Origin of the sequence: Parabacteroides sp. Marseille-P3160 (assembly GCF_900162725.1) — a bacterium.
Taxonomy (GTDB): Bacteria; Bacteroidota; Bacteroidia; order Bacteroidales; family Tannerellaceae; genus Marseille-P3160.
This window is the reverse complement of sequence record NZ_LT799418.1, coordinates 624,029-668,107: the sequence shown is the minus strand read 5'-3', so window position 1 is coordinate 668,107 and position 44,079 is coordinate 624,029. Positions and strand designations below refer to the sequence as shown.

General features: G+C 43.1%; 33 protein-coding genes. 23 read left to right on the top strand and 10 right to left on the bottom strand.

The features are described from left to right. On the bottom strand, positions 1–775 hold a 775-nt coding region (locus BQ8014_RS02745; RefSeq protein WP_080903024.1), incomplete at its 3' end, for a glycerophosphodiester phosphodiesterase family protein. Positions 776–1,529: 754 nt separating this feature from the next. On the opposite strand from BQ8014_RS02745, the gene BQ8014_RS02740 reads away from it, so the two are divergent. The 17 genes from BQ8014_RS02740 (at position 1,530) to yihA (ending at position 28,199) form a co-directional block, all read left to right on the top strand. Beyond that, on the top strand, positions 1,530–1,760 hold the full coding sequence (locus tag BQ8014_RS02740) for a hypothetical protein (protein ID WP_160150018.1): 231 nt from the start codon (positions 1,530–1,532) through the stop codon (positions 1,758–1,760). A gap of 173 nt (positions 1,761–1,933) precedes the next feature. Beyond that, the gene (locus BQ8014_RS02735; RefSeq protein ID WP_080903022.1) at positions 1,934–5,176 is read left to right on the top strand and encodes a SusC/RagA family TonB-linked outer membrane protein; all 3,243 of its coding nucleotides are present in this window, start codon (positions 1,934–1,936) and stop codon (positions 5,174–5,176) included. Positions 5,177–5,190: 14 nt separating this feature from the next. Beyond that, positions 5,191–7,107, top strand: a complete 1,917-nt coding sequence (locus BQ8014_RS02730) for a RagB/SusD family nutrient uptake outer membrane protein (protein WP_080903021.1) — start codon at positions 5,191–5,193, stop codon at positions 7,105–7,107. 31 nt (positions 7,108–7,138) lie between these two features. Then, the gene (locus BQ8014_RS02725; protein ID WP_080903020.1) at positions 7,139–8,317 is read left to right on the top strand and encodes a DUF5000 domain-containing lipoprotein; all 1,179 of its coding nucleotides are present in this window, start codon (positions 7,139–7,141) and stop codon (positions 8,315–8,317) included. A gap of 25 nt (positions 8,318–8,342) precedes the next feature. Then, positions 8,343–9,476 carry a DUF4998 domain-containing protein gene (locus BQ8014_RS02720; protein WP_080905773.1) on the top strand — a complete coding sequence of 378 codons (1,134 nt, stop codon included), beginning with the start codon at positions 8,343–8,345 and terminating at the stop codon, positions 9,474–9,476. A 974-nt stretch (positions 9,477–10,450) separates the two neighbouring features. Further along, entirely contained in the window at positions 10,451–11,644 is a 1,194-nt protein-coding gene (locus tag BQ8014_RS02710; RefSeq protein WP_234997964.1) for an MFS transporter, read from the top strand. Positions 11,645–11,753: 109 nt separating this feature from the next. Then, the gene (locus BQ8014_RS02705; protein ID WP_080903017.1) at positions 11,754–14,972 is read left to right on the top strand and encodes a SusC/RagA family TonB-linked outer membrane protein; all 3,219 of its coding nucleotides are present in this window, start codon (positions 11,754–11,756) and stop codon (positions 14,970–14,972) included. 14 nt (positions 14,973–14,986) lie between these two features. Continuing rightward, positions 14,987–16,864 (top strand): RagB/SusD family nutrient uptake outer membrane protein, encoded by a 1,878-nt coding sequence (locus BQ8014_RS02700; protein WP_080903016.1) that lies wholly within the window; start codon positions 14,987–14,989, stop codon positions 16,862–16,864. A gap of 187 nt (positions 16,865–17,051) precedes the next feature. Then, positions 17,052–18,221, top strand: coding sequence for a Gfo/Idh/MocA family protein (locus BQ8014_RS02695; RefSeq protein ID WP_080903015.1), 1,170 nt, complete (start codon positions 17,052–17,054; stop codon positions 18,219–18,221). A 187-nt stretch (positions 18,222–18,408) separates the two neighbouring features. Continuing rightward, positions 18,409–19,986, top strand: a complete 1,578-nt coding sequence (locus tag BQ8014_RS02690) for an SUMF1/EgtB/PvdO family nonheme iron enzyme (protein ID WP_080903014.1) — start codon at positions 18,409–18,411, stop codon at positions 19,984–19,986. A gap of 22 nt (positions 19,987–20,008) precedes the next feature. After that, entirely contained in the window at positions 20,009–21,391 is a 1,383-nt protein-coding gene (locus tag BQ8014_RS02685) for a Gfo/Idh/MocA family oxidoreductase (protein WP_080903013.1), read from the top strand. Positions 21,392–21,449: 58 nt separating this feature from the next. Continuing rightward, the gene (locus tag BQ8014_RS02680; protein WP_369808821.1) at positions 21,450–22,322 is read left to right on the top strand and encodes a sugar phosphate isomerase/epimerase family protein; all 873 of its coding nucleotides are present in this window, start codon (positions 21,450–21,452) and stop codon (positions 22,320–22,322) included. Positions 22,323–22,344: 22 nt separating this feature from the next. Next, positions 22,345–23,016, top strand: a complete 672-nt coding sequence (locus BQ8014_RS02675; RefSeq protein ID WP_080905772.1) for a helix-turn-helix transcriptional regulator — start codon at positions 22,345–22,347, stop codon at positions 23,014–23,016. A 5-nt stretch (positions 23,017–23,021) separates the two neighbouring features. Continuing rightward, on the top strand, positions 23,022–23,609 hold the full coding sequence (locus BQ8014_RS02670) for a response regulator transcription factor (protein ID WP_080903011.1): 588 nt from the start codon (positions 23,022–23,024) through the stop codon (positions 23,607–23,609). 75 nt (positions 23,610–23,684) lie between these two features. Continuing rightward, positions 23,685–26,006: a TonB-dependent receptor gene (locus tag BQ8014_RS02665; protein WP_080903010.1), complete on the top strand. Its 2,322-nt coding sequence runs from the start codon at positions 23,685–23,687 to the stop codon at positions 26,004–26,006. Between the two features lie 131 nt (positions 26,007–26,137). Then, positions 26,138–27,622, top strand: a complete 1,485-nt coding sequence (locus BQ8014_RS02660; protein WP_080903009.1) for a sodium:solute symporter — start codon at positions 26,138–26,140, stop codon at positions 27,620–27,622. Next, a complete protein-coding gene (yihA, locus tag BQ8014_RS02655; protein WP_080903008.1) occupies positions 27,597–28,199 on the top strand; it encodes a ribosome biogenesis GTP-binding protein YihA/YsxC in 603 nt (200 codons plus the stop codon). The genes BQ8014_RS02660 and yihA overlap by 26 nt, the downstream gene beginning before the upstream one ends. An 84-nt stretch (positions 28,200–28,283) precedes the next feature. Here yihA and BQ8014_RS02650 read toward each other — a convergent pair whose 3' ends face one another. From BQ8014_RS02650 to BQ8014_RS19310, 6 genes are all read right to left on the bottom strand, one after another. Beyond that, complete coding sequence (locus tag BQ8014_RS02650) at positions 28,284–29,270, bottom strand: Gfo/Idh/MocA family protein (RefSeq protein WP_080903007.1); 987 nt, start codon at positions 29,268–29,270, stop codon at positions 28,284–28,286. A gap of 34 nt (positions 29,271–29,304) precedes the next feature. Continuing rightward, positions 29,305–30,393 (bottom strand): glycoside hydrolase family 43 protein, encoded by a 1,089-nt coding sequence (locus BQ8014_RS02645; RefSeq protein WP_200814444.1) that lies wholly within the window; start codon positions 30,391–30,393, stop codon positions 29,305–29,307. Between the two features lie 78 nt (positions 30,394–30,471). Next, positions 30,472–32,256 (bottom strand): beta-propeller fold lactonase family protein, encoded by a 1,785-nt coding sequence (locus BQ8014_RS02640; protein ID WP_234997962.1) that lies wholly within the window; start codon positions 32,254–32,256, stop codon positions 30,472–30,474. A gap of 18 nt (positions 32,257–32,274) precedes the next feature. Further along, positions 32,275–33,450 (bottom strand): lactonase family protein, encoded by a 1,176-nt coding sequence (locus BQ8014_RS02635; RefSeq protein WP_234997961.1) that lies wholly within the window; start codon positions 33,448–33,450, stop codon positions 32,275–32,277. Between the two features lie 182 nt (positions 33,451–33,632). Next, positions 33,633–33,872, bottom strand: a complete 240-nt coding sequence (locus BQ8014_RS02630; protein ID WP_080903006.1) for a DUF5722 domain-containing protein — start codon at positions 33,870–33,872, stop codon at positions 33,633–33,635. Positions 33,873–33,877: 5 nt separating this feature from the next. Beyond that, positions 33,878–34,024, bottom strand: a complete 147-nt coding sequence (locus BQ8014_RS19310; protein WP_234997960.1) for a hypothetical protein — start codon at positions 34,022–34,024, stop codon at positions 33,878–33,880. Positions 34,025–34,434: 410 nt separating this feature from the next. On the opposite strand from BQ8014_RS19310, the gene BQ8014_RS02620 reads away from it, so the two are divergent. From BQ8014_RS02620 to BQ8014_RS02605, 4 genes are all read left to right on the top strand, one after another. Next, a complete protein-coding gene (locus BQ8014_RS02620) occupies positions 34,435–35,103 on the top strand; it encodes an RNA polymerase sigma factor (RefSeq protein ID WP_080903004.1) in 669 nt (222 codons plus the stop codon). A 46-nt stretch (positions 35,104–35,149) separates the two neighbouring features. Further along, positions 35,150–36,241 carry a FecR family protein gene (locus BQ8014_RS02615; protein ID WP_080903003.1) on the top strand — a complete coding sequence of 364 codons (1,092 nt, stop codon included), beginning with the start codon at positions 35,150–35,152 and terminating at the stop codon, positions 36,239–36,241. 125 nt (positions 36,242–36,366) lie between these two features. Beyond that, entirely contained in the window at positions 36,367–39,891 is a 3,525-nt protein-coding gene (locus BQ8014_RS02610; protein WP_080903002.1) for a TonB-dependent receptor, read from the top strand. A gap of 12 nt (positions 39,892–39,903) precedes the next feature. Further along, a complete protein-coding gene (locus tag BQ8014_RS02605) occupies positions 39,904–41,730 on the top strand; it encodes a RagB/SusD family nutrient uptake outer membrane protein (protein WP_080903001.1) in 1,827 nt (608 codons plus the stop codon). 395 nt (positions 41,731–42,125) lie between these two features. On the opposite strand, the gene BQ8014_RS02600 is transcribed toward BQ8014_RS02605, so the two are convergent. From BQ8014_RS02600 to BQ8014_RS02590, 3 genes are all read right to left on the bottom strand, one after another. Further along, positions 42,126–42,311 (bottom strand): LamG domain-containing protein, encoded by a 186-nt coding sequence (locus tag BQ8014_RS02600; RefSeq protein ID WP_080903000.1) that lies wholly within the window; start codon positions 42,309–42,311, stop codon positions 42,126–42,128. A 3-nt stretch (positions 42,312–42,314) separates the two neighbouring features. Further along, positions 42,315–42,554 (bottom strand): glycoside hydrolase family 16 protein, encoded by a 240-nt coding sequence (locus BQ8014_RS02595; RefSeq protein ID WP_255376292.1) that lies wholly within the window; start codon positions 42,552–42,554, stop codon positions 42,315–42,317. Positions 42,555–42,752: 198 nt separating this feature from the next. Beyond that, positions 42,753–43,004 (bottom strand): beta-propeller fold lactonase family protein, encoded by a 252-nt coding sequence (locus tag BQ8014_RS02590; RefSeq protein WP_255376319.1) that lies wholly within the window; start codon positions 43,002–43,004, stop codon positions 42,753–42,755. A gap of 348 nt (positions 43,005–43,352) precedes the next feature. On the opposite strand from BQ8014_RS02590, the gene BQ8014_RS02580 reads away from it, so the two are divergent. Further along, positions 43,353–43,694 (top strand): type II toxin-antitoxin system RelE/ParE family toxin, encoded by a 342-nt coding sequence (locus tag BQ8014_RS02580; RefSeq protein WP_080902996.1) that lies wholly within the window; start codon positions 43,353–43,355, stop codon positions 43,692–43,694. Further along, entirely contained in the window at positions 43,666–43,977 is a 312-nt protein-coding gene (locus BQ8014_RS02575; RefSeq protein WP_080902995.1) for a helix-turn-helix domain-containing protein, read from the top strand. Before BQ8014_RS02580 ends, BQ8014_RS02575 begins: the two co-directional genes overlap by 29 nt. Positions 43,978–44,079: the final 102 nt, after the last annotated feature.

Here is a 44,079-nt window from a genome sequence, read left to right as displayed (position 1 = left end):
CTGCCGAAACCATGCACATAACGCCTCGTTCGTGCAACATATCGATCACGATCCTGTTTTCCGGCGTCACCTGACTACCTACATAGGCCATGATATGGCTCCAGGGAATTCCGGCTTTTTCATATTCGAGCAAAGCTTCCTGCGTCTTGACGAAAGCTTCGAACATGAAATTCCTGTTTTTCCGGTAGTAGAAAAGTGCCTCTTCAGCATTGTGAACGGTAATCATCACATAAGCCTCGGCTCCCATTTCGGTAATGAGTCGGGCCGTCATTTCCTTCGGGACATCTTTTTCATCTAATATAAGAATGGTTTTTCCCTTTGCCCATCGGATCGCCTCTTCAAGTGTCGGGATTTGTGCATTGGTTTCATTTCCGTCGGCATCTTTCAGATAAAGTTTCTGCAATTCGCTCCAAGTATAATCGGCCACCTTCCCGGAGCCTGTAGTGGTCCTTGAAAGGCTGTCGTCATGAATAAGGATAATCACACTGTCTTGGGTCAGGCGGGGATCTACTTCGAAGGTTGCCGGCGTATTCCGTAATGTATTTTCAAAAGTTTCCAAACTATTTTCGGGAAAACCTTTTTCGTTTCCTCCCCGGTGTCCGCTGATTAAAGGAACAGCATCTTCGGCATATTCAAAATAGGAACGAAGTTCATCCGGAGTGGATATCTGAATTGTCTTCAGCTCATTCCCCAGCTCGCTTTTGGATTGGTTAAAGGCGCAGCTACTCATAAAGAGCAATCCGCATAGACTTATCATATGGATCCTCGTTTTCATTTCCGTTCATTTTTTATATATTCCGGGACAAAGTTAGGTCAAACGATCGAGATTCCGAATATAAAGCGGCAAACTAAATGTGTTAAGATTCCGCTTAGAAGATTTAGTATGCTGAATATGCATATTTTCACTACTGATTGCTCTCTATCAGCCATCGTACTAAATCTTTCAACCATTATTATTAGATAGGGAAGCCATAAAAAAGGAACACTAGTCAAAGAAAGACTTTGACTTATTCCCCTTCTTGGATAGAAGGGGACTGTTGCTAATATATATCTTTATTTTCTTGCCAAAAATAAAAAAGAAATCAACCATAAACAAATTTTTAGAGATATTTTTTTTCACAAACACTTCTCAATATTCTATCTTTCTAATAAAAAAAGAGTTCTATCAAATGTTTAGATATTTATAAATATTTTTTTTGTTATCCTATTGAAAAACAATAACAAAAAAAATGATTTAATGCAAGAATATTCCATCCTGTTTAAAAATTAGAATGGAGGCGCATTAAAATGTTCATTATGCATCCTTTTATCCTGGCATAAGGAATCTTTTCGGATTCGCGGTTTCCATTGCTGCCGGTCAATGCAATGATCCCGGTCATTCACCGTACCGATTATACATCCTCCACTTCTATCCAAGAAATACTCTTTTAGGTGAGATGTTGTAAGAACTGATAAGAAATTATCATGTGGAGGAGACCGCAAGATAGATAATTGTTAACCGTCTAATAATGAGAGCCATTAAAAGAAAAGTGCAGCTATCTGCCACGATGTTTATCCAGTATTTTATTCAAGGTCCCTGGTATGTCACAATAGATACTTACTTGGGATATGCCCTAAAGTTCACGGAAGTACAGATCGGCTTAGTTTATGGGACCGCCGCGTTTGCCCCTATCCATCTGCGTAACTCGCCACAGGGCTTAATTGCCTTTGCGACCTATGGGGTTGGAAATAACTGGGAACGCTGGTTACCGGTAATATAGTAAATATCAATACACACGAAGATGGATATAATTAGGTCTCTATCTTGATAATCCCGTTGACTATCATATCAATCACATTCATTGGATTCATAGGCCTTTTTAAGGAAAAGACAAACGGCAAATGACAAATAATCAATATATTATCTGTAAACCTTAAATTTAGAAACAATGTTATGATGCTAAAAAAATGTAAAAAGGAACAATGCTTGCCATTACGGCAAAAGCTATTGTTGGGCAGAATTCATATAAAGTGGATATTGCCGTTATGTATCCTTACCTTTTTATCTCTTTCGGCTTTTTCTGTAAAGGCAGAAATCATCCCGGTTCTGGAAAAACAACAAGGGGGTGCAACTGTCAAAGTAAAAGGAAAGGTTTCCGATGAGGGTGGAGATCCCTTGCCTGGTGCAACTGTTCAAATCAAAGGAAGTACCAGGGGAGTCATCACGGATGAGAATGGCGTGTTTGAATTTGACGACGTCCCTTTAAATGCTACACTGACCGTTTCTTTTATCGGGATGCAGCCTCTTGAGATTAATTACAAAGGACAGAAACAATTAGACATTGTTTTGCAGTACAAGGTCGATGAACTGCAAGAAGTGTCGGTTGTCGCTTTCGGGCGCCAAAAGAAAGAAAGCGTATTGGCCTCCATCAGTACAGTGAAACCAACGGAACTGAAGATACCGAGTAGTAACCTTACAACGGCTTTTGCCGGGCGTGTTGCCGGGCTGATTTCTTATCAACAAAGCGGAGAGCCGGGAAAAGACAATGCAAGCTTCTTTATCCGTGGAATCACAACCTTCGGCGCGGAATCCAAGAAAGACCCGTTGATATTAATCGATGGAGTCGAGCTGACAACGGAAGATCTGTCGCGCCTGAACACGGATGACATCTCCAGTTTCTCTATCATGAAAGATGCCACTGCTACTGCCTTATACGGCGCGCGGGGAGCCAATGGGGTAATTTCCGTAACGACGAAAGAAGGAAAAGAGGGGAAGGTGCAAGTCAATGTACGTTTGGAAAATTCGTTCTCATCCCCTACAAGAAAAATTGATATTGCAGATCCTGTAACCTTCATGAAAATGCATAATGAAGCAGTCAAAACTCGCGATCCTTTAGGCATACCGATCTATTCCCAGGAAAAAATCATTATGACCGAGCGCGGGCTTTATCCGGATATATTTCCCGCAAACGACTGGTATAAAACGATGTTTGACGATGTGACTATCAATCAAAGAGCCAATCTTAGCCTAAGTGGAGGAGGAACCGTTGCACGTTACTATGTCGCAGCAAATATAACTCAAGATAATGGTAATATGAAAGTCGACAGCCGCAATAATTTTAACTCAAACATCAGCTTGACAAAGTATAATGTCCGTTCGAATGTCAATGTCAATGTCACCAAAACGACCGAACTGATCCTTCGTATGAATGCGGCTTTTGATGAATATACAGGCCCTATTGACGGAGGCAGCGCCATGTATCAGAAAGTAATGCAGGCAAATCCGGTTTTTTTCAAACCCTATTATGAACCGGACGAGCAATTCGCCTATGCAAAGCATATTTTATTCGGAAACTTTGGTAATGCCGGTTATATTAATCCTTATGCAGAATCGCTAAAAGGATATCGGGACTACAGCAAAAACCAAATGTTAACTCAATTCGAGGTAAAACAAGACTTATCCATGATTACCGAAGGGTTAACAGCACGTGCAATGGTCAATATGAACCGTTATTCGGAATATACCGTAGACAGGCAGTATTTTCCATTCTATTATGATATTCAATCTTATGATTTAATGACGAACACCTATAAATTGCAGCGATTAAATCCGACAAGAGGAACTGAATATATAAATTATATCCCGGGGCAACGATATATTAATACCACATTTTACCTGGAAGCGGCAGCCGAATATAATAAACAGATTAATAGAGTGCATAATCTGAACGGACTTTTAGTCTATACGATGCGCAATGAAAAAAAAGGGATTGCCGACAATTTGCAACTGTCTCTTCCCAGTCGTAACATGGGAGTTTCAGGACGTTTGGCCTACAATTTTGATTCGCGCTACTTCGGGGAATTTAACTTTGGATACAATGGATCGGAGCGTTTCTCTAAAAATCGTCGTTTTGGCTTTTTCCCTTCTGTCGGGGCCGCTTGGATGCTGTCGAACGAGACGTTTTTTAAGCCAATAAAAAAGTATGTCACGCAATTTAAATTGAAAGCGACCTACGGCTTGGTCGGGAATGATGCCATTGGAAATGAATATGACCGGTTCTATTATCTTTCAGAAGTAAATATGAATGCAGGCAGGCTTGTAAACTGGGGAACCCAGCTTAATTATAATCCGTTAGGCATTAGTATTAACAGGTATGCAAATGACAAAATAGGATGGGAAACCGCCTATAAAACAAATATCGGTGTAGAAGTTGCCCTGTCGAATGGCATGTCGCTGAATGCAGATCTATTTAAAGAACGGAGAAAGAATATTTTGCTGACCCGTGTGATTCCCGCAACCATGGGGATTATACCGGATGTCAAGGCCAATTTGGGAGAAGCGGAAGGAAAAGGAATAGACTTGGAGTTCAACTATGAAAAAATTGTAAATAACGATTTATGGTTGACCGGTCGAGGTACTTTCACTTATGCCACCAGTAAAGCGATAGAGTGGGAAGAACCCGACTATTCCGAAACTCCCTGGCTATCCAGAGTCGGAAAATCATTAGCTCAAAACTGGGGTTATATTGCCGAACGTTTATTTGTCGATGATTTGGAAGTTGCCAATTCTCCAACCCAGTTCGGAACCTATCAAGCCGGAGATATTAAATATCGGGATATTAACGGGGATGGAAAAATATCAGCATTGGATAAAGTCCCAATCGGGTATCCGACAACACCGGAAATTAATTATGGTTTCGGATTGAGTGTAGGATATAAAGACATTGACGCCTCTTTTTTCTTTCAAGGCTCCGGGAGACAATCTTTTTGGATTGATCTTAAGAAAACGACTCCTTTCCTGGACGGAAATTCCGGAATAGTGGGTGAAGATGATGGCCTTATCGGACAAAATGCAATTATCCAGGCATTTGCCGATAGCTACTGGTCGGAGGACAATCCAAATCCTTATGCCCTTTGGCCCCGGCTTGCAAACTATGAAATCGCTAATAATCGGGAAACGAGTACTTGGTTTATGCAAGATGCCACTTTCCTTCGTCTGAAATCGGTTGAAGTGGGTTATACACTCCCTAAAACACTAACAAGAAAATTCTTTGTACAGAATTTACGTGTTTATTTAAGCGGAACCAACCTGCTTTGTTGGAGTCGATTTAAACTCTGGGATCCTGAAATGGCCGGAAACGGTTTAGGCTATCCGGTACAGCGGGTATTTAACATAGGACTTACAATTGGTTTATAATAAAAAGATATGCTATGAAATCAACTTTAAAATATCTATTGAGCCTGGTTATAGGAGTGTCTATCACATCCTGTGACTATTTGGATGTGGTTCCTGATAATATAGCTACATTAGATAATGCTTTTGCCGATCGATATACCACAGAACAATATTTAGCGACTTGCTACTGGGGACTACCCAAATCCGCAGGTTGGAATGAGAATCCGGGTATTTTCGGCGCATTGGAAATGGTTTTCAATAAAGAAGACCAAACGACAGGGGGAATGCAATTTGGGTTAGGCAATAATAGCCCTACTGCCAATTATATCGATTACTGGGGTGGGAAAGGAGATTATATCCGGTCTTTATATGCTGGTATCCGTGAGTGCAATACCTTCCTGGAAAATGTGGAAGGAGTCAAGGATCTGAATCAATATGAAAAAAACCGGATGATCGCCGAAGTAAAGTTAATAAAAGCGTACATGCATTTTTATCTGATTGCTTTCTACGGGCCGATAGCACCTTTAAGAGAAAGTACTCCCGTTAATGAATCAACATCAGGTGTACGTGTTACACGTGAGAAAATAGACGATTGCTTCGCTTATACTCTTGAACTTTTAGATGAAGTTATTCAGAGTGATGCGTTACCTTTATTTATCCAGGCAACTTCCACGCAACTGGGACGGTTTACCAAAGCTGCCGCTTACGCAATAAAAGCTAAAGTACTGATGTATTGGGCAAGTCCTTTGTTTAATGGCAATACGGATTATAATAGTTTTTTGAATCATGAAGGAGAGCCGTTCTTTAATCAAGTTTATGACCCAAGCCGGTGGGAAAAGGCGGCCGCAGCCTGCAAAGAGGCTATCGATATCAGTGAACAATCCGGAATCCGCCTTTATCAAATATCCGATTATATTACTTCTAAACCAATCTCCGACTCAACTCGCTTGGTAAATACACTGCGAAGCAGTGTCAGTGAACGGTGGAATGTAGAACTAATCTGGGGAAATTCTTCTTATCCTGTTAATTCAGGATTACAGTCTCCCTGTTTACCACGTTTCGAACAGGGGACATCCTCATCATCCACGGGTAAAATGAGCGTTAGTTTAGCAACTGTAGAAACGTTCTATTCCAAAAATGGAGTTCCCATCGAAGAGGATGTGGCTTATGATTATGCCAATCGATACAATCTCCGGACAGGAGATGTCACACATCGCTATTATATACAACAAGGCGAACAAACCGCAGCATTAAATTTCGATCGCGAACCGAGATTTTACTCTACTTTAGGATTTGACCGTGGCAAATGGTGGGGAAATTCATATCGAAATGAACCGGATAATGATATCGACGCCTTATACCCAAAGAATCGATTCGGCGAATTTTCTTCTGTTTTTAACCCGGGTGATTATAACGCAACAGGCTATTGGCCGAAAAAATTAGTGTCGATGAATACACAATTTAGAGATGCAAATAGTATATCCTGGGAAACTTTTCCTTTTCCCGATATACGACTGTCTGATATATACCTTTTCTATGCCGAGGCGTTAAATGAAATGAAAAGCTCCCCTGACGCAGAAGTCTATGAATACATTGATTTGGTTAGGGAAAGAGCCGGGCTGAAGGGAGTCGTTGAAAGTTGGAAGCAATATTCAAATAATCCGGATAAACCCACAACGAAAGCCGGAATGCGCCAAATCATTCAACAGGAACGTAAAATAGAGCTGGCTTGTGAAGGACATTATTATTGGGATAGCCATCGTTGGAAGACGGCTCAACGTGAACAAAATCGACTGATACGGGGATGGAACGTTTCTTCTTCCGATGTTAATGAATATTACACGGTTACGACTCTTTATGTACAGAAATTCACATACAGGGATTACTTTGCTCCCATTCCTGAATATGATATAGTCAATAACCCGTTGTTAATCCAAAATCCAGGTTGGTGATTTTGTATTAAATTTTAAAAACAAGGCAAATATGAAACGAATATTATATTTAATTCTAATAACAGTCCTCTTTTCCTGTGAGGAAAAGAAACTTGAACCTATCAGCACAAGCTTGGGAAAACCGGGAAAAGTAACGGATGTAACTGTCGAATCGGCACCGGGAGGAGCGGTATTGAAGTATCGTATCCCCAATTCGGAAGATATCCTTGGCGTGAAAGTATCTTATACATTGACAAATGGGAAAAGACATGAAGTAAGCGCTTCTTTTTACGATGAGAAACTGGAAATTGTCGGATATAATGATACGTTGGAACACCAAGCTGAGATTTATGTATTCAATAGGGCGCAAGAACTTTCCGACCCTGTGACCGTTTCCTTCACGCCGACCGAATCAGCTTTAAGCAAAGTGAATAAGTCGGTAAAAATCATGAGTGATTTCGGAGGAGCACAATTTCGTTGGATAAACGAATTAAATGCGCCGATTAACTTTGAATTTCTTGCCGCCGATTCTACCGGACAAATGGTAACAAGACGTATTATTGCTTCGGAAGCAGATTCTATGCAGCAGACAATACGTGGATTCGAACCGATACCTCGAAAGTTTGGCGTGATATTAAGCGATCGTTGGGAAAATTACTCCGATACAATTTTTCCCGCAGGTAATGGCACCGTTACTCCTTTATATGAGGAAAAATTAGCCAAGGATAAGATGTCCATTATGAAATTGGGAAATGATGCAAGCTATACGAATTGGGAAGGTATGGATAATTATTTGATTGACGATGATCCTGAAACATTCGGTCACTCGGCGAATTCATCTCTTCCGGCGCCTTTTACCATTGATTTAGGAGTAACGGCCAAATTAAGCCGGATTGTCATGACTCAGCGGTTCTATGGTGACCAATATTATAACTGGGGAAATCCTAAAACATTTGAAGTATATGGTATTGATAAGAGACCTTCTCAAAACGGGGATTGGAGCGAATGGACTAAATTACTGGATTGTGAAATCATAAAACCTTCAGGGCTTCCTGTTGGAACAGTCTCAGATGAAGATCTTACCGCTGCAGAAGAGGGACATGAATTTGTCTTTCCTTTGGAAACTCCTCCCATGAGATATATTCGCGTTAAGATTTTATCCACTTGGGGAGGTACAACGTTCACTCATCCGGCAGAAATAGATGTTTATGGAGAAGCGGAAAAAGAATAGTAATAACATGAAAACATATTGGATAATGAAAAAAGTATATAATTATATCTTTGTTCTTTCTGCATTCTTCTCTTTTGTCTCTTGCGACAATTTTATGGATGTGCATGAAGAATATATTAAAGGAGGGGAGATTATTTATGCTCCCAAGACGGATTCCGTGCTGTTTGTTGCTGGAAAAGGAAGGGTTATGTTTTATTTTTGGTTGTATAATTCACCTAACGTTAAAACCGTAAATCTATATTGGAACGCAGGACAGGATTCATTAATTACACCGGTCTCCCCTTCTACAGGTTTGGACAGTATGAATGTACTCATTCCGAATTTGCCGGAAGGCTCCTATACATTTAATGTTAAAACCACGGATAGTTTTGGGCATAACTCTCTTTTTGTTACAGGATTTGGGAATTCGTATGGCGATTTCTTTCAAAATTCCATTAGTAACCGACGCATTAGAGATGTCGGACTGACTGATGAAGGAGGCCAGATTTCATGGTTTACCTCTTTAGAAGGAATGGTACGTACGGAAGTTCGATATCTGACGAATGACGGAGACCAAAAGATTATCAGTGCATCAAGCGATGAAACCGTTATTACTTGTCCAAATGCAAAAGCCGGTTCTTCTTTTGAATATCGTTCCCTATTTATCCCGGAAGAACAATCTATTGATACGTTTTCCGTGGAGTGGACACAATATGATGTTCCCTTTCCTTCCATTTATCAATACAATCGAAACAATTGGAGTGTTTTGGAAGTCTCCGATGAGACCGCAAGCGACGGCGGAGGTAAAAATACATTGATCGATGGAAAGCTGGATACCTGGTGGCATTCAAACTACTCAGGAGGAAATGCGCCGCTTCCTCATTGGGCGATAATCGATATGGTTTCTTCTAAAAAGATCTGCCGTGTTGATATTTATCGTCGTCCGGGAAACAGGGATGCCAAAACGGCCCAATTATTCGTCGGCCCGGATTCTGATCCCGATTCAAATAAATGGATAAAAATAGGGGAAGGCATTTTTCCAAGCGATGCTGATAATGTAAAGATTGAAATACCAGATTCCCAGTCGACTTTAAAGGGACGCTATCTTAAATTACTTTTACCTGACAGCAATAGAGAACCCTTTATTAGTATTGCTGAAATTTATTTGTACGGAAATTAATTTGATTATCATTTCTAAAACTAAAAAAGGTACATTAACAGTACCTTTTTTAGTTTTAGAAAATTCTTTTTATTACACAATATCCTTCTCCATAGTAAAGTTTCTAAGCCAATAGCAGTTATACTGGATCAATCTTAAAAGTCGGTTGGTAAATTTTCGAGAGATACCTTAATCTATGCGAAATTTAGAGTGAACAAAATTGAGTGCACTGGATGGATCAATTGAGTATATTGAATACAAAAATTGAGTATACTCAATTGAACATTCGAGTATACTCATTTATTCAGCATAATTCATTTTTTTTTTGCTTCCAACGGGGTTTTGGAATTTATCCATTATACTCCACTTTCATTCTATTTAAAATATTTTCTAAAATGCTGAAAATGTACTCTTCTTATGTGCCCAAGAGTATTATTTATACAGAAAAAAGCCACTTCTCTTTCAGAAGCGGAAATATGTTAACATTGCTTATAACGTCGGTAAAAATAAAAAAGAATTTAATCCCAAGCAAATATTTAAACAGAATATTTTTCAAAAAAAAATCTGATATTATATTGTAGATCTTAATAAAGAATAAGTTCTATCAGATGTTCGTATATTTATAAATTGTATAATCTTCATTTTCCAGAGAAACACATACATAGGAGACGCTTCAGTAAAAAAGGATATGATCTGTTTTGAAAATCCTTGTTTTCCAATACCAAATTTCTTTATTCATACCTAGTTTTTAAATAATAAAGATGAATACCGTTCTGTATAATTAACCTCTTTTTAGAACGCAGAGCCATCACTCTTTGGAGCTTTTTATACGGTTAGAACAAAAAAGCTCCTGTACAAATATCTCTCTATTTAATACATTTTCCGCTTCTGAAAGAGAAGAGGAGATGCTAGTTTAAGTGAGATGTTGTAAAAACGAATAAGAAACTGTTATATGGGGAAGTCCCCAGAACAGATATTTTGTTAATCATCTAATAGTGAAAACCATTCAAAGAAAAGTGCAGCTATCTGCCATGATGTTTATCCAGTACTTCATTCAAGGATCCTGGTATGTCACAATGGGTACTTATTTGGGATATACCCTTAAATTCACGGGAGTACAGATCGGTTTGGCGTATGGAACTGCAGCAATTGCTTCCATGATCTCTCCATTTTTCATCGGAATGATTGCCGATCGTTTCTTCTCACCCAACCGGGTGCTCGCCTTTTTAAATTTTTCAGGTGCCGCGTTATTATTTTGGATTTCAACGATTCAGAATTTTTCACTCTTTTTCCCTATTTTATTTGTTTACACAATTTGTTTCATGCCCACAATGGCATTGACAAACTCTATTTCTTTCGCCAATCTGAAAGATCCCGGAAAAGAATTTTCCCGTATACGCCTGTTAGGCTCTATCGGTTGGATTATTTCAGGAATATTAGTCAGCGCACTAAAAATAGAGCATCTGCCCCAACCCTTTGTCATTGGAGGCATTATGTCGGCGATCGGCGGAATATTTGCTTTATTCCTTCCGTATAAAGCTCCGGAAAAGATAAAGGATAAAGTTTCCATTGGGAAAATGCTGGGACTGGATGCCTTAAGTTTGATGAAGGAACGCTCCTTTTCCTTATTGCTTTTGTTTTCGGCCATGGCATGTATTCCGCTTGCATTCTATGACTCTTTTACGAATCTGTTTTTGAACACTTCAGGTTATACGAATGCGGCAGCAGCGATGAGCACGGGGCAGGTGGCAGAAATTATATTCCTCTTCACGTTCCCGTTCTTCTTTTCCAAACTACATTATAAAGGAAGTATCGGCGTGGCGATCTTCGCCTGGTTCATGCTTTACGGGCTTTTCACGTTAGGAGCATTAACCGGCATAAAACCTCTTGTCTATATGGCATTACCTATACACGGATTCTGTTTCACCTTCTTTTTTGTCGCAGGACAGCTTTATGTAGACGAGAGAGCACCTAACTATCTGCGAAACTCGGCACAGGGATTGATTGCCTTTGCCACGTATGGCGTCGGGAAATATCTCGGGACGCTGATTGCCGGCAATGTCGTTAATATTAATACGCACGAAGGAGGATACAATTGGGTTTCTATTTGGATAATCCCATTGATTATCATAATAATCACATTCGTTGGATTTATGAGTCTTTTTAAAGAAGAGAAAAAGAATATATAAAAGAAATTTGTTTAACCTCTAAATATAGCCGCCTATGATATAATTTATTATTTATCAACACAATAATGTTTCCTAGTCTAATAATTTTTAAATATCTAATCGTAAGAATATGATAAAAACTATTTTTTCAAAACCCACAAGAAAAAAACTGTCCTCTTGCCTTTTTATTATTTATTCTTTGTTGCTGTTATTTTGCTTTTCATCACTAAAAGCCCAACAAAATATCGGGATACAAGGTAAGATTGTGGACGAGAGAGGAGAACCGCTCATTGGAGTAAATGTTACCATTAAAGGGACGACGCTTGGGACCATATCTGACTTAGATGGGCTCTTTAAATTACAAGCACCTGATTCGCAAAGCACTATTGTATTTTCCTTTGTCGGTTACAATACAATCGAATTGCCTATAGGATCACAAAGAGAGTTTCGCGTAACGATGAAAGAGAACACTCAAAGTCTGGAAGAAGTGGTTGTCGTCGGTTACGGTGTGCAGAAAAAAGAAACTGTTACAGGGTCTGTATCTACCGTAAAAGGAAATGAACTGCTAAAATCGCCGGTAGCAAATTTATCAAATGCCATTGGAGGACGGCTATCCGGGGTCGTAACAATGCAACGTTCCGGAGAACCCGGATATGACGGAGCAACCATCCGTATTCGTGGTTCGAACACATTAGGAAATAATGATCCTTTAATTGTAATCGATGGAGTAGCTGCCCGTTCGGGTGGATTGGAACGTTTGGATCCGAATGAGATCGAAAGCATGTCGGTTTTGAAAGATGCTTCCGCAGCTATTTACGGTGCTCGTGCAGCAAATGGGGTCATATTGATCACGACAAAAAAAGGAAGGGTCGCGAATCGGCCACAGGTTAGTTATTCTTTCAATCAGGGTTGGGGACGTCCGACAATGCTACCCAAAATGTCTGATGCTGCCGAGTATGCGCAGTTACGTAATGAATTAATTGTCAATGATGCAATGAAGAATCCCGCTACTGGCGAGCCGTCTACTCCGCCAGCTCCTTGGAAGACTGAGGAGGAGATTGCTAAATACCGGGATGGATCAGATCCTTGGCGGTATCCGAATACGGACTGGTTTGATGCCACTTTCAAAGATTGGTCTCCGCAGAATAAACATAATGTGACATTAGAAGGAGGTACGGAGAACATTAATTACTTTACGACATTCGGCTACCTCTATCAAGACGGGTTATACCGCAATTCTGCGAATAATTACAAACAGTTTAACTTACGAACCAATCTGGATGCTAAAGTAAATGACTACATAAACATCAGCGTAAATCTAATGGCGCGACAAGAAAACAGAAGTTTTCCTGCCGGTGGTGGAGCCGGAGATATCCTTTGGTTCGTTGCAAGAGGTCGTCCAACCGATCCGGCTTACTGGCCAAATGGATTGCCCGGCCCGGCACAGGAATACGGACGAAATCCGGTTGTCGCTGTGACAAACCAAACGGGATATGATAAGGACAAACGCTATTACGTCCAATCCAATGCAAAAGTTGATATAACTCAACCATGGATCAAAGGATTAAAATTATCGGCCACCGTTTCGTACGATAAAATGTTGAGAAATCAAAAACGCTTTTTCCAACCCTGGTACTTATATACATGGGATAACATCAGCATGGAAGCAGACGGAGTCACACCTAAATTAGAAAAAGCGCTGAGTTATCCGAGTCATGCCGATCCGGATTTAACAATGCATTCCGAAGACCAGACTAATATGGTTTTAGGCGCCATTCTTTCTTATGACAACAAATTTGGAGACCATGCCATCACGGTCTTGGCAGGTACGGAAAAAGACAAAGCTGATAATGCTTATTTTCAAGCTTTTCGCAGGTACTTCTTATCTACAGCAATCCAGCTTTTCGATGCTGGAGGCGACAAGGAAAAGAATGCCCGTAGCCTTAGCAATGATAACTGGAATAATAACTGGGATCGCGCCCGTTTAAATTATTTCGGACGTTTTGCATATAACTACCAGGAAAAGTATCTGGCTGAATTTGTATGGCGTTATGACGCCTCCTATATGTTTCCGGAAGATAGCCGTTACGGCTTTTTCCCAGGAGTTTTATTGGGATATCGTATTTCGGAAGAACCTTTCTGGAAAGAGAATATCGGCTTCATGAACTATTTTAAAATCCGTGGTTCTTGGGGGCAAATGGGTAATGACCAAGTGTATTTTAACGACAGGCTTCAGGAATTCCAATACTTACCGACTTATTACTACGAATGGGGATATATCATAGACAATGAGGATGTCAAGGGACTTCGGGTAAGTCGTCTTCCGAACGATAAGATTACATGGGAAGTTGCCAATAATTATAATATCGGTATTGAAGGACAGACATTAAATAATCGATTAAGCTTCGAAGCCGATTATTTCTTCAATAAACGATCTAAGATATTATGGAGACGAAATGCCTCTATCCCGCAAACAGCCGGACTAACGCTTCCTGCCGAGAACATTGGTAAGGTCAATAACACAGGATTTGATTTCAAAGTGGACTGGAGTGACGAGATTGCTAAGGATTTCAGATACAATCTTTCCTTAAGCGGAGGCTATGCAAAAAATACAATCAAGTATTGGGATGAAGCGGCAGGTTCTCCTGAATGGCAGAAATCGACCGGGCATCCGATGAGTACGGATCTTTATTATGTATTCGACGGCGTGTTTAAAGATTGGGACGAAATCAATGATAAGGCAAACCGTCCTAATTACGACGGTATCACTAATGATGCAGGATTACAGCCGGGAGATATGAAATTTAAAGACATCGATGGAGATAAACAAATTACACCCGACGATAGAAAAAGATTTGATAAGAATAATCAGCCAAGATGGACATTTGGATTGAATTCGTTTTTCCAATGGAAGAATTTTGATTTAAGCATATTATTCCAGGGAGCAGCTTATTCTTGGACAAAACTTTATTTAGATTCCGGAGATATAGGTAATTACCTAAAGGATATTTATGACCACCACTGGTCGGTTGAAAATCCGACAGATAAGTACCCACGTGTTCATGCACGCGGTAAATATTATTGGGATAGTGGTACGGGGGCTAATAATACCTATTGGATGGTAAATACGGATTATATCCGATTAAAGAATATAGAACTCGGGTATTCCATACCTAAGCATCTCGTGTCGCAAAGTGAATTCTTCTCTTCCGCACGAGTATATGTAAGTGCACTTAATCTTTTCACATTGACTTCTTCCAAGAATCTGGATCCGGAAAGTACGAGTGCAAACGCAACGAATTATCCACAATCCAAAGTGATAAATGTAGGTGTCTCTTTAACATTCTAAAAGAATAAAAGATTATGAAACAATTAAATATAATATATATACTACTGGCATCTCTGTTGATAAGCAGTTGCAGCGATGATTTTCTTAACATAAAGCCGCAGAAGGAAATTACGGCAGATGATTTGTGGAAAGAAAGCAGTTTGGCTGAAGCTTATATGTATGATATCTACTTTACTTTCCAAGATGCCGGATTTACGGAAGAACTCCAAGCTTCGGCATGCGACGAATCTTTATTTACACACGGACGTGAGTTTCGGGAAACAAACTCCGGGGCGGTAACGGATGTAAATCTCGGATGGTTTGGAAAGACTCAAAGTGGACACCAATGGGAACGGCTATATAAGAACATTCGCTCTTGCAATGACTTTATAGAAAATATAGACGATGCGACTTTCGATGAAAAATATAAAATACAATTAAAAGGAGAAGCTTATTTCCTTCGCGCCTATTTTTATCATCGCTTGACAAGAGCTTTTGGCGGAATTCCTATGGTGTTGAAATTAACTCAATTGGGAGAGGATGATTATACAATTGCCCGCTCTTCATACACAGATTGCATCGACCAGATTCTTTCAGACATAGATAATGCGGCAGAGTATTTAAAAGACAGAACATTCTCCAATACCCAAAAAGGGCGAGCCACTTTAGCGGCAGTTTTAGCTTTGAAGGCACGTGTATTGACTGATGCAGCTAGCGATTTACATGATGAAGCCACTGCAACAAGCAAATCTTCTCTGCTTAGTTCGTATGGCAATAAAGAATTACTGTTTTATACCAAAGGTACCAGACAAGATCGTTGGAACGCAGCAAAAAACGCAGCAAAAGCCTTAATGGATAATCCAATGGGGCACGCATTGTCTACTTATGGCGGAGATGGGCTTTCCGTTGAAGAGAAGGCGGAAGCAATCTGGAAGTTCTTCCTTTCAGACAATGAAGAGTCCATATTTTCCCGCTATTTTATTGATACGAAAGATGAGAGTGGAACGAAAATGCCTGTTTTCAACGGGCCCAGCGGATATCACGCATGGGGAGGTAACACACCCATTCAGGAATTTGTAGATGATTATCTGATTGCAGATGGAAGTAAATTTGACTGGAATAATCCGGAACACAAGGCGCATCCGTATAAAAACAGAGAACCGCGTTTCTATGCCAATATCATGTATGACGGCATGCAATGGATCCAACGCCCGAGCGATTATGCAGTAACAGATCCCTACGGAATGATTCAAACGGGCTATTATCAAACCGATCCGGCACAGACAAAAAGAGATCAATATTTTCCGGGAATGGATACACGTACTGGCGGTGGTGAAAACTGGAACGCAACTTATACGGGATATTACTTAAAAAAATACATTAATCCGGCCGACGGAGATCATAGAAATAAGATTAATGCTGTTTTTCCTTTTATCCGGTTTACGGAAGTCGTTATGAATTATGTCGAAGCTTGCATTGAGCTAAATGAACTGGCCGAGGCCAAAAAGTATTTGAATATTCTCCGCAACCGGGTAGGACTTCCGTCCGTAGATCAGGTAAATGACCAAAGTGAATTACGCAGAATCTATCAACGGGAGCGTCGTGTTGAGCTTTGTTATGAAGAGCAGCGTTACTGGGATATCCGTCGATGGATGATTGCTCCACAGCAGGCAGGAATCACCGGAGTGCACGGCATTGATGTTGTGGCAACTCTAAAGCCCGGTGTAGGTAAACAAGAACGTTATGTATACGATGAAAGTAAATGGGACTATACCTATACGGTTATTTCATTATCGGGTCAGGAAGCACGTACATGGTTGGATAAAAACTATTTCCTCCCGATTCATCGGGACGAAATGAACCGGAATGACAAACTGATACAAAACCCCGGATATACTACTAAATCCGAATAGTATAATAAAAAATTGAGTGCACCGATTGAAAAGATTGAGTGCACTCAATTTGCAATTTCAGTTAACTTTTTTCCTTTCAATTGATTTTTACCCTGCAGAATGTATTAATTAATCTTTTGTCATTTAAGAAAAAAGGTCTAACTTTGGGATTGATTTCTTTTTAATTAAAAACCTATTTAAATCTAACATGAAAAACAGAAAACTACGGATGGGAATGGTCGGCGGAGGAAGTGACGCCTTTATCGGGGCTGTACATCGTCGGGCCGCTTTTATGGATAATGAGATCGAATTGGTTTGCGGATGTTTTAGTGTGAACCCGGAAATATCTCTTAGTTCGGGACGTTCTTACTACCTGCCTGATAATCGTATTTATGCATCTTATAGGGAAATGTTCGAGCGCGAAATTGCTTTGCCGAAAGAGGAACGGATGGATTTCGTGACCATCGTCACACCAAATAAATGGCATTTCGAACCGGCTATGCTGGCGTTGGAAAACGGATTTCATGTCGTTATTGATAAGCCGATGACTTTCTCGCTGGAAGAGGCCAAACTTCTGAAAAAGAAAGTGGAGGAGACCGGACTGACACTGGCCCTGACCCATGTCTATTCAGGCTATCCCGCCGTAAAAGAAGCAAAAGAGCGGGTTGCCCGGGGTGATCTGGGTAAAATACGGCGTGTCTTTGTGGAATATTCCCAGGGATGGCTTTCGCAACGGATAGAATTGCAGGGAGGAAATAACGCCGGATGGCGTACCGACCCGAAACGTTCCGGCAAGGCAGGTTGTGTGGGAGATATCGGAACCCATGCCTGGCATCTGAGCGAATATATCCTGGGATTAAAAGTTACCGAACTGAGCGCCGAACTGAGCGCCTTTGTACCCGGCCGGCCGATTGATGACGACGGAGCGGCTTTTCTGCATTACGAGAACGACGTGAAAGGCGTACTGATGTCTACACAGATTGCCACGGGCGAGGAGAACAATATCAGGATCCGCATTTATGGTGAAAAGGGAGGACTGGAATGGCGGCAGATGGAACCGAATACCCTGTATGCAAAATGGCTGGACCGCCCAACAGAAGAAATCCGCATGGGAAATAATTTTCCCGCATTAAGCGATCTCGCCAAGTGGAACACTCGCGTTCCCGGAGGACATCCCGAAGGCTTTATCGAATCATTCGCCAATATTTATCGTAATTTTGCATTGACGGTCAAAGCGCGGTCAAACGGCGAAACACCCAAACCGGAATGGCTGGACTTCCCAACCGTTGAAGATGGAGTGAGAGGTATGCAATTTGTGGAAACCATGGTCGCTTCCGGATATGACAACGAACGGAAATGGCAAAAATGGATCGAATAAAAACAAGGACCGGGGATTTATTAAGATAACGAAACAATATTAAGATAATTTTCACGGCAGAGCCCTTCCGTTTGTTTATTTTTGTTAAAACAAAAAGAATAAGCCTGCTTTGAATAAAATAATATCCTATTTTTATTGCCTGTTACTAATCCACTAATTAATTATATTTTCTGTAAGTGTCAGAACAATGAATAACTACCACCGATCTTCTCACGAAAAAAAGCGCTTCTACAAACGCAAATCATTCCTTCTATTCTTAGGCGTGTTTATAGGCATCATTCTTGTGGCTGCCGTATATCAAACGTCCGTCTATTTTTCTACAGATAAATCCTGCATGATGTGCCATGTCCATCCCCATGCCGAAGACAGTTGGAGACTATCCAGCCATGTCAACAACGGTAGCGGAGTCAAGGTGCATTGTGTCGATTGCCACCTGCCCCCGAAGAACGATACATGGGCCCATTATACGGCGAAAGCCAAACTGGGGATCAAAGATGTTTGGGGCTACCTGACAAAAGACAGTGCGGATTTCGATTGGGAGCAAAAATCGGAATTGGAACATGCCATCCGCTACATTCCGAACGCATCCTGCAAGGAATGCCACCAGAACCTGTTTCCTGAAGGAATCAACAACGATGGAGTCACAGCGCATTTGTATTATGAGGAGAACGAAAAGAAACTGGATCTTCAATGTATCAGTTGCCACCTGGATGTAGGACACCATAACCCGAATTATTCCCACGGGAAAATGACGGGCATTCCGGGGCTCAATACGGCTTCGACAATGGTAGATACAAGTAAGTTCTTCAAAGACACCGTCCGGGTTACCGAATTCAAGAACTTTACGGAACAGATATACGGAACGGCCGTTTCTTTCAATATGATCGCCATTCCGGGCGGTACTTTTCAGATGGGAAGCGACAGCAAAGAGCCTTTCCATAAAGAGGATGAAGCGCCGGTACGGAAGGTGACGGTCAGCCCGTTCTTTATGGCGGAAGTGGAAGTTACATGGGATCAGTTCTGGGCATTCTACGGCAATACGATGAGCGAAGGACGTACTCCCCCGGAAGAAGTCTATGCCAACAACAGCAATCCGAATGTCGATGCGATATCGGGCCCTACCCCTCCGTTCGGCTTCCCGGATCAGGGATGGGGAGGAGGAGACCGCCCGGCCATCACGATGACACATTACGCAGCGGAAACTTTTTGCCAATGGCTCTCAAAGAAAACAGGAAAGAAATATCGTCTGCCGACCGAAGCGGAATGGGAATATGCAGCCCGTGGAGGTACGGAAACGCCTTATTTCTTTGCCGGCAACCCGAAAGATTTCTCGGATGAAGGTTTTTGGCGCAAGTTCTTTTCCGCAAAAACCGAACCGATCGGAGAATATGTCATTTATAATAAGAACAGCAAAAACCGGACGCAGGAACCTTCAGCAGTTAAAGCGAATCCGTTCGGATTAAAGAATATGCTGGGGAATGTTATGGAATATTGTGCGGATAAATATAGTCCGGATGCCTATTCCAAGACCGGAACGGAGGTGAAAGATCCGTTAAATACGGAAGGGACCGAATGGGTGGTTCGCGGGGGTAATTATACCTCCGATGCGTCGCAGGTACGCACTGCCGTACGTGATTACACCAAACATGAAGCTTGGCTAAAGACAGATCCTCAGCAACCCAAGAGCATTTGGTGGTATTCCGACATCCGCGGCATCGGATTCCGGGTCATTTGCGAGCCGGATCCTTCCATAGGAGCTAAATAAACTATCTAATTGTTATTATATCATGAAAAAAGAAAACAGTATTAGTAGAAGATCTTTTCTAAAGAACTCAGCTTTAGTAGGTGCTGCAGGTATGATTGGTACCGGTGGAGCAGCATCAGTGTTAACCTCTTGCGGCGGCGGAGAAAAAGGCGGCGCAAACAAACCGTTGAAAGAACCGGGCAGCTATTATGTACCCGAACTTACGGATGTAGCTATCGACGGCCAGGAACTGAAAGCAGGCGTTATCGGTTGCGGTGGACGCGGTTCAGGCGCAGCATTTAATTTTCTGAATGCAGCCAAAGGAGTAACTATTGTCGCTTTAGGCGATACGTTCCAGGATAAAGTGGACGGATTGGCAAAAAAGCTGAAAGACGAGAAAAACATCGATATCCCCGAAGACAAACGTTTTGTCGGATTGGATGCCTATAAACAGGTGATCGACAGCGGAGTAGACGTGATTATCGACGCTACACCTCCTTTCTTCCGCTCTTCTCATTTCCAGTACGCAGTGGAAAAAGGAAAGCATGCCTTCCTGGAAAAACCGATCTGTGTGGATCCGGCAGGTTACCGGACGATTATGGCAGCTTCCAAACAAGCGGCGGCCAAAGGGCTTTGTGTCGTAACCGGTACGCAGCGCCACCACCAACGCAGCTATGTAGAGTCTTATAAGAAAGTAATGGAAGGCTTGATCGGTGAAATCACCGGAGGTATTGTTTATTGGAATCAAAATATGCTTTGGTATCGCGAACGTCAGGCCGGGTGGAGTGATTGCGAATGGATGATTCGTGACTGGGTAAACTGGAAATGGCTTTCAGGCGATCATATCGTAGAACAACACGTACACAATATCGATGTCTTCACTTGGTTCAGCGGATTGAAACCGGTAAAAGCTGTTGGTTTCGGTTCTCGTCAACGCCGTCTGACGGGTGACCAATACGATAATTTCAGTGTGGATATCACAATGGAAAATGGAATTCATGTTCAGAGCATGTGCCGCCAGATAGATGGCTGTACCAATAATGTAAGTGAATTCATCCAGGGCACAAAAGGAAGCTGGAATAGCGCCACGATGGAGATTAAGGATTTGGCCGGTAATGTGATATGGAAATATGATGGTGAAGCGGAAAAAGCAAACTTCAAACAAACAGATCCTTATACATTGGAACATGTAAACTGGATTACCCATATCCGTTCCAAAAAACCGATTATGCAATCGGAAGAAACGGCCGTATCTAATATGATCGCTATTATGGGGCGTGAGTCAGCTTATACCGGCACAGAATCCACCTGGGAAGCGATGACTGCTTCTCCGCTTGATTATACACCGAAAGATCTGAACTTAGGAAAGATGGATATGAGCTCCTTTGTGGTTCCGGTGCCCGGAAAACCGATAGATAAAAAATAAAGAACTTATGAATTTAGATAGAAGAACTTTTTTGAAAGCTTCAATGGGTACCGCAGCGATGGCAACATTCGCTGCGGTTGCACCGGCTTGTGCCGGAAATGCATCTGCTCCGGCTAAGAAAGAGAACAAAGACCTGGAACTAAAGCTTTCGTTCCAGGAAGGGATCGCACCCGGTGAATCCCTGACCGAAAAGCTTGACTTCATGGAGAAATTAGGTATCGTGGGATTCGAACCCGGCGGACGCGGATTAGGCGCCCGGGTCAACGAATTGCAACAGGCTTTAAAAGGACGCAAGATCAAAATCAGCGCCATCTGTGCCGGTTTTAGCGGATTTATCCTTTCTGAGAAAGAAGAAACGCGGAAAGAATGCATCGACACAATGAAAGAAATCTTAGCGGCAGCCGGTGAACTCGGATCCGTAGGCGTTATCATTGTGCCGGCCTTTAATAGCCAGGTTCCTGCGAAGCCTCATACGCAAGCAACCCGCGATTTCCTTTGCGAACAGTTCAACGAATTGGGAAACTTTGCCGTGGAACATCATACGACCGTGATTTTCGAACCGTTGAACCGCAAGGAGGCTTTTTATTTGCGCCAGGTAGCCGATGCAGCTTCCATCTGCAGGGATATCAATAATCCGGGCGTAAAATGCATGGGTGACTTCTGGCATATGACGTGGGAAGAAACTAACGATATGGGAGCCTTCCTCTCCGCCGGAAAAGAATACCTGCAACACGTACATATCGCCAGCCGCAAGCGGCGTAGCATGCCGGGCGAAGACGGCGAAGCGGATAATTACGTTACCGGATTCAAGGGACTGAAAATGATCGGTTACGATAAATATGTAAGTTTTGAGTGCGGATGCCAAGGCGACCGGAAGGTAGTTGTTCCTGCAGCTGTCGAATTATTGCGCAAGCAATGGAAAGAAGCCTGAGATGTCGTTAGTCTATCCGAAAATGCAATTGAGTGAGGTGGTGGAAGAACATCCCTCACTCATTCCTGTCATTAACCGCTTCGGAATCCGGTTGGGCCTCGGAGACAAGTCGGTTCAGTTTATCTGTGAGAAACAGGCATTGGATCCGGATTTCTTTTTGACCATGATCAACACCTTTCTAAATGAAGATTATTTTCCGGAAAAGAAATTGCAGAGTTTCCACACCTCTCTCCTTGTCGATTACCTGACCCAAACCAATCACTATTACCAACGTTCCCAACTGCCCAACATAGAGCGCCATCTGAATTATTTCATTTCGATGAGTACGCCTGAAAACAGTTCGCTGAAGGTGATCCGCAAGTTCTTTTACTCCTTCAAAGACGAATTGTTGAAACGCATCGCGAAAGACGAAAAGATCTGGTTTCCCTATTGCCTTTCGTTAAGCGAAAAATTGAAAGATATAACCCTTCCGGTTTTCCACAAAGAAGAGGAAGGCAAAACGGAAGATCCGATAGAAGCGCTATTGGCAGACTTGAAAAGCATCATGATTAAGCACCTGACAGGCGAATATGATGAAAATCTATGCTACGCCGTTATTGTAAGCATCAATACCCTTGAAAAAGATATCCGCCAGCACAACCGCATACGCTACCGGATACTGGAGCCGATTGTTTGGGGAATGGAGCATAGCTGAATAAAATGACTCACCGGTATAAAAATATAGCCATCATTCTATCTGACACCCTGCAAAGAATCGGGCTCCGTTGCTTGTTGCTGGATTATTTCTCCCCGATAGAGATCACCGCTTTTCCCGGATTCGACGACTTCTGCAAAGTAGAGGAAGATTCGTTCGACTTCTATTTTACCCAGCCCGATATCTTTATTTGTAATGCCGACTACTTCCTTCCCAAGCGAAACAAAACAATTCTTTTACTGAACGATAGCAGCTCCGCTCTCCCTCCGCCGGGGCAGGGATTCCATTCTTTACCGCTGAAGGCTTCACAGGAAGTGATTCTGGAACAGCTTCAGCATCTGTTCGCCTCCACAATCAATCACACTCCCAATGAAGGGAACAGGGAACTTTCTTCCCGTGAAATAGATGTCCTTCAACTTATTGTCAAAGGAATTACCAACAAGGAAATTGCGGATAAACTGAATATCAGCCTGAACACCGTCCTGACCCATCGTAAGAACATCACCTCCAAGCTGGGCATTAAAACAGTACCCGGACTGACCTTTTACGCCATCATGAACGGCCTGATTTCAGGCGACGAGATAGAGTTGTAAAAAATCACTATATATAGCGATTGCCCTCTCAATGGCTTATACGTTCCTTTGTAATAGTATAAGCCAATAAATCTCATGAAAACGAAAAATCTATTTTCTCTATTTCTCTGTTTAAGTGTTCTATTCCACTTCACCTTTCTCCATGCAGAAAACAATACACCGAACGACTCAATCAAGACTTACTCTTTAAGCGAGGTATTAGTCGTTTTCTCTCCCAAAGAGACCAATAAGCTGCAGACTTTACCCGGTTCCGTCTCCTTCCTTTCGTCCCAGATCATCTCGGAAAGGCATATCTCGGCTTTGAAAGACCTCAGTTCTTTCATCCCCAACTTTTATATTCCGGATTATGGGGCCAAGCTGACTTCGGCGGTTTATATCCGCGGCATCGGCGCCCGGAGCAGTGGCCAATCCGTCGGTCTCTACGTTGACAACGTCCCCTATCTGGACAAAAGCACTTTCGACTTCGAACTGACCGATATCAAGTACATTGAAGTCCTTCGCGGCCCCCAGGGTACGCTTTACGGAAGGAATGCGATGGGCGGAATCGTAAACATACAAACTCTTTCCCCTTTTGAATACCAGGGAACCAAAGCGTCCGTTTCCGGAGGAAACCAGGGGCAATGGAAGATCAAGGCCTCTCACTTCGGCAAGATCAGCCAAACGGCCGCCTTTTTGGCCAGTGCCTACTATAACCGCCAAAACGGATTTTTCAAGAATTGGACCGAAGGGAAAGAAGATGAACGCATCGATTCGGAGGAATCGGCCGGAGGACGTCTGAAACTCAGCTTACGCCCTACCTCCAGTTTCAGCGCCTCCTATTCGCTTCAAGCGGATTATACCGACCAGGGCGCCTTCCCTTATGGCTTGTATAACCTCGAAACCGGGCAGATTGCCCCGATCCAAATAAACGATCCCTCCTCCTATCGGCGCCTGATGATCGGCAACCACTTCCAATTGGAGTATAAGGCCGAGCCTTTCACGCTGACCAGTACGACCGGCTATCAGTTTATGAAAGACAAAATGAAGATGGATCAAGACTTTTCTCCACTCTCTATCTTTATCCTGCACCAAAAGCAGCGGCAGAATGCTTACAGCGAGGAAGTCACTATCAAAAGTCATGCGGAAAGGAATTATAAATGGTCTTTCGGGGCTTACGGATTTTATGACGACCTACACATCGAAGGGCCGGTTACATTCAAGGAAGATGGCGTCGAAAAAGTACTTCAACCCGTATTTGACCGGCTGAATGAAGCTTATCCCCAAATGCCGGTACGACTGCAGATTACGGATAAGGAACTGTATATCCCCGGAAACTTCGCGACCCCTTCCTATGGCGTGGCACTATTCCACCAATCGACCTATGACAACCTTTTCACCGAAAGACTTTCGCTGACGGCCGGAATCCGAGCCGATTATGAAAAGCAGAAGATGAATTACGATTCGGAGGCAAAGATGAATATGAAAGCAATCTTCATTACGACTGGTAGGGAAATGGATATCAGCCAGATGTACGAAGCGTCGGCAATGAACGAGCGGCTTTCGCAGGACTTCTGGCAGATACTTCCCAAGGTTTCCCTGAAATACGAATGTACCCCCCGTACATTCACTTACCTTTCCGCCTCCAAAGGCTATAAGGCGGGAGGATACAACGTCCAGATGTCCGCCGACTTGATGCAGGGCCGTATGCAATACGATATGATGAAAGCTTTTGAGAAGATGATCGGAACCGCAGTTCCCGAGCCGCCCTCAGCACAGGAAATTATCTCCTACAAACCCGAAACCAGTTGGAACTATGAACTGGGCACCCGGAGCGAACTGATGGAAAACCGGATGCAGGCGGAATTGACTTTCTTCTATATGGATGTAAAGGATTTACAGATTACCCGCTTCGTAAACAGCGGCAACGGACGGATCCTGGCCAATGCCGGAAAGGCGGAAAGCTACGGTACGGAATTTACCTTGCGTACTTTAATCTCCGATGAACTGTCCGCTGATGTGAATTATGGCTATACACACGCCACGTTCCGGAATTACAACAACGGGAAGGAAGACTTCAAAGGGCGCTTTATCCCTTACGCCCCCCGACACACTTTCAGCCTCGGCTTGCAATATACCAAATTGTTCCGGGATGCATGGATCGACCAGTTCACGATCTCCCAGCAATACAACGGCGCCGGAAAGATCTTCTGGACAGAGCAAAACACGATCTCCCAATCCTATTACGGAACACTGAACGCTAAGATCGGAGTGCGGAAAGGAAAACTGCGGCTAGATCTTTGGGGGCGTAATCTGACCAATACCGATTATGCCGCCTTCTATTTCGAATCATTCGGCAATCCTTTCATACAGAAAGGAAAGCCGGCACAGTTCGGAGCGGAGCTTTCCGTTGCTTTCTAATCCCCTTCCTGACACCAAGAACGATGAAGCATGGACATAGACGATACGCCAGACGGGGCCCATTCGAAACCTGGCAGCTTTGAAGGTGTGAAAAATTACTACCTTTGTCGCTGTTTATAACAAAAACAGCGATGAACGGCTATCTGATCCTACTTATCATTGCGGCTTACTTCGGAGTGTTGATGCTTATTTCCCGGATTGCCGGGCGAAGCAGTTCGGGAAACGCCTCGTTTTTTCTCGGCAACCGGACGTCACCTTGGTATGTCGTCGCCATCGGCATGGTGGGGACATCGGTCTCCGGAGTCAGTGTCGTTTCTGTCCCCGGCATGGTCCGTAGTACGGATATGACGTATATGCAGGCGGTATTCGGTTTCGTAATCGGCTATATTGTTGTGGCAAAAGTGCTGCTTCCTCTTTATTACCGCCTAAGACTGACCTCTATCTATACCTATCTTCAGCAACGCATCGGGGAGAGGAGCTATAAGACCGGCGCTTCGTTCTTCCTACTCTCCAAAACAGTCGGTTCCGCAGCGAAGCTCTATCTGGTCGTACAGATCCTACAAACATATATTTTCAATGCCTGGCATATCCCGTTTGCCGCCACGACGGCGCTTTGCGTGCTTTTCGTCTGGCTATACACCTACCGGAGCGGTATCCAGACGCTGATCTGGACGGATACTTTACAGACAATCTGCCTGGTATCGGTACTCCTGGTCATGATCTGGCAGGTGAAAGAACACATGGGACTGGATTTCGGAGGTATGATGCAAACCATCACCTCTAGCCCCCATTGCCGGATCTTCGAATTTAATGACTGGGGAAGTACGCAGCATTTCGCCAAGCAGTTTCTTAGCGGTATCTTCATCGTTATCGTCATGACCGGGCTGGATCAGGATTTAATGCAGAAAAATCTCTCCTGCCGGAACCTGAAAGAGGCGAAGAAAAACATGTATTCCTATGGAGTTGCCTTCATCCCTTTCAATCTGCTCTTCTTCTTCCTCGGCATCCTCCTGCTCGCCTTTGCAGCCCAACAGCAGGTTACGCTTCCGGCCGCAAACGACGATATCCTTCCGATGTTCGTCACATCCGGGCTGTTGGGTAATACGATCCTGGTCTTCTTCACCATCGGCATCATTGCTGCGGCCTTCAATAGCGCCGATTCGGCTCTCACAGCCCTCACGACCTCCTTCTGCATCGACATTCTCGGCATTGAAAAGCAGGAAACCGCCAAAGCCCGGCGCCTACGGATCAAAATCCATGCATTGATCTCCGCCCTTTTCATCGTCATCATCCTGCTCTTTAAGGCATTCAACAACCAAAGCCTGCTGGATGCTATTTACCGGCTGGTCTCCTACACCTACGGGCCCTTGCTCGGACTGTTTGCTTTCGGCTTATTTACCAAAAGATTTCCGCGTGACAAATTTGTTCCCTATATTTGTATCGCCTCTCCTATCCTCTGCTATCTTATCGAGACAATTGTGAAAGAAGCGGCCGGCTACCGGTTCGGATACGAGATGCTAATGTTGAACGGCTCCATCACCTTCGCGGGTTTATGGCTTGCCTCTATTAATCATGGAAAAATAACCTCCGATGGAAATAAAGAATGCAGTATTTGAAATAAGTAATACCGATATAAGGAAATGCCCTCCGGGCAATCGGTTCGAGTTCGCTTTTATCGGACGCTCCAATGTGGGAAAGTCTTCTTTGATCAATATGCTGACCAACCGCAAGAAGTTGGCCATGACCTCGCAAACGCCGGGCAAGACTCTTTTGATCAACCATTTCCTGATCAACGACGAGTGGTATCTCGTAGACCTTCCCGGCTACGGCTATGCCAAACGGGGCAAGGAAGGACGTGAAAAACTGCGCAAAATTATTGAAGACTATATCCTCGAGCGGGAGCAGATGACCAATCTTTTCGTTCTGGTCGACTCACGCCTGGAGCCCCAGAAAATCGATTTGGAGTTTATCGAATGGTTAGGAGAAAATGGGATTCCCTTTTCTATCATCTTCACCAAGATCGATAAACTCAGCCGGGGGAAAGTCGCCGAAAATGTAGAAAAATTCAAGAATATCCTATTAGAGAAATGGGAGGAACTGCCCCCGATCCTGCTCTCCTCCGCCGAAAAAGGCACCGGACGGGATGACATCCTGAGACATATCGAAGAGATCATTCAATCGTTACAGCAATAGAACGCAATCGTTCATCCCTTATTTAAAAACAAATCGCTATCTCTATGCAAATTTGTAGTTGCACTCCAAATCCGCTCGAAATTTTTATCGGCCTTGCCGGACAATAAGATCTAAAATCCGGGTAGTTCGGGCGCCGCTCTCGGCCGTGGAAGGGCAGAGACCGGTTCCCGTCAGTTCGTTTACAATCGTTTCGATCAGGGGTTGCTGAACATGCAGAGGCTTGGGAAAGTCGTATGAAACCGGATCGACGCCATCAACTGCCACCCGGATCGGATCGAATGAGAAAATGCCGAACCGGATATTCCCCTTGGTACCTATAATCTGAACCGATTCTTCCTCTGCGGTTTTCGGAGAGACAAAGCAATACTGCATACTACCCGTTATGCCCGACTTGAATAATAAGACTGTCGAAAAAGTATCTTTTACCTCATACAACTTCCCCCGGTTGGTCGCAAAAGATTTTACCTCTTCAATATCACCAAGTAGAAAATCCAGGATATCCAAGGAATGGGGAGCGAGATCGAAGAAATAGCCTTCTCCGGCGATCTCCTTCTTCACACGCCAGGTTTGCGTCTCGGCGCTGAGGTCGGAGGCATCCGGCGAGCGATAGTGGCGGACCTCGACCGTCAACAGTTCACCGAGAACCCGGCTGTCTATGATTTCCTTGACTTTTTGAAAATAAGGAAGTCCCCTGCGATAAAAGGCAGGAAACAATCGCTGCCCCGTCTCTTTCGAGACTTGAAGTAGTTCGAGGTATTCTTCGTAGTTCATGGTGATAGGCTTCTCGACATAAATGGGCTTACCCGCTCTCATGGCTTCTATCGCATACTGTTTATGGGTATTGGGGGGAGTGGCAATATATACAATATCCACCTCATCGTCATTGATCAAACGCTCTGCATCCGTATACCATTTCTTCACATGATGTCGTTTCGCAAAATCTTCGGCTTTCTTGCCATCGCGTCGCATGACGGCGATCAATTCGGAGTATGCCGTCTTGTAAAAGGCGGGGCCGCTTTTTACTTCGCAAACATCTCCGCAACCTATAATTCCCCATCTGACTATTTTCATATCAATCTGTTTTTTTTTATCTTTTGCGGAATTTCTATTCCAATCTCCATTCCTCTTTCCATCTTATCACAAATCGATTTCCCTCGAATTCGACAGGCAACCAGATATACCTTCCGTCAATGGCATTTTCCGGTGTCCAACGGTCTCCCAGATATATAAATTTACCGGGATGTCCTTGAACGGGTAGGATGTAAGTACTTTGCGAATGAAACGTCAGATCGGCATCTTCGCCGACGCAGGGATTCCCCAGTTCTTTCCATTTTCCAAAGATGGAATCAGCTACGGCGGAGCGGGCGGCGTTCGGCGCCCATCCCGTACAACCGGACATCATCAAATAATATTTGCCGTCTTTTTTAAATAGAGCGGGAGCTTCCATGAAACGTCCGATAAAAAAACGCGCATACTTCCCCGTATAATTCAAATAGTCATCCGTCAGTTGGGCGATATGAAGCGTACTGTTTTCTTCCGACGAATAGATATGATAAGCCGTCCCGTCCTCATCGACAAACAAATTCATATCCCGGGCCATTTGTCCTTTTCCAAAATCGCGTTTGACGATATTCATCGAATCGGGATGCTCCGGCAGACGGTCCCCGGGAAACCGAAGTCCTTCGGCTTTACTGGACTTCTCTTTTAATTCATCGGGATAGTTCACCGCCCAATATCCGGCATTTGGTCGCACCGCCTTAAGATATTGGTAAGGGCCGCAAACCTTATCACTCACCGCGATTCCGGACAAAGCCCCCGTGTACCCTGCTCCTTTCGGCTCGAGATGAAAATACATGACATATTTTTTCGTTTTTTCGTTATAAATCACTTTAGGACGTTCCAAAATGCATCCCCTCTCTATATCGCTGCCCGAACCTTCCGGAGCGACGGACAACGCAATCCCTTCGTCCTTCCAATTGTATAAATCTTTCGAGGAGTAACAGTGCACGCCTACATTGGCGACATTTCCCTTCTCTCCCTCAGTCTTATGTTCGCCGAACCAATAATATTTCCCTTTCTCAAACAAAATTCCTCCGCCATGGGCATTGATATGTACTCCATTATTATCCGGCCATAATTCTCCCGGTTTGAAAGAATGGTTTTTACCGTTGGCGGAACAAGAGAGAATCGCCATAAATGCCAATAAAATAAGCAAACCTTGAGGCAAGGTCATTAATCGGGTTTTCACATTCATAAGTCTTTATTTAAAAGGTTATTCCATCCATTTTGCAAACTTCAGGCACATAGGTTTGCCTCGTAAAATATCCCGTTGGATATCAGTCAGAAAACCGGTTTCCGGATCGATATGAAACAATTGGATACGGTTTTCATCCCGGCTCGCCACAAGAAGAAACTTTCCATTCGGTGAAATTACGAAATTCCGCGGATGCTTCCCACAAAGTTGATATCCCGCTTTGGAGAGCGTACCGTTTTTTTGATTGATCGAAAAGATGGCAATCCCATCCGCTTGCAGTCGGTTGGAGGCATAAAGGAAACGTCCGTCGGGCGACACATGGATATCGGCGCTTCCGCGGGCCCCTATCGTATCGGCGGGAATTGTCTGTTTCAGGGTTAGATTGCCGTCATTATAATCGTAAACAACCACTTCTCCAGAAAGCTCCCCCAGCACATACAAGTACTTACCGTTGGGATGAAAGTCAAAATGACGCGGTCCCGTACCGGAAGGAGTTGCAAATTTAGTCAAGCTACGCTCTGAAAGAGCCGGCTGTTCTTCATCTGCCGTCTCCACAGCTTGCAGCCGGTAGAGATTATCCGTTCCCAGATCGGCGGCGAATAGAAACCGTCCGTCGGGAGAATACCTCACGCTATGCAAATGAGGCTTATCCTGTCGGCTCTTATCCGGCCCTGAACCCTCGAACGGCATCAACAAATTCAATTCTCCCAAAGTGCCGTCCTCCCTGACAGGAAAAGAGGAGATGCTCCCACCTCCGTAGTTAGCCGTCTGTACACTCTTTCCGGAAGGATCGACCGTAATATAGCAAGGATTATCGCTTTTCGTAGGTTGGGAATTGAGTTGGGTAAGTGTACCGTTTCGCTTATCAAAAGCGAAAGCAAACGCAGCGCTACTCTTATCCTTATTCCGCCCTACAGAATAGACAAAACGTTCATCGGGACTTACCGCCAGATAGCCGGGCTCATCCACGTCCACCCTACTTACCGAATCCGTCTTCCCTGATCCTGCATTAAATTTATATACATAGATTCCTCGACTCCCACTGCCGGAAGTATCAGTCCCCACCAAAAGAAACCATTCGTCACTTTCAGTCCATTCTATATTTGCAGCTTCAACTGAAGGACGAAGCATAGATCCCGAAAGCAAAAGTAGCCCCAAAATGCGTACCCATGCGATTGTTTTATCCATTCCCATTGCCAAANGCAGACGGTCCCCGGGAAACCGAAGTCCTTCGGCTTTACTGGACTTCTCTTTTAATTCATCGGGATAGTTCACCGCCCAATATCCGGCATTTGGTCGCACCGCCTTAAGATATTGGTAAGGGCCGCAAACCTTATCACTCACCGCGATTCCGGACAAAGCCCCCGTGTACCCTGCTCCTTTCGGCTCGAGATGAAAATACATGACATATTTTTTCGTTTTTTCGTTATAAATCACTTTAGGACGTTCCAAAATGCATCCCCTCTCTATATCGCTGCCCGAACCTTCCGGAGCGACGGACAACGCAATCCCTTCGTCCTTCCAATTGTATAAATCTTTCGAGGAGTAACAGTGCACGCCTACATTGGCGACATTTCCCTTCTCTCCCTCAGTCTTATGTTCGCCGAACCAATAATATTTCCCTTTCTCAAACAAAATTCCTCCGCCATGGGCATTGATATGTACTCCATTATTATCCGGCCATAATTCTCCCGGTTTGAAAGAATGGTTTTTACCGTTGGCGGAACAAGAGAGAATCGCCATAAATGCCAATAAAATAAGCAAACCTTGAGGCAAGGTCATTAATCGGGTTTTCACATTCATAAGTCTTTATTTAAAAGGTTATTCCATCCATTTTGCAAACTTCAGGCACATAGGTTTGCCTCGTAAAATATCCCGTTGGATATCAGTCAGAAAACCGGTTTCCGGATCGATATGAAACAATTGGATACGGTTTTCATCCCGGCTCGCCACAAGAAGAAACTTTCCATTCGGTGAAATTACGAAATTCCGCGGATGCTTCCCACAAAGTTGATATCCCGCTTTGGAGAGCGTACCGTTTTTTTGATTGATCGAAAAGATGGCAATCCCATCCGCTTGCAGTCGGTTGGAGGCATAAAGGAAACGTCCGTCGGGCGACACATGGATATCGGCGCTTCCGCGGGCCCCTATCGTATCGGCGGGAATTGTCTGTTTCAGGGTTAGATTGCCGTCATTATAATCGTAAACAACCACTTCTCCAGAAAGCTCCCCCAGCACATACAAGTACTTACCGTTGGGATGAAAGTCAAAATGACGCGGTCCCGTACCGGAAGGAGTTGCAAATTTAGTCAAGCTACGCTCTGAAAGAGCCGGCTGTTCTTCATCTGCCGTCTCCACAGCTTGCAGCCGGTAGAGATTATCCGTTCCCAGATCGGCGGCGAATAGAAACCGTCCGTCGGGAGAATACCTCACGCTATGCAAATGAGGCTTATCCTGTCGGCTCTTATCCGGCCCTGAACCCTCGAACGGCATCAACAAATTCAATTCTCCCAAAGTGCCGTCCTCCCTGACAGGAAAAGAGGAGATGCTCCCACCTCCGTAGTTAGCCGTCTGTACACTCTTTCCGGAAGGATCGACCGTAATATAGCAAGGATTATCGCTTTTCGTAGGTTGGGAATTGAGTTGGGTAAGTGTACCGTTTCGCTTATCAAAAGCGAAAGCAAACGCAGCGCTACTCTTATCCTTATTCCGCCCTACAGAATAGACAAAACGTTCATCGGGACTTACCGCCAGATAGCCGGGCTCATCCACGTCCACCCTACTTACCGAATCCGTCTTCCCTGATCCTGCATTAAATTTATATACATAGATTCCTCGACTCCCACTGCCGGAAGTATCAGTCCCCACCAAAAGAAACCATTCGTCACTTTCAGTCCATTCTATATTTGCAGCTTCAACTGAAGGACGAAGCATAGATCCCGAAAGCAAAAGTAGCCCCAAAATGCGTACCCATGCGATTGTTTTATCCATTCCCATTGCCAAACCAACTTTTATCCGTAAAAGTAGGATATTTTTTTGAAGATTTAGGCAGAACAGGTATCCTTAGAGATTTTCGTCCATATTATTCCTTTTGAAATTTGCGGGCAGATATAAAATGCCTATGTCCTGTTGTTTTACATTTACAAAATCACATGAACAGTGTATGTCCACCCTTTTTATTAATAAATAGTACCTTTATAATAGACCTCGTCCCAGTTACTAATACCTAACGTTGATTTATATTTTTCTTTCACATTGTCCCAATCCGAAGTTTCAAAAGCACGATATACCTCCCATATAGGTTTTTTGCCGAGAGGGTCGCCTTGGGTATCATAATATTTCCTCAAGCCTAAACGTAATCCCTCCTCTTCATAAGCATCTGCCCATAGATGATATTGAAATGCCGTTACATTTTTCATTCTGATTACTTTTTCCCATCGAACAAAAGTTGCCAGCCATCGTTTACTTCAGCCTGAGTCAATTCATTTATTTTTTGCGCGTTGGCAGTACAAACAGTAAATACGGAAAGGAATAAACTACCCAAAAGACACTTTAATAAACCTTTTCTCATGTGATTATTTTTCATTTATGATTTCCTATTACAAATATAGATGAAACCGCATGGATTCTTACATCAACAACCATTAATAAAATATCATCTTTTTTCTGCCTGTATGTCTTCACATCAGTTGAAATATTACCTGTATGTGGGTTCCATAATTCAATATTTTTAATTGAACATCTGCAACAATATTCATTTGATTGAACGCTTTATTTAGGATTTCTTTTGTCACTGTCTTTACAAACATGATCTGTCCGCCTTTATTGTTCGACTTCGAAAGATCTATTGTTATTTTTTCCGAAGCATCCCAATCCTCCTTTCCCGGCAAAAAACATCAAAAGGTAACCGTAAATTAATAAAAATGAAGTTATATTGAGATATACTTCATTTATTTTAGCTGCGTACAATATGCAGTTAAAATGTTTGAATCATTAGACGAAAATATCTGGAAATCCTGTTTGAAAGGAGATCGAAAAGCGTTCGAAGAACTATACAAACGGTATTATTCTTTGATCTATAATTATGGATGTAAATTTACGGTAAACCGGGATTTAGTAAAGGAAAGTATCCAAAACTTATTTATTAAAATGATCACCAATCACCAATCTTTATCAGAAACGCATTATGTAAAGGGTTATTTGATAAAAGCATTCAGGAATATTTTATATGACACGTTAAGCCGGGAACAGTTACGTGAAGCACAACATATATCCTCAGATGAGTTTCTTTTATTCGAAAAAGAGCTACTCCTTTTTCCCGATGAATCGTTGTTGACGGACAATATGATAAAGATGAGGAGTGCTTTCTTAGAACTGTTACCCCGCCAACAAGAAATCCTGTACTTGTATTATATAATGGAAATGAGCCACACCGATATTGCTAAAGCACTGAATATCGGCCACCAATCCAGTAAGAACTTACTTTCACGTTCTCTTATTAAGCTCCGCGAATATTTTTTTGAAAAAAAGAGAAAAGATGAATTGAGATCCGCCAGGCTTGAAAACGACTTTTGCTATTCTGAGTTTTCAGATAGTTTGAGTTGGTTTCATCTTGTTATGCAAAAAAATCCTAAAATAAAAACAGGATGAGTACGCTCCGCCTTTTTTATCGTATTAATGATAAAAAAGGAAAGAGATGGGTATTCAAAAGGAAAAAGACTCACAAGATGAATTATTTAAGCGGAATGCCAGGCAGTTAGCAGCAAAAGTAAAAGTAAGCGAATCATGTACGGATGATTCTGATAATACCTGGAGGGAGCTTGAAGAACATCTCTACCTTATCCATACACAAAAACAAAAACAACTGCGCCGGAAGATCCTATTGGTTTCGTCTATAGCCGCTTGCTTTTCCCTTTTAACTGCCCTATCCATCTGGCATTTTATACCCTCTTTTGAACAGTCCGCTTTAGCCGAACTAAGCGCATTCTCCAAAGACGAAAGACCGGGCAAAGAAATCTCATTGATCGCTCTCAATAAGCAATTCTCGTTGCAGAACGGATCAACAGTTACTTATGGTAAAAACGGGACGCTTTCAGTCAACCAAAAACAGATTAACAGGCCGGCAAACTTACCGGCTACGGTTTCATCCAACGATTTGAATCATCTGATTGTCCCCAAAGGAAGACGGGTGCATATTACGTTATCGGATGGAACCAAATTATATGTAAACGCGGGAAGTCATGTGGTGTATCCTACGGTATTCAATAAGTCAAGGCGTGAAATTGCCGTGGAAGGAGAAGCCTATCTGGAGGTCTCCCATCAACGCGAATGGCCTTTTTATGTACAGACAAACGGATTTAACGTAAGGGTATTGGGGACAACCTTTAATATTTCCGCCTACAAAGAGGAGGCTGTAGCTGCTGTTACTTTAGTGGAAGGAAGCGTCGAGATAGAACGTAAAGATAAAAAGATAAAGCTCACTCCCGACCACATCGCTTTTATCTCAGCCGACGGGATGAGTATGAAAAAGGTGGATGTCTTTAAATATATCTGTTGGAAAGACAATATGATCCTGTTAAATAAAGATTTGTTAGGCTCCGTGCTGAAACGGCTTTCCCGTTATTACGGAGTCACTATTTCGTATGACACGGAAGTAACGAATATCCCTCTCTCCGGTAAACTGGACTTAAAAGACGATATCGGCACCGTACTTTCCACGATTGGAGAGTCGCTGAACTTGTATTGCCTGAAAAGAGATGATTCGGACTTTTATTTTTCAACTAAATGAACTAAAACAAAATAGCCTATAGAAAAGAATCGTAGCAAAAAAAGACCGGATAATATAGCCGTATTATCCGGTCGGTAAAAGATCTCTCTAAATAATTGTAATTCAAAGAATCATTAAACAAAAGTATGAAAAAAAAGAAGAAGTACGACCGAAAGAGGAGTAATTATCTGAAAAAATTATGCTTGCTGGCATGCTTATCCTTATTGCCTGCGGCCCAAGCGATTTCATCCAATGGGATACAAAAGGAACAGCCAAGCGAGAGCATGACTACCGAAACATTGCTGGATCTGTTTTCTTATATAGAGAAGCATAGCCAGTATATCTTTATCTACCATGGTTCGAATATTAATCTGAACCAGCGGATAAGAGCTGATTTAAACCATAAATCGGTAACACAACTCCTGGACGAAGCATTCGCCGGAACAAACCTTAGCTATTCGGTTAAAGACCGGCAGATCATTGTAAAACGGGAAGAGAAGGCACTTTCCGCATCACAGAGCCCAACCCAGGGAGAAACCCCGAAGAAAACGATCCAGGTGCGCGGTGTCGTAAAAGATAAGTCGGGACAGCCTTTAATTGGCGTCAACATTATTGTAAAAGGATCTGTCAAAAGAGGCATAACGGATATGAACGGTGGTTTCACACTGCAAGAAGTAGATCCGAATGCCATGATCCAATTTTCCTATGTCGGTTACAGAACGCAGCAAACAGCTGTAAAACCGGTTTTGTCTGTCATCTTGCAGGAAGATGACGAGACACTGGATGAGATTGTCGTAGTGGGTTATGGAACGCAGAAAAAAGTAAATCTGACCGGTGCGATTGAGCAGGTAGGCAGTGAAGTTTTTGAGAATCGTTCGTTGGCAAATGTGACCCAGGCATTGCAGGGGAGCATTCCCAATCTGAATCTTAAACTGGAAGATGGAAAACCGACACGTTCCGCCCAGTATAATGTCAGAGGGACGACCTCGATCGGCCAAGGAGGAAGCGCATTAGTTTTGATCGACGGCGTGGAAGGCGATCCATCACTGCTGAACCCGAACGATATCGAAAGCGTAACCGCACTAAAAGACGCCGCTTCTTCCGCCATATACGGAGCGAGAGGTTCTTTCGGTGTCATTTTAATAAACACGAAGAATCCGGTAAAAGGAAAAACGAATGTGAATTACACCGGAAATTTTTCTCTGCAAGCACCTTCTCATACACCCGATTTTGTAACCGACGGAGTCACATGGGCGGAACATTTCCGGGCAGCCTACGTAAACTATAACAATGCGTTACCGACAACGGCTAATAATATGCAAAGTTACTCCGACCAATGGTTAGAAACATTCAAACAGCGAAAAGCAGAAGGCAATACAACAGAAGTAGAAACGAATGCAAATGGTTCGTTCACCTATTACGCAAACACCGATTGGTATGGTTTATTATATAAAGACCAGGTATTCGCCCAAGATCATAATCTCACGATTTCCGGAGGAAGCGAAAAATCGGACTTCTTCATCTCCGGACGGTTTTACGATTATGACGGGCTATACAATTATAATCCGGACACCTATAAATCGCTTAATCTAAGAGCAAAAGGATCTCTTCAGGTCTTTGATTGGTTGAAAGTATATAATAATATGGAGTTCTCCAATGCAGATTACCACAGCCCTTTTGTTTCTTCCTACAGTTATAACGTACAGCGATATATAGAACTTGCTTCGTTTCCGTCGATCCCTTTATATAATCCTGACGGCAGCTTTACAAGGTCAGGGGCCTATTCACTCGGAGCATTTATATCCGGGACCAACGAACAAGATACGGGAAATAAACTTTTAAAGAATACAACAAGCTTTGCGGCAAACTTTCTGAATAATAAGTTACATATAAAAGGTGATTTTACGTTCCGGTATAAGACATACGACAAAGCGAGAAAACGATTGCAAGTACCTTATAGTGATAAGGAGAATGTGGTTTCGTATGTAGGCACTGCTTTCAATGATTTTACGGAAGAGAATTCCAAGACAAACTATACCGCGACCAACCTATACGCCGAATATGAAGATACCTTCAACAAGAAACATTATGTAAAGGGTATGATAGGCTATAACTATGAAACATCACGGTATAAACAATTGAGTGTCTTGCGTAATGGCGTTTTGCTGGAAAATGCAGAAAGCATCAATTTAGCGTTGGGAGAATCGATTACAACCTCGGCCAACGCGCAGAACTGGAAAATTCTTGGTGCTTTCTTCCGCTTGAATTATGGATTCGACAATCGTTATTTACTGGAAGTAAACGGACGGTATGACGGATCCTCCAAGTTCCCTTCTAACGAACAATATGCTTTTTTCCCTTCTGTCTCGGCCGCATGGAGAATTACAGAAGAGCCTTTCTATAAAATAGACCGGAATATTTTATCGGATGCCAAGGTGAGAGTTTCTTACGGATCACTGGGTAATGGAAACATCCCTCCGTATAGCTTTATGGAATTGCTGAGTATCAATACTTCCGGACGCGTATTAAACGGAGCAAAAAACAAATACACCAGCTCCCCCGCTGTTGTACCCAACTCTCTCACATGGGAAACCGCTACGACCTCTAACCTCGGGCTCGACTTAAGTTTCTTAAATGGAAGAATGCGTTTTACCGGTGATTATTATGTACGCAAGACAACGGATATGTATACGGTAGGCGTCACCCTGCCGGATGTCTTCGGGGCGACTTCCCCTAAGGGCAATTATGCGGACATGACCACCAAAGGCTATGAAATTTCACTCGCCTACAATGATCAATTCACCTTGGCAAACAAACCTTTTCATTTTGAAATTCGCGGAACCCTGCACGACTATCAGTCGACCATCGACCGGTATAATAACCAAACCATGAGCTTGAGCGATTATTACGAAGGGATGACGATTGGTGAAGTCTGGGGATATAAAACAGACGGCCTATTTCAGTCGGAAAGTGAAACAGAAAGTTATGTAAACACGATCTTTAAATCCAGTGTAGATGGTAAATGGAAACCGGGAGATTTAAAGATTGTCGACCTGAATGGGAACGGGAAGATCGATTATGGCGATAATACGCTGGAGAATCATGGAGATAAGGTAATTGTGGGAAACACGGAACCTCGTTATATGTATAGCGCGACCTTCAGTGGAAGCTGGAGCAATTTCTTCTTCTCTGCGTTCTTTCAAGGCGTCGGCAAGCAAGATTGGTTCCCGGGTAAAGAATCCAGCTTCTGGGGACAATACAACCGGCCGTACAACAACGTACCCAAATGGCATTTAAATAATTACTGGACAGAAGATAATCCGAATGCTTACCTGCCTCGCTACTCCACGTATAATGCCGCCCTGGGATGGAACGACATCGCTACGGATCGTTACAAACAGAATATCGCCTACTTACGATTAAAAAACCTGCAGTTCGGCTACACGTTCCCTAAACAGTTGGTGAGTAAAGCAAAAATACAGAATCTAAAGGTTTATGTAAGCGGCGAAAACCTGGCTAGCTGGTCTCCTTTATATAAACGAACCAAAGATTACGACGTGTCGAATGTTGCCGGATCGACTGATTCTGATTTAAACAGTAACAGTATGGGAGATGGGAATAGCTATCCCTTGATGAAAAGTGTTTCATTCGGCTTATCTGTCACCTTTTAATAATTGTCAAATATGAAAACAAAAAATATATTCATGTGTTTGCTCTCGCTCTTTATCTTAGGCTCGTGTGACCTGAATGAAGAGCCGATAACCGAAGTGGGGAAAGACGCGATCTTTAGTTCGGAAAAAGGGCTTCAGACCTATGTTTATTCTTTCTATAATATGCTCCCGACAGGGACTGAACTTCATTACCTGGAATCAACATTAGTCGATTACGGAGCGACTAATTCAATAAATAACTACGTCAATCTGAATGCATATAGCGAGACAACCGGCAGCGGTTGGTCATGGAGTGCCTTACGAAATGTCAACTATTTTATTGCAAACTGTACGAACGAGAATATGGAGGAGAAAGTCCGCAATAACTACATTGGAATTGCCCGTTTTTTCCGGGCTTATTTTTACTTCGATATGGTTAAGACATTTGGCGATGTACCTTGGATAGACAAGCCACTGGATTCGGATGATGAAGCATTATATAATCCGCGGGACTCCCGCGAGCTGGTAATGGAAAATGTGTATGCCGACCTTCAATTTGCCTGCAATAACATTACCGTAACCTCGGACGCCACTACTTCGATGGTGACGAAATGGGTTGCTTACGCATTGGCTGCCCGGGTAAGCTTGTTTGAAGGTACCTACCGCAAATACCATCAATTAAGCTTAGCCACTTCGGCAGATACCTGGCTGAAGAGAGCGGTTGATAATTCAGCGTACATTATGAATAACTCCGGTAAAAAGCTCTATACTGCGGCAGGAGTTGCAACCTCTTACCGAGCTTTATTTACAACCGACAACCCCCTTTCCGATGAAATATTGATGGCGGTATGTTCCAGCGCCGAACTGAGTGTCTATCATGATGCCAATTGGAAATGGACCTCCCCGACCTATGGAACGCGAATGAACTTAATCCGCCCTTTTATCAATACGTACCTGCAGGTAGACGGAACTCCTTACACGAGCAAAGCGGGTTGGGAGTCGGAAGACTTTTACCAGGAGTGCCAAAACCGGGATTACCGGTTATCACAAACCATCCGTACGCCGGGCTACAAAAGAGAGGGTAATCTAGCGCTACCTGAATTCGGCGGTTATGCCCGGTTGGGATACCAGCCGATCAAACTCTGTGTAGACGGGACGAATGGAGACACCAAAGCACTTAACACCAATGCCTTGTCCTTATTTCGTTATGCGGAAATACTGCTGAATTATGCCGAAGCAAAGGCCGAATTAAATACGTTAACGGATGAAGATTGGGCTAAAACAGTCGGGGCATTACGCAAAAGAGCCGGAATAACCGGAGGGCTGGCGACAAAGCCTGCGGTTGTAGATCAATATTTGCAGGCTACCTATTTTCCCTCCGTTCCCGATCCTGTCATTTTAGAGATCCGGCGGGAAAGGGCCGTTGAGTTAATCCTTGAAGGTTTTCGTTTTGATGATCTCAGGCGTTGGAAATGCGGCGGATTGCTGAAAATGAGCTGGGCCGGGATGTATATTCCTTCGGTGAATACAGCATTGGATATGGACCGAAACGGCACTCCCGATGTTATTTATTACACCACAACGGCCGGCCTTGAAGCGGCTAAGGCAACGATCGACTGGAATAAATATAAAGCAACTTGTGCAACGGTATTGGTTAGTAGTGATCCGGCTTCGTCCAACATCCAGATAGTGAAGTCCGGTTCAGGCTATTACCTGACATGGAATACCCAAAACGACAACAAGAAAGTTTGGGGAGAAAAGCAATACCTCTATCCGATCCCTTCATTGGTTATGGTGAAAAATCCGAAGATCGAACAAAATCCGGGATGGGAAGACGGAGCGGCAAATGATGGAAATTAACTAATATACAGGCTTCTTAGCGGGGGTTAAATCGGGTTCTACTTCCGATTTAGCCCTCTTTGGTTTGGAGGGAGTCTCTGTCCCTGGAGAATGAATTTACTCACAGGGGACAGGGATTATACTCGCCAGGGCCAATTTATTAGCGATTATTCTTGTTTTTATATGTGGAGGCCTCGGAAATTCATAGATAAGCGGATCACCTCTATCCGTGATTACACGGATCAGAGCAAATGAAAAGATACTGAAACGGATCTCTCCCTCGGATTGCGTGTGGAGATCGTGAAACCAGTTTATTAATGGCACAACCGGTTCACCTAAAACCTGTATAACAAAAGAAAGAAGGGATTTAATTATTTTTGTTGAAAGCTTCTCCGGCTTGAGAATAAACGATTCAATTATTGGAATACCCTTACATAATCCAACAGATATTCCTGGGGAAGTGAGGCAAGATCGATCCCCTGCTGACCTCCCCAGGTTCCGCCGAAGGCAAAGCTCAGGATCAGATAGAACGATTCGTTATAAGGCCACGATCCCCAATCTTCCCCTTCGCCGGAAAGGGAAAAAACTTTTTGGTTGCCCACATACTAGTCCAACTTATCCTTCGACCATTCGAGGGCATAGACATGAAAATCAGCCGTCACATCCGACAGGGAAATCGCAGTTCCCAGGCTGCCTTTTTCCCGGTGGACGGTAAAATGCACCTTGTCAGGCATATAACCGACATGCTCCATAATATCAATTTCCCCGCTTTTAAGCCATCCACCATGAACGGAATAGGTCGGCATCATCCAAATAGCCGGCCAACTGCCGAGGCAAAGAGGCAATTTAGTGTACTTACCCGATCCTCCTTGATACGGAGCGATTCTTTCCGAAACGGCATACCCTTTAAGAAAAAAACAAACAGAAATAATATCGAAAGCGGCAAACAGGTCTTCATTGTATCAGAGATTTTAAATGGGTACTAAAGCGCCTAAAGAAACAAAAAAATTAAATTACTTTGCAGCTGTCAGCATAAATATCCGCTATTTTTTTGCATAACCGAAGCCACTTTCCGAGAGAACTGGTTGTCCTTCATCTGTCGCTCCCGTAGCATGCAGCCGATAGAGACTATCCGTCCCCAAATCGAAAGCGAACAAAAACCGTCTGTCGGGAGAATACCTTACACTATGCAGATGAGGCTTATCCTGCCAGCTCTTATCCGGTCCTGAACCTTCGAACCCTATCAACAAATTCAATTTCATCAAAGTACCGTCTTCCCGGACCCTACATTGAATTTATACATATAAATTCCCCGACTCCCCCCATCGGCAGTACTGGCACCCACCAACAGAAACCATTCGTCACTTTCAGTCTGCTCTGAAGTTGCCCCTTTAACCGAAGAAGCAAGTGCATTTTCCGAAAACAAAATTTCCCGGCCGCTTTAAAAATTGCTTTCATCATCTGTTCTCTCCCGATTCATTGCACCCGAATAATACTCTTTCTTTTTCCATTTCGTTAAATCGTTTATTTCATTCACATAAAAATATATGTTGGAAAGGATACTAATAGACAAGAAAAGGAAAGAAGAATAAAAATAATCTATAAAAGTTTCAATATATTGCAACTTTCGTTATATTTGCACTATGAAAAGAAAAGTAATAGCGTTCGGTCGATATTATAAGGAATTTCTTGCTACATTGACAGAAAAGGAAGTTTTAAAGGTGAAATATATACTTTCGTTGCTTGAAACAGAAGACCGTTTGCCTATAAAGTTCATAAAATCTATACGGGACGGACTGTATGAACTCCGTATAGAATACAATAGCAATATTTATCGTATCTTTTTCATTTTTGATGATGGACAAATAGTTATTTTATTTAACGGTTTCCAAAAGAAAACGCAAAAAACCCCACCATTAGAAATTGAAAAGGCTCTAAAAATAAAGGAGAAATATTATGAATACAAAAGACAACATGCTGACTGATATTAGTGCAGAACTTAATAAAGAGTTTGGAACACCGGGGACCCCCGAGCGAGTAAAGTTCGATGAAGAAGCATATGCTTTTTATACAGGCCAGATATTACTGGGTGCAAGACGAGAAGCTAAAGTAACGCAATCTGAACTTGCAAAAAGAATCAATGTAACTAAATCATATATTTCGCGCATCGAGAATGGATCTATAAATCCAAGTGTTGCTACATTCTATCGAATAATGAATGCTCTCGGACTAAGGATTGAAATTGTAAAACTAATAGCAGGCATGTAAAGAGACTGTCCAAAAAGTCGGACAGCCCCTTATTTTATCCATTTTCATCATCCATCCAACTTTTATCCGTAAAAGTAGGATATTTTTTTGAAGATTTAGGCA

Bases quoted from the DNA above. Each gene is read 5' to 3' on its own strand.
- BQ8014_RS02735 (WP_080903022.1), top strand. From the start codon at position 1,934: ATGATGCTAAAAAAATGTAAAAAGGAACAATGCTTGCCATTACGGCAA.
- BQ8014_RS02730 (WP_080903021.1), top strand. From the start codon at position 5,191: ATGAAATCAACTTTAAAATATCTATTGAGCCTGGTTATAGGAGTGTCT.
- BQ8014_RS02725 (WP_080903020.1), top strand. From the start codon at position 7,139: ATGAAACGAATATTATATTTAATTCTAATAACAGTCCTCTTTTCCTGT.
- BQ8014_RS02720 (WP_080905773.1), top strand. From the start codon at position 8,343: ATGAAAAAAGTATATAATTATATCTTTGTTCTTTCTGCATTCTTCTCT.
- BQ8014_RS02705 (WP_080903017.1), top strand. From the start codon at position 11,754: ATGATAAAAACTATTTTTTCAAAACCCACAAGAAAAAAACTGTCCTCT.
- BQ8014_RS02700 (WP_080903016.1), top strand. From the start codon at position 14,987: ATGAAACAATTAAATATAATATATATACTACTGGCATCTCTGTTGATA.
- BQ8014_RS02695 (WP_080903015.1), top strand. From the start codon at position 17,052: ATGAAAAACAGAAAACTACGGATGGGAATGGTCGGCGGAGGAAGTGAC.
- BQ8014_RS02690 (WP_080903014.1), top strand. From the start codon at position 18,409: ATGAATAACTACCACCGATCTTCTCACGAAAAAAAGCGCTTCTACAAA.
- BQ8014_RS02685 (WP_080903013.1), top strand. From the start codon at position 20,009: ATGAAAAAAGAAAACAGTATTAGTAGAAGATCTTTTCTAAAGAACTCA.
- BQ8014_RS02680 (WP_369808821.1), top strand. From the start codon at position 21,450: ATGGCAACATTCGCTGCGGTTGCACCGGCTTGTGCCGGAAATGCATCT.
- BQ8014_RS02675 (WP_080905772.1), top strand. From the start codon at position 22,345: ATGCAATTGAGTGAGGTGGTGGAAGAACATCCCTCACTCATTCCTGTC.
- BQ8014_RS02670 (WP_080903011.1), top strand. From the start codon at position 23,022: ATGACTCACCGGTATAAAAATATAGCCATCATTCTATCTGACACCCTG.
- BQ8014_RS02665 (WP_080903010.1), top strand. From the start codon at position 23,685: ATGAAAACGAAAAATCTATTTTCTCTATTTCTCTGTTTAAGTGTTCTA.
- BQ8014_RS02660 (WP_080903009.1), top strand. From the start codon at position 26,138: ATGAACGGCTATCTGATCCTACTTATCATTGCGGCTTACTTCGGAGTG.
- yihA (WP_080903008.1), top strand. From the start codon at position 27,597: ATGGAAATAAAGAATGCAGTATTTGAAATAAGTAATACCGATATAAGG.
- BQ8014_RS02650 (WP_080903007.1), bottom strand. From the start codon at position 29,270: ATGAAAATAGTCAGATGGGGAATTATAGGTTGCGGAGATGTTTGCGAA.
- BQ8014_RS02645 (WP_200814444.1), bottom strand. From the start codon at position 30,393: ATGGCGATTCTCTCTTGTTCCGCCAACGGTAAAAACCATTCTTTCAAA.
- BQ8014_RS02635 (WP_234997961.1), bottom strand. From the start codon at position 33,450: ATGGGAATGGATAAAACAATCGCATGGGTACGCATTTTGGGGCTACTT.
- BQ8014_RS02630 (WP_080903006.1), bottom strand. From the start codon at position 33,872: ATGAAAAATGTAACGGCATTTCAATATCATCTATGGGCAGATGCTTAT.
- BQ8014_RS19310 (WP_234997960.1), bottom strand. From the start codon at position 34,024: ATGAGAAAAGGTTTATTAAAGTGTCTTTTGGGTAGTTTATTCCTTTCC.
- BQ8014_RS02620 (WP_080903004.1), top strand. From the start codon at position 34,435: ATGTTTGAATCATTAGACGAAAATATCTGGAAATCCTGTTTGAAAGGA.
- BQ8014_RS02615 (WP_080903003.1), top strand. From the start codon at position 35,150: ATGGGTATTCAAAAGGAAAAAGACTCACAAGATGAATTATTTAAGCGG.
- BQ8014_RS02610 (WP_080903002.1), top strand. From the start codon at position 36,367: ATGAAAAAAAAGAAGAAGTACGACCGAAAGAGGAGTAATTATCTGAAA.
- BQ8014_RS02605 (WP_080903001.1), top strand. From the start codon at position 39,904: ATGAAAACAAAAAATATATTCATGTGTTTGCTCTCGCTCTTTATCTTA.
- BQ8014_RS02580 (WP_080902996.1), top strand. From the start codon at position 43,353: ATGAAAAGAAAAGTAATAGCGTTCGGTCGATATTATAAGGAATTTCTT.
- BQ8014_RS02575 (WP_080902995.1), top strand. From the start codon at position 43,666: ATGAATACAAAAGACAACATGCTGACTGATATTAGTGCAGAACTTAAT.